This is a genomic window from Pontibacterium granulatum, assembly GCF_029961155.1.
Taxonomy (GTDB): domain Bacteria; phylum Pseudomonadota; class Gammaproteobacteria; order Pseudomonadales; family Balneatricaceae; genus Pontibacterium; species Pontibacterium granulatum.
Genome location: NZ_JASBRH010000001.1, coordinates 287,034 through 344,189, shown reverse-complemented (window position 1 = coordinate 344,189; position 57,156 = coordinate 287,034). Strand labels below are relative to the sequence as shown.

The following is a 57,156-nucleotide window of genomic DNA, read 5'->3' as shown; positions in this document are numbered from 1 at the left end:
TACCGGCCTGCTGGAGCTTTCAGAACAGGTGGAGATTGTGCACTTTGCTGAGGCAGGACCCGTGGCCGAAGACCACCGGGTGGATATCGCCTTTATTGAGGGAAGTATCGTCACTGCCCATGATATCGAACGCGTCAAAAAGATCCGCGCCAGCACCGATTACCTGATTACCATCGGGGCTTGTGCGACTTCCGGTGGCATTCAGGCGCTTAAAAACCTGGCGGCGGACCGGGAGCATTGGCCTGCACAGATCTACGCTCAGCCTCAGTATATCGACAGCCTGCCCGAATCAACGGCTATCGCCGCCCATGTGAAGGTGGATTTTGAGCTTTGGGGCTGTCCAATCAACAGCGCACAGGTGGTAGCGGCTGTAACACAGCTGCTGCACGGTGTTGAGCCCAAGCCCCAGTCCGATAAACTGTGCCTTGAATGCAAGCGGCAGCGTATTGTCTGCACTCTGGTAAGCAAAGGAGAGCCCTGTATGGGGCCGGTGACCCGCGCCGGTTGCGGTGCCCTCTGCCCGAGTTTCGGACGTGATTGCTACGGCTGTTATGGTCCGGCTGAAACCAGCAATGCTCAAGGCTTGGCGCGACGCTTTCAGGGATTGGGTCTGATGCCTGATGACGTGGCGCGGCGGATGCATTTCATCCATCCAGTCGCACCGGACTTTGAGCAGATACCGGTAGTACAGGATAACAGTGCTGGTTACAGCGATGTTGATGGAGGGGATGCATCATGAGCGAACGTAACGTATCGATCAAAGTCCCGATCCTGGCCCGTGTGGAGGGCGAAGGTGCCCTGCATCTGGAGATCAAAGATAACCAGATTGAGAAACTGCAGTTCAGTATCTACGAGCCGCCCCGTTTCTTTGAAAAGTTTCTGGAAGGGCGCAGTTATACTGAAGTGCCGGATATTGTTGCCCGTATCTGCGGCATCTGTCCGGTGGCCTATCAGGTCAGTGCCGTCAACGCGATCGAAACCGCGTTTGCACTGCACGTCGACCCGTGGGTTACAGAGATGCGTCGTTTATTGTATTTCGGTGAGTGGATCGAAAGCCACGCTTTGCATATCCATCTGCTGGCGGCGCCGGATTTCTTTGGTTGTGAGAGCGGCATCGCCCTGGCCAAAGAGTATCCTCATGAAGTCAAGCGAGGCCTTCAGCTCCAAGGATTGGGCAATGAAATCATGCGCTTGATGGGAGGGCGGTCGGTTCACCCGATTGGTGTAAAAGTTGGTGGATTCCACAAAGCACCGGCACTTGAGGATGTGGATAACCTGCTGGCCAAACTTGAGGATACCTTGCCTGACGCTGAAGCGATGGTGGAGTGGATTGCTGCTATCGAGCTTCCCGATAATAGACAGAACTTTATCAATGTGGCGTTAAGCAATAAAACGCCATCCTATGCCATCGAAAACGGGGTGCTGAAGACGTCGAACGGTCTTGCGCTGTCACCTGATCAGTATGACAGTCACTTCAGCGAATCCCATGCATCCCATTCCACGGCACTCTGGAGTCGTCTGGATGGTCAGCCCTATCTGGTGGGGCCGCTGGCACGCCTGAACCTGAATTATGACAAATTGCGAGGTGCCGATGCCCGGCAGTTTGCTCGTTACGCCGGACACTTCCCAAGCCATAACATGTTTGACAGCATGCTCGCACGAGGGCTGGAGATCTGTTTCGCCCTGCGTGAGGCGATCCGTATCCTGAGCCATTACCGTATGCCGCACAAAGCCAGTGTTGAGGTGGTGCCGCAAGCCAGTGAGGGGGCTGGTTGGAGCGAAGCGCCGCGTGGTCTGTTGTGGCACCGTTACCTGCTGGATGAGGAAGGAATTGTGCGAGCCGCCAAGATTGTCCCGCCAACCAGTCAAAACCAGGCACGGATAGAAGAGGATCTTCGGCAGTCATTGCAAGCATTTGGATTACAGCACAGTGACGACGCTTTACGTCTGCATTGTGAAAAAGTGGTGCGCAACTATGATCCCTGTATCTCCTGCGCCACCCATTTTTTAAAGCTCAGTACGGTGCGGCGTTGAGCATGCTGCGGATTATCGGGCTTGGTTCGCCGCAAGGTGATGACCAGTTTGGTTGGCGTGTGATTGAGCTGCTGCGGCAGGAGGGCGTGCCTGATTTGGTCGAGCTTGTGGTGCTGGATCGTCCCGGTACGGCTTTGCTGTCTATGTTGCAGGGCGTTGAAGCGGTACTTGTCGTTGATGCGATGGATATGGGGGCTGCACCTGGACATTTGATTGAGTTGGAGGCATCGCAGCTATTACAGGAATCAACTTTTACCGAGTTGAGCTCCCACGGGTTTGGTGTGATCGACACCCTTAAACTGGCACAGGCTTGTGAGATAGAACTGGCGCCCACCCAGATGCATCTGGTTCAGCTTGGGCATCTGGACTCTTTTGAGCCACTCTCCAATCCTGTTCAGCTGGCCGTCCAAAAACTTGTTAAGCGTATTCGGTTACTGTTCACCCAAGGTTAAGACCTGCTGCGATATAACTGGCAGTGTAAGAGTCCTTCTAAACAGCTTTGAGGTGTCCCATGAAAACGTTGATCGTTTTGGGGCTGTCGTCGCTGATCCTAAGCATGGATGTTGAAGCCAGTCTGAGCAGTAACAGACCGGAGTTTCGGCCCGATCCCCTTATCTCTGCACAAGTCTCTTCCGGGACGATAAATGAGGAAACATACGCGTCCCAGAATCAGCTCGCACGTGTGTATATCGACCTGGGGGTACATGCGCCCATAGGTCGTCATGGGCGGATTGATCTCTATTTTGGAGGTCCATCCCATTACTACGGATACCCGTCCCACTTCCGGCATCGTCACCAGTGGCCCTATTATCGTCACGACAATCATCACTACAAACCTTACTACAGGCATCATTACCGTTCCTATCCGCACCACTGGAAACGGCATCACTATCGCCAGTATGATCATCGGGGACGTCATTACGGACCAGCGCGCAGGCATGGGCATTGGTAGCGCGAAGTTGGTCTCAGTGGGAAGGGGGATACTGTGTATAAGTTGAGTTTTTTTGTGCCGGAAGAGAATCGAGATGCGGTTAAACAGGCACTGTTTGATATAGGTGTGGGCCGGATCGGAAATTACGACAGCTGTTGCTGGCAAACCCTGGGCGCTGGGCAGTTCCGGCCACTAGAGGGCAGTGATCCCCATATCGGCACGCAGGGTGAAGTGGAGATGCTGCCGGAATGGAAGGTGGAGATGGTGTGTGAGGATGACCTTATCCACCAAGCTGTAGCGGCGCTTAAGCAAGCCCACCCCTATGAAGAGGTGGCTTACGATGTGTGGCAACTGGCGGATATCTAAGGCGATAGTCTGCCTTTATTCGGCGCTTGACGCGGCCTTGAGGTGGTCGCGAAATTTCTGGATGTCCCCGGCGTCCAGGGAGACGTGGCGCAGCGGAAACTTGCCGCGTTTGCGATCATCGAAGTAGAAATGCAGGGCGTTACGGATCGTCTGGAACGCCAGCTCATCCCACGGGATCTCATCTTCAGCAAACAGCGCCACTTCAAGCGACTCCGAGCTGATATCAAATTCAGGCTTTGGCATGTAGGCCAGGTAGAACATCTGCACTTGGTTTACATGCAGGATGGAGGTCACGGTATAGAGGCTCTGAATTTCCACCTCAGCTACCGCCTCCTCATAGGTTTCCCGCAGGGCGGCTTCTTCGGTGGACTCACCGTTTTCCATAAAGCCGGCAGGCAGCGTCCAGAAACCCAGGCGGGGTTCGATGGCACGGCGGCAAAGTAGAACCTTATCTTCATACACCGGCAGGCAGCCCGCGATGATACGTGGGTTCTGGTAATGGATGGTACCGCATCTATCGCAGATATGGCGGGGACGGTTATCGCCCTCGGGAATTGCGACGTGGACGCTGTTACCGCAGTGGCTACAGAAATTCATCGGCTATCCTTTCAAACAGATGTTTCCATTTTAAGGTGGGCAGAGACGCAGGGACAAGGTTATTATTATCCTAAAGTGTTTGGCCTATCAGGTATATGCTGCAAGATCTCCGAAACCGACTGAATAATTACACACCGCGACGCCTGCGCACCGATCAGCCCGAAGCCAGTGTGCTGATCGCGCTGACCGATCACCCGACCGAACCGGAAGTGATCCTCACCCGCCGGGCCGCGCATCTGTCCAGTCATAGCGGAGAGGTGGCTTTTCCCGGGGGTAAACACGACCTGACCGATCCCGACTTGCTCTTTACCGCACTGCGTGAGGCGGAAGAGGAGGTGGGGCTGAATCCCGACCACGTGGACGTGATTGGCCCGTTGGGACAGGTGATGTCGAAAAACCGACTGCAGGTCACCCCGTGGGTGGGCATTGTGCCCCACAATGTGCGTCTGCAGGCCAACCCGGACGAGCTGGACGCCATCTTTCGCGTACCGCTCAGTTACCTGATGGATGATAACCGTTGTCGTACGGACGAGATCCGTCTGACCCATGTGACCCACTACGTACCCGCCTGGGAATTTGAGGGTTATGTGATCTGGGGCTTAACCGCCTACATGCTGGCGGAGCTACTCAACGTGGGGTTTGATGCACAGATTCCGATGAAACCGCGGCCCGAACACCGTAAGGCGTAAAGAGGTAATAGCACCGTGAGGTGTGACGGGAAAGAATACCGCAAGGTGTAACAGGAAAGAGCACCGATAGGAGTGAACAATGTTATATGAGCTGGAAGGGCAACAGGTTCGTTTGATTGGCGATGAGCACTTTATCGCTGAAAACGCGACCGTGATAGGGAATGTCGAGTTGCACGACCGCACCAGTGTCTGGTTTAACGTGGTGATTCGTGGCGACAACGATCCGATCATTATCCGCGAAGGGACCAACATCCAGGATGGTTCTGTGCTGCACACCGATCCGGGTTACACACTGGATATCGGTGCCAATGTAACCGTGGGGCACAAGGCGATGTTGCACGGATGTACCGTCGGTGATTGCTCCCTGATCGGCATCGGTGCGGTGGTGCTGAATGGAGCCAAAATCGGGAAAGGCTGCCTCGTGGGCGCCAATGCCCTGGTGCCGGAAGGCATGGAAATACCTGACTATTCGCTGGTGGTGGGCTCCCCGGCCAAGATTAAGCGACTGCTCAATGACGAGCAGCTCAAAGCCCTGGAAGCAAACTCTGAGCATTACGTGGAGAATATGCGCCGCTTCCTCAAAGACTTTAAGCCGCAGGCCGTTTGATGAACGACGTTGTAATGCCGGTGCGCAGCCCGTGTGTGGGTGTTTGCTCGCTGGATGAGAACGATATCTGCATCGCCTGCCACCGCCACGGGATTGAAATTGGTGAGTGGGGTGTGATGACCGATGAACAGAAGCGTGAAGTAATGAGCAAGGTGGCCCGCCGTGAGCGTGGCGAAATCTGCTGAAGCTGAAACAGAGCCTGAGGAGAGAGTCTGATGCAGGTGATGATTGATCTGTGTGTGATTCCACTGGGAGTGGGTGTTTCCGTCTCTGAATATGTGACGGCCTGTCAGTGTGTATTGCAGGACGCCGGGCTGGAGCATCAGATGCACGCCTACGGCACCAATGTGGAAGGCGAGTGGGATGAGGTCTTTGCTGCGGTGAAGCGCTGTCACGAGGTGGTGCACGAGATGGGCGCACCCCGTGTGTCCACATCGATGCGGATCGGTACCCGTACCGATCGAGAACAGAGCATGCAGGACAAGATCGACAGTGTAGAGCAGAAGCTGTCGGAGGCTTAACAACCGTCCTGATAGAGCAATAAAAAGCCCCGTATCTACGGGGCTTTTGTGTATCTTGGTGTTACTAGTCGTCTCTGTCTGCGGGTGCAATACAGCTGATACGGATCGTTTTAATCAGGTTGTCTTTGATCTGCAGGGTTTCCAGCTGGTAGCGACCGATACGCATACAGGCGTTGGCGTCCGGGATCGATTCCAGTGTTTCAGTAAACAAGCCGTTGATGGTTTTTGGACCGTCAGTTGGCAGATCCCAGTCCAGCGATTTGTTCACATCACGGATGTAGGCAGTACCGTCGATAAAGTAGGTACCGTCCTCCTGCGGATGAATGTCCTGGTTATCTTCCTGCTTGTCGTTAGACAGTTCGCCTACAATCTCTTCCAGAATATCTTCGAGTGTCACGACACCTTCGATATCACCGTACTCATCGACAACCAGTCCCATACGGTGGCCCTGCTTCTGGAAGTGCAGCAGCTGGGTTTGCAGTGGAGTGCTTTCCGGGATGAAGTAAGGCTCTGAAATCACCTGCAGGATCGCCGCCTTGGAGATGGTACCCTGGTGGAAAACCTGAGCCAGGTTCCGCATGTGCAGAATGCCTACCACTTTGTTCAGTTCGCCACGATAAACCGGCAGGCGAGTGTGAGGGGTCGCGCTAAGCTGCTGGATGATCTGATCGATCTCTTCGTCCAGATCGATGCCCACCACTTCATTACGCGGCACCATCACGTCGTTAACGGTCACCTCACTCAGCTCCAATACGCCCAGCAGCATGGACTGGTTACGGTGGGGCAACAGTGCTCCCGCTTCGTGTACCAGTGTGCGCAGCTCTTCGGTACTGAGGTTGTGGTTGTTGTCATTATTGATATTGATGCCAAACAGGCGCAGGAAACTGTTGGTAATGCCGTTCACTATCCATACCAGCGGATAGAGTAGCGTCAGGAGCGGTCGCAGCAGGTAAGCTGCCGGGAAAGCGATCTTTTCCGGGTGCAGTGCGGCCAGGGTTTTAGGCGACACTTCTGCGAACACCAGAATGATCAGCGTCAGGGCCACGGTCGCAATAACCACACCTTTATCGCCCCACAGTTGTACACAGACAATGGTGGCAATAGACGAAGCCAGAATATTAACGAAGTTGTTGCCGATCAGAATCACGCCGATCAGTCGGTCGGGGCGCTCCAGCAATCTGCTGGCCCGGCGTGCACCAGGGTGTTTCTTTTTCACCAGATGTTTCAACCGGTAGCGGTTGAGCGACATCATGCCGGTTTCAGAGCTGGAGAAAAATGCGGAGCAGAGAATAAGGAAACAGAGGATGCCTAATAAGAGGCTTATCGATGCGTCTTCCAAGACTGCATAACCCGTGATCTATTGTTGGAGGTCCATTGTCGAGGGGACCTCTGAGGCTGTCAAGTGGCGAAACGGATGGATGTCGGGATTAGGTTGGAGGGAGTTTGAATACAGAGGGAGAGCGGCCGCTTAGAGCAGCCACTCCAGTACCAGCTTGCTGCCAAAAAAGGCCAGGGCAAGCAGGATAAATCCACCGATGGTCCAGCGGGTTGCCGTGTGACTGCGCCAGCCAAAGAACATTCGGCCGCAGATCAGTGTAGCGTAAAGCACCCAGGCGATCAGCGAGAGCACGGTTTTATGCAGCAGGTGCTGAGCAAACAGGTCGTCCACAAACAGGAAGCCGGAAAGCAACGCGGCAGTCAGCAGGATCTCACCGGACCAGATCATCTCAAACAGGAGGCGATCCATCGTCTGTAACGGAGGCAACGATGCGACCAAACCACGGGTGTGGTGGTGCTTCAGCGCAGAGTGCTGGCGCGATACCAGTACGGCCTGGAGTACAGCCAGAGTCAGAATGCTGTAAGCGAGGACTGACAGCAGGATGTGTGTGATCAGCCCGCCGTCATAATCACGGGCGATACTCTCTTCCGGAATGACGCCTGCAATCAGCGTGGCCAGCAGCGCGATTGGGAATACGCCGATAAAGAGATTATCGATCGTCTGGCGGATACTGCTCAGTAAGACAATCGCCACGACCAGCCAGGACACCAGGCTACCCATCGCAAAGAAGCCGAGGTGGATACCTTGCGGTTGGTGCAGTAGCGTATAGACGGCAACCGTATGACATGCGAAACCGGCCCAGCCCAGCAACTGATTGATCTTGCGGGGTTGTTGGCGTTCGCCCTGGAGAATCTGCCACTGAAGAAAGGTCGCTACGGCATAAAAAGCAGCGGCAAGTAGCGTGGGAAGTATCAGCATCCTTTTCCTCCTGTCCGCGGACAGGTCACAACACTAAAACAGGTACCGGATTGCGGTCGCAGTCGGCTAAGCTCGCTAGTGTGTCACAATTGCGGGATGGATGAAATATCGTGGGTGTGGCATGGACCTATTGCTACTGTATAATGTGTGGCAATTGCAAATTTCTCCGAGTCCCGCCTCTATATTTATCAACGCTTATCCGGATGTTAACCCTACCGACCGTTGACCGCGGGACCTGATACCGAGGCAGAGCATGTTCGAGAATCTTACAGAGCGACTCACGCGGACGCTTAAAACCGTCACTGGTCAGGCTAAGCTGACCGAAGACAATATTAAAGGCACCCTGCGTGAAGTGCGTATGGCACTGCTGGAGGCGGACGTTGCCCTGCCAGTGGTAAAAGCGTTTGTTAACAGCGTTAAAGAGCGTGCTGTTGGTACTGAGGTGACCAGCAGCCTGTCACCGGGCCAGGTGTTCGTTAAGATCGTTAACGAAGAGCTGGTTAAAGTCATGGGTGAAGCCAACGAGGCCCTGAACCTGGCTGCGCAGCCGCCTGCTGTTGTGATGATGGCCGGCCTGCAGGGGGCGGGTAAAACCACCTCCGTGGCCAAGCTGTCCCGTTACCTGCGCGAGCGCGAGAAGAAAAAAGTGCTGGTGGTATCGGCTGACGTATACCGTCCAGCCGCGATCAAACAGTTGGAAACGCTGGCGGCAGAAGTGCAGGTTGAATTCTTCCCGTCCACTGCTGACCAGGATCCAATCGACATCGTGAACGCGGCTATCCAGCACGCCAAAATCCAGCACCACGACGTCCTGCTGGTGGATACCGCCGGTCGACTGCACGTCGACGGCGAGATGATGGACGAGATCAAGCGTCTGCACGCTGCGGTGAAGCCGGTTGAGACACTGTTTGTCGTGGACGCGATGACCGGTCAGGATGCGGCTAATACCGCCCGCGCATTTAACGATGAACTGCCGCTGACCGGTGTGATCCTCACCAAGACCGACGGTGATGCGCGTGGTGGTGCTGCGCTCTCCGTGCGTCACATCACCGGTAAGCCGATCAAATTCCTTGGTGTGGGTGAGAAGGTGGAAGCGCTGGAGCCGTTCCACCCGGACCGTGTTGCGTCTCGAATTCTCGGTATGGGCGATGTTCTGTCCCTGATCGAGGAAGCGGAACAGAAGATCGATAAGCAGAAGGCTGAGAAGTTCGCCAAGAAGATCCAGAAAGGCAAAGGCTTTGATCTGGAAGATTTTCGCGAGCAGATCCAGCAGATGAAGAACATGGGCGGCATGATGGGCATGCTCGATAAGCTGCCTGGCATGGGCCAGATGGCCAATGCGGCTCAGATGGCCGGTGCCGAAAAAGGGGTGGTGCAGATGGAGGCGATCATTAACTCCATGACCCAGAAAGAGCGCCGCAACCCGGATATAATCTCAGGTTCACGTAAGAAACGTATTGCTGCCGGTTCCGGTACTCAGGTTCAGGACGTCAACCGACTGCTGAAACAGCACAAGCAGATGTCTAAGATGATGAAGAAGATGAGCGGCAAAGGCGGTATGGCGAAGATGATGCGTGGCATGAAAGGCATGCTGCCACCGGGGATGGGCGGAGGTCCGGGCGGCCCAGGCGGTATGGGTGGCATGGGCGGGGGCGGTTTCTTCCGCTGATTTTTCTGCCTGTTAAGGGATTAAATTTTAATTTGAGCCCTTTCTACGGCGAAAACTCCAGATAAATCCCCTACTGGCCAAGATTTAGTCATAAACTTCTTTGAAAGGGTGGTGAATTCGCGTAGAATTCCCGCCCTAATTTTGCGTTCGTGGGCCTTGGGCCGGCGAACAGACGGATCGGCTGTTGTCCTGAAACGGATACAGTCGGTAGATGAAACTGCGGGCGATACCAAAACTCGCAAAAGTAAAGGGACCATTCGCATGGTAACAATTCGTTTGTCTCGTGGCGGCGCTAAAAAGCGTCCTTTCTATCACCTTACTGTAGCTGACTCACGCAACCCACGTGATGGTCGCTTTATCGAGCGCGTTGGCTTCTTCAACCCACAGGCTCGCGGTCAGGAAGAGCGTCTGCGTGTAAACCTGGAGCGCGTTGAGTACTGGCAGGGTAAAGGTGCACAGGTTTCTGACCGTGTAGCTGCGCTGCTGAAAGAAGCTGCGAAAGCTGCTGAATAATTGGTTGGATCAGGTCGGGTCATCTAGATGAGCGGAAACAACTTGGACGACAAGACAGTCCTGGGACGTATCTCCTCTGTCTACGGTGTTAAAGGATGGGTGAAGATTTACTCTTACACCGATCCAATGGAAAACATACTGACCTACTCACCGTGGCTGTTGAAAATCAAAGGCGAGTGGAAACCTGTAGAGGTGGAAGCCTGCAAACAGCATGGTAAGGGCCTGATTGCAAAGTTGGCTGGAGTAGATGATCGTGAGATTGCCCGTACGTATAACGGGATTGAGATCGCGGTCGAATCGGAGCGTCTTCCAGATCTGGAAGAAGGCGAGTTCTACTGGAGTCAGCTGGAAAACCTGAAGGTATACACCGAGTCCGGCGCGTTGCTGGGTAAGGTGAGTCATCTGATGGAAACCGGTGCGAATGATGTGCTGGTGGTTAAAGGCAACGCTGAGAGTATTGATCGTAACGAGCGCTTGATACCTTACCTGCCCGATCAGGTGATCAAAGAAATTGACTTGGAAACAGGTACTATTCGGGTCGACTGGGATCCGGAGTTCTAAACCGTGTGGTTTGGCGTAGTGACGCTGTTTCCGGAGATGTTTGAAGCGATTTCTCGCTTTGGTGTCACCGGAAGAGCGGTACGAAATGGTTCGATCGAGGTCGAGTGCTGGAATCCGCGTGATTTTACGCATGACAAGCACCGTACTGTAGACGATCGGCCGTACGGCGGTGGCCCCGGCATGCTGATGAAAGTTCAGCCGCTGCGGGACGCGATCCACGCTGCTAAAGCAGCAGCGGGGGATGATGAGGTGAAAGTGATCTATCTGTCACCTCAGGGACGCCGACTGGACCATAACGGGGTGCAGGAACTAGCAACTCGTAAGAAGTTGATTCTGGTAGCCGGACGCTATGAAGGTATTGATGAGCGTCTGATTGAAACCGAGATCGACGAGGAGTGGTCGTTAGGGGATTTTGTCCTCAGTGGGGGCGAACTGCCTGCCATGACCATGATCGACGCGGTTTCTCGGCTGGTGCCCGGCGTGTTGGGGCATCAGGACTCGGCTGTCGAGGATTCGTTTGCTGATGGGTTGCTGGATTGTCCGCACTACACGAGACCGGAACAGTTTGACGGAATGCAGGTGCCTGAGGTGCTGCTGGGCGGCAACCATGAGGAGATCAGACGCTGGCGTCTGAAACAGCAACTGGGACGAACCTGGAAACGGCGTCCGGAGCTGCTGGAATCTCAGGAGTTGACCAAAGAACAGCAGGCATTGTTAAAAGATTTTATCCGGGAGACCCAAGGGTCCGACGGTTGAATATTTAGGAGCGAGCCATGAGCAGCAAGAACCTGATTATTCAGCAGATTGAAGCTGAACAGAAAACCAAAGAAGTGCCAGAATTTGGCCCGGGTGACACCGTTGTTGTACAGGTAAAAGTAGTAGAGGGTTCCCGTACCCGTCTGCAGGCGTTTGAAGGCGTAGTTATCGGTAAGCGTAACCGCGGCGTAAACTCTGCATTCACCGTACGTAAGATCTCTCACGGTGTAGGTGTGGAGCGTACTTTCCAGACTTACAGCACTACTGTAGACAGCATTGCTGTTAAGCGTCGCGGTGACGTGCGCAAAGCTAAGCTGTACTACCTGCGTGAGCGTAGCGGTAAGTCTGCACGTATTAAAGAGAAGCTTAACTAAGCATCTGTTTGATACTGCAAATGAAAAAGCGGCTTTTATGCCGCTTTTTTTGTGCCTGTTGATTACGCTCAGGCGGGTGTGATGGCAAATTTAGGTATCGTTGCCTATAGTGTGTCCATTCCAATCCTGAACTGTCCGGAACGCAATTTTGAAACGGATCTCTCTCCTTCTCTTTATCCTGCTATTGCCTGTGTTTGCGGTGGCGGGTTTCTATGGGTATCTCTGGTGGCGTGCGAGTGATTTGGCAGACCGTATGGTGGCCCAGGCCTCGCCGTTTGTTGAGATCAATTATGGCGGTGTACGTATCGATCTGTTGGCGACCGAAGTGGCATTGCAGGACGTGCGTGTGGCGCCGATGGGAATGGGAGACCAGTTGCGGATTGAAGAGGTGGCGCTGAAGTCGCAGGACTGGTCGCAGATGATGCGCCTGGATGGCAATCTGCAGCATGAGCCCTGGCCGGAGGGGTTGTCGCTGCGTCTGCAGGGTGTGTTGTTTCACCTGGATGGGCCGATGTTGCAGCAGTGGGCGGTTATGGCGCAGCGGGCTCAAGCACAGCAGACGTACACGTTTGGGCGTTTCTGTAGCTCGTTGCAGGGACCGGAGCTGATGCAGGCGATGGGCTATCGCATGATCAATCTGGACATGGAGGTGGGCTACCAGTTTATCCCCGCTACACAGCGCATGACGATTGATATGGCGGTGGATGCGAAACAGCTCAGTGATTTTTCGTTCGAGATGGCGCTTGAGGTGTCGGATAGCTCGCTGACAGCCGCGTCCATGGCAGGTAGTGCTCGGCTTCACTCCATATCGATGGATGCGCGTGATAAAGGCTTTAACAGCCGTTACCGGGAGTATTGTGCCACTCAGGCGGGTGTGCAGGATGAGCAGTTTGATGCGGCGTTGGGTGAGGAATTTATCCAGCTGGGGCGACTGATGGGTGTACAGCCGCCGGAGGTGTTTGTGCAGCACGTAGTAGGTATGTACAAACCGGGTGCGAATCTGGGATTCAAACTGCAGCCACCAAGTCCTGTTGGTCAGTTTGATATGATGGGGTTGGATTCGCCAGAAGCCGTTGTTGGGTTGTTGAATCCGTCCATAAATATCAATGGGCAGCAGATCAATGCTCCGCAAATCAGTGCGTTTTTGAAAGAGGCGATGGCCGCCGTTGCAGTGCCGGAGCCTGAAGTTCAGGTGTTGAATGAGCCGCAGGTTGAGGCTTTTGAGTCGATCGAGCTGGCGGAGGATTCCAAGCAGAAGTTGGATGTGCCGCAGGTTGTTCTGGCTCCGTCACGCCAGGCTCCAGTTGTGCCTGAGGTGAAGGGGTATCGTGCGACGCCGTTGTCTGATATGGCGCAGTATGTGGGTAAGCCGGTCCGTATGGTGACCTATTTTGGGCGTCGTATTGAGGGGCGAATCCTGGAAATGAATCGCCATGAGGTCATGATTGAGCAGCGTATGCAGCGTGGCGTTGCAACCTACAGTATCGCCCTGGATAAGGTAGCGGAACTGGAAGTCTATCGCTGAGTTCTTTTTTGTTTTGCTGGTCTAAGTTGTTGTAATTGTAATGTCATCTTCCTCACAAGCGATGGTTGCTGAATCTGAGGTTCGCCTGATCGAGCAGTACCTTGATGCTGTTTGGATGGAGCGAGGTCTGAGCGAAAATACACTGGCGTCCTACCGACGTGATCTTGTGCAATACGCGGGTTGGCTGCAGGCCCGAGGTGGGCGTCTCATTGGTGCTGGCAAGGAAGACTTGCAGCGCCATCTGGCCTGGCGCTTCGCGGAGCGCATTAAGGCGTCCTCTACCGCGCGTTTGCTGTCTTCTCTACGTGGTTTCTATCGCTATTTGGTGCGTGAGAAGCTGATTGAGGCTGATCCAACGCTTCTGATTGAAAGCCCTAAAAAAGGGCGTTCGTTACCGAAGACCCTAACTGAAAACGATGTGGAAAATCTGTTGCAGGCCCCTGATGTTGGTGATCCGGTGGAGCTGCGGGATCGGGCGATGCTGGAGCTGCTCTATGCGACCGGCTTGCGTGTAACCGAGCTGGTCACCCTGCAGCGTTCGCAGGTGAATCTACGCCAAGGTGTTATCCGGGTTATGGGTAAAGGCAGCAAGGAGCGCCTGGTGCCACTGGGTGAGGAGGCGATTGGCTGGGTGTTGCAGTATATCCGCGATGGTCGTTCCCAGCTAATTAGCGATACAACCAGTGAGGTGTTGTTTCCCAGTCGTCGCGGTCAGCAGATGACAAGGCAGACGTTCTGGCACCGGGTCAAGCGTTATGCAGTTGTGGCGGGTATCGACAAGCCGTTATCTCCCCATGTACTAAGGCATGCATTTGCTACCCATCTGCTGAATCATGGTGCGGACCTGCGTGTTGTGCAGATGCTGCTGGGGCATAGTGACTTGTCCACAACACAAATCTATACACATGTCGCGCAGCATCGTTTACAGTCCCTGCACAGTAAACATCATCCACGCGGCTGAACTTTATCGCTTGTTCTGTATCTTAGGCATTATCAGGCGTGATTATTATGGGGAAAACGATGCGACAGTTATGGGCAGTAGGTCTGGTTGTCTTGGGAATAAGCAGTTGGACATATGCGGCGCCTACCGCCGAGGATGTGATCAAGCAGAGTCTGAAAAAGATTGATGCACGTCTGAGCGTAGTGGCGATTGAGCCAGCCGAGATGGAAGGGATGTATGCGGTGGAGCTGAACACCGGTGAGCTGCTCTACTCCGATGCCAAAGGTGAGTACTTTATGCTGGGTCAGCTGTTCCGTCTTTCTGAACAGGAAGGCTTTGTGAACCTGACTGAGGGCAAGCGCAAGCAGCAGCGTCTTGAGCAAATCGCTAAAATCGAAGAAAAAGATATGATTGTGTTCCCGGCAGAAGGAACACGTAAGGCCACGGTTACGGTGTTTACGGATGTGGACTGTGGATACTGCCGTAAGCTGCATAAAGAGGTGCCGACGCTGAATAAGATGGGTATTCAGGTAAACTACCTGGCATTCCCGCGTGCAGGTGTTGGATCTCGCACGTTCAAAGTGATGGAGTCTATCTGGTGCGCCGCACCGGATCAGCGTAACGCCCTTCTGACCCAGGCAAAGTCAGGTCAACAGGTTGAGGGGAAGAGCTGTGACTCGCCGGTGGCTCAGCAGATGGTGTTAGGTCAGTCCGTTGGGGTTACTGGTACGCCTGCGTTGGTATTCGAAGACGGCACATTGATGCCGGGTTACCTGCCTGCAGAGCAGTTGGCACGTGCGCTGAAGCTAAATTAAGTCTTATTTGTCGAAAAAAGGGGCATTTTATGCCCCTTTTTTATTGCTGATGGCGCGCCATAACCTGCAATAGGCAATAGTCCTGCAACAGGGTTTTCGCTATAATACCCGGCTCAATTTTTGTGCAGTGCTGAAGTTTTTCACAGCGAGAGGTTAAGTTTTGAAACCGGTAAAAGTAGGTATCTGTGGTCTTGGAACCGTTGGTGGCGGCACCTTCAATGTATTGAAGCGTAATGCGGATGAGATTTCTCGTCGCGCGGGTCGTCGAATTATCGTGGAAGAGGTTGGCGCACGCCGTCCAAATCCAGACTGTGATACCAAAGGTGTTCAGGTTACTCAGGATATTTTCGAAGTTGCGACTAATCCGGAGATCGACGTAGTCGTCGAGCTGATTGGTGGTTATGACGTTGCGCGAGATCTGGTTCTGACTGCCATTGAAAACGGCAAGCACGTAGTGACCGCTAACAAGGCGCTGATCGCCGTGCACGGTAACGAAATCTTTGAAGCTGCACAGCGCAAAAACGTGATGGTGGCGTTTGAGGCCTCTGTTGCTGGCGGTATCCCGATTATCAAGGCGATTCGTGAAGGTTTGTCTGCGAACCAGATCAACTGGTTGGCGGGTATCATCAACGGTACCGGCAACTTCATCCTGACCGAGATGCGTGATAAGGGCCGTGACTTCGCCGATGTGCTGGCAGAAGCGCAGGCGCTGGGTTACGCCGAGGCGGATCCAACTTTCGATGTTGAAGGTATCGATGCGGCACACAAGCTGACGATCCTGGCTTCGCTGGCATTTGGTATCCCGCTGCAGTTCGAAAAAGCGTACACCGAGGGTATCAGCAAGATCACCCGTGAAGATGTGCAGTATGCGGAAGAACTGGGCTACCGCATCAAGCATCTGGGTGTAAGTCGTCGCACTGAGGACGGCGTCGAACTGCGCGTTCACCCGACACTGGTACCGGAATCCGCCCTGCTGGCAAACGTAAACGGCGTGATGAACGCGGTGCTGGTTGATGGCGATGCAGTTGGCCAGACCATGTACTACGGCGCTGGCGCCGGTGCAGAGCCAACCGCTTCCGCTGTTGTAGCTGACATCGTTGATGTTGTTCGTACCCTGACCGCAGACCGTGATAATCGCGTGCCTCACCTGGCATTCCAGCCAAGCGAGCTGTCTGACGCACCGGTACTGCCCGTAGAAGAGATCGAAACTGCATACTACCTGCGCATGCAGGCGCTGGAGCAGCCAGGTGTACTGGCTCAGGTAACCAGTATTCTGGGTGAGAAGGGCATCAATATTGAAGCAATCATCCAGAAAGAAACCCACGAAGAGCAGGTGCCGGTCATCATCCTGACTCAGCGTGTGCAGGAACAGAAGATGAATGAAGCGATCGCAGAGATGGAAGCGCTGGACGCTATCTGCGGTGCTGTTACCCGTATCCGCGTAGAACACCTGGCGGACTAAGGAGTCTTGAGCGTGAAATATATCTCTACCCGGGGACAGGCTCCGGCACTGAATTTTGAAGAGGTCCTGCTGGCGGGTCTGGCAAGCGACGGTGGTCTTTACGTGCCTGAAGAGCTGCCTAAATTTTCTCAGGAAGAGATCGCCTCCTGGGCGGGTCTCTCCTACGCTGAGCTGGCGTACAAAGTTATCAAGCCGTTCGTGGATGACTGCGTGGCTGACGATGATCTGAAACAGATGATCGACGAGACTTACGCGGGCTTTAACCACACTGCGGTTGCGCCGCTGAAAGAGCTGGGCAGCAACGAGTGGGTTCTGGAGCTGTTCCACGGTCCTACCCTGGCGTTTAAAGACTTTGCCCTGCAGCTGCTGGGGCGTCTGATGGATTACGCCCTGACCAAACGCAACGAGCGTCTGGTGATCATGGGGGCGACCTCCGGTGATACCGGTTCTGCCGCGATCGAAGGCTGCCGCCACAGCGATCACCTGGATATCTTTATCCTGCATCCACACAACCGTGTATCCGAAGTACAGCGTCGCCAGATGACGACCATTCTGGAAGACAACGTCTTCAACATCGCGCTGGAAGGTAATTTCGACGACTGTCAGCAGATGGTGAAAGACAGCTTCGCCAACCAGGAATTCCTGAAAGGCATGAAGTTGGGCGCGGTGAACTCGATCAACTGGGCGCGTATTATGTCCCAGATCGTGTACTACTTCTCCGCGGCGCTGGCGCTGGGTGGTCCACACCGTCCGGTATCTTTCTCCGTACCAACCGGTAATTTTGGCGATATCTTTGCGGGTTACCTGGCGAAGCAGATGGGTCTGCCGATTCAGCAGCTGGTTGTGGCAACCAACCGCAACGACATTCTGCACCGCGTGATCTCCGGTAACGACATGTCCAAAGGTGAGCTGGTACATACCCTGTCTCCATCCATGGATATCATGGTTTCCTCCAACTTCGAACGTCTGCTGTTCGACGTGTACGGCCGTGACGGAGCAGCGATTGCTGACCTGATGGATCGCTTCAGGTCTGAATCTGTTCAGTTGGGTGATGGCAACTGGGATCAGGTGCGTGAACTGTTTGACAGCTACGCGGTAGATGATGAGACCACTTGCGAAGTCATCAAAGATGTTTTTGCGGAAACCAGTTACCTGCTGGATCCACATACCGCGATCGGCGTAAAAGCGGCGCGTGAGTGCTGGAAAGACAAGTCTGTGCCGATGGTAACACTGGCGACAGCACACCCGGTGAAATTCCCTGAGCCCGTTGTGAAAGCAGGCCTGGAATCGCCACAGCTGCCGCCGCACATGACTGACCTGTTCGAGCGCGAGGAGCGCGTTGAAGTTCTGGCGAATGACCTGCAGACTGTACAGCAGTACATAGCGGGGCACGTTCACAAGAACTAAGGATTGAAGGAATCCCAAAAGGCCCGCATCTGCCGGGCCTTTTTTGTATATGCAGGATCTGTTTTTCTATCTATCCAAGGTATTCTGGGCGCTTGCCAGTCCCGATCACTTGTTTTTGCTGCTGATCCTGGTTGGGCTGTTGCTGGTCTGGGCGGGAAAGCGCTCTGGTCTTTGGTTGAGTCTGGTGTCGGTCATGCTGTTGCTGAGTGTCGCAGTCTTTCCGGTCGGTAACCTGCTTTTGAAGCCTCTGGAGCAACGTATCCCACCGGCGGAGCTTCCGAATCAGATCGCAGGCATTATTATCCTGGGGGGCGCGGAGGAGGCGGCGCTGTCGGCTATGTATGAACAGCCGCATATGAACTCAGCTGCTGAGCGTGTCATGATGCTGCCGATGCTTGCCCGGCGTTATCCAAACGTTCCAATAGTGATTACAGGTGGCAGTAGTTCGGTGCTTTATCAACAGTACCGTGGTGCGGATGTGGTGGCGCAGTGGGCTGAGCAGATCGGATTCAGGGAGCGTTTGATCGTAGAGCGCTAGGCGCGCAACACCTTCGAAAATGCCGTTTATACCGGTGAGCTTGTGGATAAAGGTTCGGGGCAGTGGTTGTTGGTAACTTCGGCATTTCATATGCCACGCTCTGTGGGTATCTTCCGCAAACAGGGGTGGGATGTCGTGCCTCATGCGGTGGACTATCGGGTGTCTGGTAACAATTTTTCAATACAGTTTTGGCGTAATATGCGTGACCTATCTACCGCTGTCAGGGAATGGATCGGCCTTCTGGCGTACTTCCTGACAGGCAAGACCGATCAGCTGTTACCGCAAGTGGAGGCGAATCCACAATGAAGCAGCTGACAATCTGCCAGCGAAGCACTCCTGCAACCAACCTGCCGTTATTCAATCAGGTCAATCCGGTCTTGGCGCGTATCTACGCCAGCCGCGGTTTGCACGACCTCAATGACCTGGGTAGGAATCTCAAAGCGCTGTTGCCGGATGACGATATGCGTGGCGTCGATACTGCTGTAGAGCGGTTGGTAAAAGCCGTGCGCCTGCAGGAGCGGGTGCTCATCGTGGGGGATTTTGACTGCGATGGGGCAACCAGCACTTCGGTGGCGATCCTGGCTTTGCGCCAGATGGGGTTGCACCACGTAGATTACCTGGTGCCCAACCGGTTTGACTACGGATATGGTCTGAGCCCCGAAATTGTTGATGTGGCACTGGCGCGGCAACCGCAGTTGCTGATCACCGTGGATAACGGCATCTCCAGCATCTCCGGCGTGAAGCGGGCCGCAGAGCATGGTATCGACGTGATCGTGACCGACCACCATTTGCCGGGAAGCGAGCTGCCGGAAGCCTGTGCCATTGTGAACCCGAACCAGCCAGAGTGTGGGTTCGCGGCCAAGTCGACCTGCGGTGTGGGAGTGATCTTCTATGTGATGATCGCACTACGCAGAGCATTACAACAGAGCGGCTGGTTTGAACAACAGCGAATTGCACCGCCCAATCTGGCAGAATTACTGGATCTTGTTGCGCTGGGGACGGTAGCTGATGTTGTGCCGCTGGAACAGAACAATCGCATTCTTGTGCATCAGGGATTGCAACGTATCCGGGCTGGCCGAGCCCGTCCGGGTATCTTGGCGTTATTAGAGGTTGCAGGGCGCCAGCGCCACAAGCTGGTGGCGTCAGATCTGGGGTTTGCTGTGGCGCCTCGGCTGAATGCAGCAGGCCGACTTGAAGATATCTCAATTGGCATCGAATGCCTGATCACTGATGATGCTGATCAGGCTAGGCAACTGGCCAGTACGCTGGATCAGTTGAATCGTGAAAGGCGTGGTATCGAAGAGGAGATGCAGCATCAGGCGCTGGATCTACTTGGTGGATTGCAGCTTGAAGCACAATCGATGCCTTATGGCGTGTGCCTGTATGATGAAACCTGGCATCAGGGGGTGATCGGTATTCTCGCCTCGCGTATAAAAGAGCGGATGCACCGGCCTGTGATTGCATTTGCACCGGGCGATGAAGGCGAGATTAAAGGCTCTGCCCGCTCGATTGCGGGCTTCCATGTGCGAGACGGTCTGGACGCAATCGCTGCCGCCAATCCGGGCTTGCTCAGTAAGTTTGGTGGTCATGCGATGGCCGCTGGTCTGACGCTCAAAGCTGGAGATTATCAGCAATTCGCCGATGCATTTGATCGGGAAGTACGCCGCCAACTCAGCGAGTCTGACCTGCAGGAAACGGTACTCACCGATGGCGCGTTGACTGCCGGTGAAATCTCTATCGAGATGGCGGAGATGCTGCGGGAGGCTGGGCCGTGGGGGCATCAGTTCCCCGAACCGCTTTTTGATGGTGAATTTGCCCTTTTACAGCAACGTATAGTCGGACAGAAACACCTGAAAATGGTGTTAATGGATCCCGCGTCAGGATTGGCCGTTGATGGAATTCACTTCAACGCTGATCTTGAGCAGTGGCCGAACGACAGCGTCGCGCGCGTGCGTGCCGTCTATCGATTGGATATCAATGAATTTAGAGGGCAGCGCAATGTACAGCTGATGGTTGATCAGCTGCTGCCAATGTAAATGGACTAGGAAAGAACAGAATGAAAGACCTGACCCTGAATGAACTGGAAACTCTGCTGGCTGTATTCAAAAAAGCGGGCATCGAGCCAAGTGTGGGTGATGAAGGGGAACTGCTGACACGTATCGAGCAGGCCCATGCTGAACGCCAGGAGCTGGAAAGCATGGATTTTGACGACTGTCTCGGCGGCGCGTGTAAGCTCTAAACCATGACTAAGCCCTACTATATCGGTGCGCATGTCAGTGCAGCAGGCGGTGTGGAAAACGCACCGCTCAACGCCGCCAAGATAGGTGCCAACGCCTTTGCGTTGTTCACAAAGAATCAGCGTCGTTGGGAAGCAAAGCCTCTAAGCGCTAAAAGCATTGATACGTTTAAGGAAAACTGCGAACGTCTAGGTTTTGGTCCGGATCAGATCCTGCCGCATGACTCCTACCTGATCAATCTGGGGCATCCGGAAAAAGAGGCGCTGGATAAGTCGCGCAATGCGTTCTTGGATGAGATGCAGCGCTGTGAGCAATTGGGACTGAAGTACCTGAACTTCCACCCGGGGAGCCATCTGCGCAAGATCTCCATGACAGAATGCCTGAGTAAAATTGCCGAGTCTATCAACTGGGCCTTGGATCAGACGCAGGGTGTTACAGCCGTTATTGAGAACACGGCAGGCCAGGGGAGTAACCTGGGTCATACCTTCGAGCAATTGGCGGAGATAATCGACCAAGTAGAGGATAAATCCCGGGTTGGGGTTTGTCTCGATACCTGTCATACTTTCGCCGCCGGATATGACCTGCGTACCACGGAAGCGTGCGCCCACACCTTCGCCGAATTTGAACGGACTGTTGGCTTCTCCTTCCTTTGTGGTATGCACCTGAATGACTCGAAAGGTGCGCTAAACTCCCGAATTGATCGACATCATAGTCTTGGGCAGGGTGAAATTGGTTGGGATGTGTTCAGATTTATTATGCAGGACGACCTTTTCCGAGGCATACCTATGGTGTTGGAAACAATCGATGAGACTATTTGGGCAGAGGAGATTCAGTGGCTCAGATGTGCTACATTGCAGCCAGCGTAGCTGTTTCTGTATTCATGGTGTAGAAAAAGATATCGCTTCATTCCAGTGTTTAATTTATTGATAGGGGCTGCACGAGCAGTTAAGTGTATATGGCGTTAACGCTTGATAGTGTAAATATCGGAATCATCGGTCTTGGATATGTTGGGCTGCCATTGGCAGTTGAGTTTGGTAAAAAGTATTCAACCTTAGGTTTTGATATAAATACCGCTCGGTTAGCGGAACTGGAAGCAGGTCATGACAGCACCCTAGAAGTCAGTGATGATGAGCTGGCTGAAGCGGGTAAGCTTCAGTTCAGTACTAATCTGAATGAGCTAAAACAATGTAATATCTACATCGTTACGGTGCCAACGCCGATCACCGAGAATAAGCAGCCTGACTTAACACCTCTTGTTAAAGCATCTGAAACCATTGGTCAGGTGCTGAAGCCAGATGATATCGTGATTTACGAGTCCACTGTATACCCGGGCGCGACTGAAGAGGATTGCGTGCCTGTTTTGGAGGCGGTATCCGGACTGACTTTTAATAAAGATTTCTTCTGTGGATATAGCCCGGAACGCATAAACCCGGGTGATAAGGAGCACCGTGTAACAAATATTCTGAAGGTAACCTCTGGCTCAACGCCTGAAGTTGCCCAAATGGTGGATGAACTGTATCGCTCAATTATTGTTGCAGGCACTCATAAGGCAAGCTCTATTAAAGTGGCGGAAGCTGCGAAGGTTATTGAAAATACTCAGCGCGATTTGAACATTGCACTGGTCAATGAGTTAGCGATTATTTTCAATAAGTTAGATATCGATACTGAAGAGGTGCTGGTTGCAGCTGGAACTAAGTGGAATTTCCTGCCTTACCGCCCTGGATTGGTGGGTGGTCACTGTATTGGTGTCGATCCATATTATCTAACACATAAATCCCAAGCTGTGGGTTATTTCCCAGATGTGATTCTTGCTGGGCGGCGTATTAACAGCGGTATGGGAGCTTATGTTGCTGGTGAGATGGTCAAGGCGATGATGAAGAAACGGATTCATGTAAATGGCTCGCGAATTCTTGTCATGGGATTAACCTTTAAGGAAAACTGTCCGGACCTGCGTAACACCAAAGTCGTTGATATTGTAAGTGAGCTTGAAAGTTACGGTGTTCAGGTCGACGTTTATGATCCATGGGTTTCTGTGGAAGAGAGTCAGGCTGAATATCAGATAACCCCAGTATCTGAGACCGAAGCGGGTGTTTATGATGGGGTTGTGTTGGCTGTTGCTCACGAAGAGTTTAAAGTTATGGGTGTGGATAAGATTCGCAGCTTAGGTAAAAACGAGTGCGTAATCTATGACTTAAAATATCTGCTGCCCCTCGGCGAGTCAGATATTCGTTTGTAAGTAGAAACACCATTGCAAGCAGGGTGAGACTACTTCCCACCCTGCTCCCTCCAAGCTGGATCCATTGCTTCATTCATCAGTTTCTCAAACAGCAAGTCGCGAGCGTAGTGGCTTTCTGCAAATTGTGTAATTCTTTTTTGTGTATGTTTACTATCTTCGTTCCTATTGAAGAATTCAATTAGTGTACTTGCACTCTGTTCAAAGTCTCTATTTAGAACAACTCCAAGATCGTTTTCACGGATGGTTTCAGCTTGCCAGCCTTCATGGTTGATAATTATGGGTTTGCCGGCAGCCAGAGCATCAAAAAATTTATTGGCAGAGTTATTGAAAAGTGCGGGAATATCTTTAACGGTGGAGATGCAGGCATCAGCGTGTTGTATATAACGAATGAGTTCAGATTTTTTAACGGGCGGTAGAATGATGACATTGTCATTTAACTCTAGCGCCTTAACCATTGAGGTGATTTTTTCTTTCTCTGCTCCATCGCCAATCAGTACGATTTTAATATCGGCGGTGGGCCTTTTTAGTTTCTTTGCAAGTTGGACTAGGTAGCCGAGATCGTTCACAAAGCCAAAGGTACCAGCGTACACGCAGATCTTTGTATACGTGGTTGTTCTATACGGAATAAAGGGGTCTGTATCGAACTGTTGCGCAAACTCCTCTAAATCGGAAGCATTAGGCACAGTGACGACTTTTTCACTTGGAATACCTTTTGAGGTTATACCCTGAGCCATGCCGGTCGACAAGGCTACAACCTTCGCTGAGTTCTGGTATATGCAGCGCTCAAATGAACGTAGCAGTTTGATAACAAGCCCGTTTTTGATGTAGCCCATCGCGATGGGTACATCTGGCCAGAGATCCCTTACTTCAAAAACAAGAGGGATGCGTAGCCGCCATTTCCCTATCAAGGCGGGCAATCCAATGGTCAAGGGGGTGCTGGTCGCAAAGATGATGTCGCGCCCCCGGAGCTTGAGCATATAGAGCGAGGAGAGCATCATAAAGAAGAAAAACGCCCAAACCCTTCTTGGAAAGGACATTTTATTGCCATAGTTGACGTGAATGGCATGTACATTGATGCCTTCAATATCGATGTGGCTTATAAACTGAAAGCGTTTAGATTTTTTGACTGGAAAAAAAGCAGTCGAAGTGACTAGATCGACTTGATGACCGGCATTGACCATCCGCTTGGCAAACTGATATGACCTAACGCCGCCAGCGTATTCGGGTGTAGTAAAGTATTGGTGCAGATAGATTATCTTCATTAAACGTACACTTCCGTCGCGAGAGCTGTTGCCACGCGGCGCCAGGAAAATTCTTGAACTGGATTCTTGCCGTTACGGTACGTTAAACCCACCGGATAGTGCTGTAGTATGTACTCTATGGCCCCCTGGATACTCGTTGTTGAACGGGAGTCGCACGCAACACCTACCTCGCCCTCTGGGAACAAGCCATCTATAGCCTGACCACGGCTGTAGATAACCGGTGTGCATTGGCTTATCGCCTCAAGGTATACGAGTCCGAATGTTTCCATATGTGATGGCATAATAAAGATGTTTGCTTCCTTGTAGTACTTCTGTAAAGCCTCGAGATCAGTGATCCTGCCTGCAAAGTTTACCGATGCAAGCTGCTTCTCACTGAGTGGGCCATAACACTTAGTGTATTCCTCATAGGAGCCGCCAACGATTGTCATAAGTCGTTCAGGCGTATCAAGCTTAGCGTTAAGAAATGCTTCGATGGTTCTTGCTATATTCTTGTTGCGATTAATAGCGCCGATATACAGGCCTCTCGTGATGTCACTTATGTCGGACAACTTTGCTGTATTCGATTGGGCCAGCCAGTGTTGGTTGATCCCGTTGGGCATGAGTTGAGTGTGTGGGAGCGTGGCACCATATTTTGCTTCAAACTTATGCTTATGTGCCGGCGATATAAAGATGACTGTTTTGGCATCGCGCAGAACCTTTCTGATTACGGGCTCCCATTGTGGAGACAGTCGATTGAAGATATCCACATCTGTTGTGCGCACTGTGATGATATAAGGGATGCCCAGTTCTCGGTGAAGGCGCCAAGCAAGAATGCCGTCGGAATAGAGCGTGTGGGCGTGTATACAGGTGTAGGGCGGGGCGTTTTGTTGCCGATAAAAGGTCGAGAATGCCTGCTTCAACCGGAATTGTTTCAATGCTAATGACAGGCGTGTGCTTAACCCGAGAGACTTAATGTAGTAGATAAACACATTATCGACGTTCAAGAGGTTGGCGCCGTTATGGCGGTCGGTTCTAATCGGTACAAAGACGTCCTGCGTTCGAACAGTCGGTTGCTTAGCCAACTCCTCGAACAGATGCTTATAGACTTTCGACCCAATAAAGTAGGAGCATAGATGAAGGATGTAACTATCAGGCATGCGGTGAATCCAATTTCAGCTCTTAAGGCTTGAGGACGACGATTGGCTGAAAAGTGTGATCTGCACCAAAGGGCTTGTCAATTGCAGTCGCTCTAGTTCAGCTACATTGGGGTCACAAAGTACGTTACAATCACCCGCGAGGAAAAGAGCTTGAAGATGTTTCAGTTGCTCTTTTAACGTCTTACCTTACCTGCAGTGACTTACCTGCATTACCTAAAGCAATTCAGGATCGTGTTTCATGAAAAAGGTTTGTGTCTTTACCAGTACTCGGGCGGAATATGGCTTGCTGTATTGGTTAATAAAGGCGATAGATGAAAGTCATGACTTTGAGCTGCAGTTGGTGGTAACAGGTACCCATCTTTCCCATGAATATGGGTATACAGTAGAAGACATCGTCGCAGATGGTTTTGAGCCGACAATCCGTATTCCCATGTTGATCTCTGATGATTCTCCCGTTGCGCTCACGCGCTCCTCTGCACTGTTGTCGATCTCGTTGGCCGAATTTTTTGACCGTGAACGCCCCGACTGTTTTGTGGTGCTCGGTGATCGAATTGAGTTGATGGCGGCATGTGAAGCGGCAACCATAGCTAAGATTCCAATTGTGCACATCCACGGCGGTGAGATTACTGAGGGGGCTGTGGATGAGAAAGTCCGTCACGCAGTTTCTAAACTGGCGAATCTTCACTTTACCTCGACCGACGCTTATCGGCGACGAGTGATACAGATGGGGGAGACACCGGAGAGTGTTGTAAACTGTGGGGCACTAGGTCTGGAGTCGTTGTCCAGAAAGGAATTGCCGACATTAGAAGAGTTATGTCAACAATTAAACATGGAGCTTAAATCGGGCTACTTTTTGATTGTATACCACCCAGAGACGAATAAGGACTCTGAAAATATTTCAGACTTGCTGAAAGCCTGTGATGACTACCCGGAGTATAAGAAAGTTATTATCTATCCCAACTCAGATATGATGAGTCGGGAGATAATAAAACAGATCGAGGCCTATGGCGCACAGAGTCAGGACAGCGTCGAGTTGATTCGATCAACCGAAAGGGATAATTATCTCGGTCTAATGAAATATTGTGAGATGTTTATTGGTAATTCATCCTCCGGTGTAATAGAGATGCCCTCTTTTCATCGCCCGATTATCAATATTGGTGATCGTCAAAAAGGGCGCATAAAATCTGAATCGACTGTCGACGTTGAAATGGAATATATCGCGCTAAAATCTGCAATAGACAAAGGATTGTCTGAATCCTTTCAATTTAAAATTTCGACGATGAAAAATCCTTATCAGGGTGATTTACCCTCCCAGACGATTCTCGACGGGTTAAGAGCGTTTTGTGATGGTGCGAGAGTTGAGAAAAAATTTATGGATCTGGAGTTTGATTTATGAGTGTTTACGTTATCGCTGAGGCAGGAGTGAATCATAACGGCTCTATGGAACTGGCTCTAGAGTTGATTCGAGTTGCGAAAGCCTGTGGGGCTGATGCGGTAAAGTTCCAAACATTTAAAACGGATAAACTGGTTACATCGAAGGCAAAAAAGGCACTTTACCAAGATAAAAATGATGCTGAGTCATCAACTCAGGCAGAGATGCTGCGACGCTTAGAACTTAGCGACAGCCAATTCATCGAGCTGGCCAGTGAGTGTAATAAACAAGGTATCGACTTTCTTACAACCTGTTTTGATCGCGAGTCTTTGACGGTTATATGTGAGGGAGCAGATCCAAAGCTGTTAAAGATCGGCTCTGGTGACCTGACAAACCTACCGTTGATCATTGATCATGCCCGTACCGGGCGAGATATTATAATCTCTACGGGTATGGCGACGATGTCTGAGGTAGAGGATGCGCTTGCGGCACTGGCATACGGATATCTGACTGACACCGGACAACCGCAGAGTTACAGTTGGTTGAAGCGACGCTACTTTACGGAAGACGCGCTCGAGAAAGTACGCAACAAGATCACCGTGTTGCACTGTGTTACGGACTACCCGGCTCAACCTGCAGATCTGAACCTGAATGCCATCCGACAGCTGCATGATGTCTACAAAGTAAATACGGGATACTCAGATCACTCATTGGGCATGGAAGCCTGCTGCGCCGCCGTTGCCTTAGGGGCTACCTGCATCGAGAAACACATTACGCTTGATCCGTCACTGCCAGGGCCTGATCATAAAGCGTCGGCATCACCACAACAGTTTAAAGCGTTGGTGGATGCCATTCGTAATCTGGAACAAGCACTAAAACCTAAAATAAAGGCGCCAACGACGGCTGAGATAGCCAACCTGGAAGTGGCAAGAAAGTACTTGGTCGCAGCGAAGCCTATCGCCAAAGGCGAGGTCTTTTCCATCGAAGATATAGAGATTAAACGGTCGAAGGTGGGCCAAATGCCCGGAAAACTCTGGGATCTGCTCGGTCAGGTTGCAGACAAGGATTATGAAGCCGGAGACAGTATTTAATGCCTCAGCCTAAGCCTGAAGGGTTCCTTGTGGTGATTCCTGCGCGTGGTGGTAGTAAACGTTTGCCGCGAAAAAACCTGATGAAAATAGGGCAGGAGAGCCTGTTAGGTCGCGCGATCCGGTGTGTTGATACCTTGGATAAGGTCTCAGAGATCTGTGTCACGACAGATGATAAAGAGATTGCCGATGAGGCATTGCGCTATGGCCCCTATGTACATTTTTTGAGGCCGGAGTTTTTGGCGACAGATAATGCGCGTACCATCGACGTGGTAATACACGCCGTGGAATGGTTTGAGGCGAAGGGGCGATGCTTCAAGGGCGTGATACTCCTGCAGCCGACTTCGCCATTTAGAGCCAAGCAGCACGTTCAGGGGGCAATTGAACTGTTCGAAGTGCGCGGTGCGAACGGCGTTGTCTCGGTAACCGAGATGGAGCATCCCATCCAGTGGTGTGCGCAGTTGTCAGACGATAGCTCGATGGAGGCCTTCGGCGAAAGCCAGGGAACACAGCAGCGTTCACAGGATTTAAAACCCTATCACAGGCTTAACGGCGCAATATATATTTTCAAGACCGGAGCAGAACTGCGCGAAAAGGGGATTGTTTATGACAAGAACACAATCGCCTATCAGATGGATTCGGTCTCGTCGGTAGATATTGATACCGAAGCGGATTTTCTGCTTGCACGTGCGATGTGGCAGTTGGGTCAGGAAAAAAAGCAATAATGCTGTATCCGCGAGTGGATTCGATTTTTTAAGAAGAGTTATTGATGAAGAGAATAGTTGTAGTAGGGGCCGGTAATCTGGGGCGCCGACATATGCAGAGCCTGGGCTTGAGTGAGTATAACCTTGAGATCTTTATGGTGGATGCATCAGAAGAGGCCCTGCAATTAGCACGTGAGCTCTACGAACAATCAGACATTGGCTTTCCTATCCACTACATGACCTCTTTGGAGAACGTAGTCGATGGGGCGGACGCGGCAATCGTTGCGACGACAGCGAACCCAAGGCTCAAAATATTGGACACTTTGATCCAAAAAGGGACCAAGAATATTGTGCTGGAGAAGGTGGCATTTAACTCAGTATCTGATATCGACGATGCATATAAGCTGGTAAATGATACAGATATCAAGGTATGGGTTAATTGCCCCCGACGACTCTATCCGATCTACCAACAGCTGAAGGAACGGTTGGCCGGAAACACGTTTAAACGCTTCTCTCTATCTGGCGATCACTATGGGATGGCCTGCAACGGCATTCACTTTATCGATCTGCTGGCCTATCTGATTGATGACAGTGACTACCAGATTGATGCCACAGGCGTATCGGCGATAGAGGAGAGTAAACGGTCCGGTTATGTGGAGTTTTTTGGTTCTCTGAAAGGGAAATTCAGTCAAGGATGTGAGTGGGTGCTGACATGCGGCTCTCAAGGGGAGCGGCCACAATTTGAATACAGCCTTGAAATGGCAGAAGGTCAGCTGCTGGTTAACGAACAGAAAGGCAAAGCGGAGTTGCGGTTGGCGGATCAGGTCACAGAGATTGAGTTTACGAATCCCTATCAGAGCGAGTTGAGCGGCCCGCTAGTTGACCAGATATTGGGTACGGGGGAGTGCTTGCTAACATCTTTTGATGAATCTATTGCGCTCCATAGACCGTTCATAGCCGCTTCCTACGAGCTCTATGCAAAGCATGCCGGTGAGAACGAACGGCAGATGGTGCCAATCACCTAAGGTGCTCTAAGTAGTAGTTGGAACCTAGATGAAAAAGTTTCTTCATTCAAATGTCGCCTATCTCGTGATGCTGATGGTCATGCAGGCCCCATTTCGGGTTCTAGCTGCCGTACTCTGCAAGGCTGCCTTTATCATCCTGCAGGTCAGTGCTATCTGGATTATGATCATCTGGGTTCGCGGTTCGATGCTTCCTTTGGCGCAACAGATTGTGGGGGCAGAGCCCGGTTCGCTCCTGTATCCCATCTTGTCGGGGGGGCTTTTAATCGGTGCGGCCTGTTCCTCTTGCTTGGCTCGCTCCCTGGGATTGGGGGGAGTTAAAAAAGTAGAGCAACTCGTTATGGCCGAAACGAGTGGGAAGCAGCTTCATGTTGGGGATTATCGTAATTTGGCGAAGTTGTTGCTTGCCGTCATCGATTCATTTGTTCCTCTGGCATTTATTATGTTAGTCATTCTTGTATGGATCTATACGGTTCCTGCTCTGATGCTACCGCTTGCCGGCGTGTTGCTGATTATTCTGTTCTTCTTCCGTCAGGGTGCCCGATTTTCCGCGCGCTATTTTAAATTGAGCTCAGAGCGGCTGGATCCAGAAAGTTATGTCGGTAGCGAGGAGCAGCAGCGGTTTTATCGCACACTCATGCTCCCTCAGTACATCACCGTTGGATCCTATATCTTTATCGCCGCGGCGCTGGTAGCCGTGGTGGTTTCAATCAAGACCTTATCTGCAGGTGATGTAGAGCTGGGGTTGCTTCCTATTGCATCTGCCTTAGCGGTGGTCCAGTTCCGATCTTTTGTAGGTCTGCTTGTTCGGTTCGGTGCTTATTCCAGAAACGTATCCAAAATAGTTGCTCTGATCAGAGCTTGATGGATTTGGCTGTATGATATCCCCTAAAGCGATAATGGATCAGGTGACGTCACTTGAGCGAAACCGTAATGTACACCTCAACTACAAAGGGGTAGATTGCTGGCCTGTTGTACGAAATACGTTGATGACTTTAGCGACGCATGGCGCTAAGAAAGAAGCGCGAAAGAGCCAAGTGCTTGGAATGGTGAAGGCATTCTTTAGCTTTCTCTCCCTGATTCTGTTCCCTACACCGGTATATGCTGCAATCCTGACCGATTACAAGTATCAAACGTACTTTGCTGGCGCCTATTGGTTTCGAGATGCTTCCGTCGTAAAACGTACGCTTGAACAAAAAGGACTGTCATCAGCTGTTCTAACCCAAAATCCACCAGGCACCCGCGGCCGCATCGGGGGCTCTCATACTATCTATTTTCTGATCGCCCTAGCTTCTCTACTATCGCGAGTCCTGAGACGGTTGGATCGAAGTGGCAAGCTGGAGGATTATGTTGATGGCATTTTTGCGAGCCGTGAGGTGGCGGATCTTGTTCAGTCGGGTCAGGTAACCCGTGAAAGACTGATTCGAAATATCTATTTTGTGATTGTTGCACGCTTTTTATTTGTAATACTTCTACGACGTTTGCAGGCGAAGAAGTGTTTTATTGTCTGTTACTACTCATGCTTGGGTATGGCTCTATGTGCAGCCTGTCGCTCTTTATCTATAGAGGCGGTCGATATGCAGCACGGTGTATCAGGTTCCGCAATGAGGGCTTATGGACGCTGGAGCAGTTTTCCAGTTGGTGGTCAGTTAAATACTCTGCCCGATACGTTCTACTGCTGGACTGAAATGGACCGAAAATCGATAACAGAGTGGGGTGCAATGACAGACGGTCAGCATCGAGCCCTATTGACCGGGAACCTTTGGCGTGACTTCCTGGCTCAAGCTGAGCTGGATGGGGGGATGACAGAGAGCATTGAAGATAGTCAGCTGGCGAAACTCTGTTCACAGTATGCCAGGGTGATCGTGTTCTGTGCCCAGCGCAATCCTATGCCGGAGTTGATTCGCGAGGCAATAATTCGAGCCCCCGCTGATTGGCTGTTTTTAATCAGATTACATCCTGATACAGAACACTCGCAATTGTCCGCAGTCCAGAGCCTTTACAAAGCGATAGGGTCTAACGTCGAGGTGGTGGATGCTACAAAGGCATCAATTCGTTCGGTGATGAAATTGGCGGATATTCATCTCACGGAATGGTCGGGTGCTGTTTACGACGCCTTCTTTGAGGGCGTTGATTCGATAGTGTTGACCGCCTACGGTGAAGACTATTTCAGTGACTTTGTCGATCAAGGTGTTGTTACGCGTATGTCCACGCCGGACAAGCTGGTCGCGTGTATCGCGGAAAAGCTCGGGAGCCCTAGTGTGAGTAGTAATTTTCGAGATCTTGGGGCTAAAGAGAGCATCCTTGAGCTGATGACTTCTTGAGCAGCCTGCTGAATTATCGCTGCTTGGTTCTACAGGCTGCGGTGCAGGTTTCATTCGGAGAAAATCTTGCTTGCTAGCGGTTTGGCTACTTTCGTAGCGCCAGTAATCGATAGGTGGTTGTCGTCTCGATAGAGGACTGCAGGGCCTTCTGTAGCGCTATAAGTGGAGGTTTTGCTATCGAACAAGAAGTCTGCAATATGCACTGCGTTGACCTCTAAGTTCGTTGCCGCGTTGTCCAGAAAGCGGTGCGCTGATAACGACTGACTTTCAAAATCTTGTTGTGTGATTCCAATGTTCGGCTCCTGTGTTCCTAAGCCGGTCAGCGCTCTGCGGGCCATATACAAAGGAGGATTCACCTCCATCTGCGGCACCGGATAGATTAGGTGGACTTTTTTACCCGCATTCAGCAGCACTCGGATCACCCTTTCAAAAGAGCTGTTTAAGGTCTCTTGATCATCTATCAGAGGGTTCCGTTTATTGGGATAGATCAGGTGGTTGTCGATATAACCTGTCCAGTAGGCATGTAGGACCACATGCTCTATCTCTTTATTGTGTGCTATATGGTCGAGGATGATCCGAACATTCTCCGAACACATTCGCTTACCGCTGGGGGACTTAGTATCTAAAATGGGTGGGCATCCGGCAATTGCAAACTCAATGAGTGAGTAGCCATGGGATGCGAATGCAGCGGATAGTGGGAAGGCGAGCTGATCCGCATGGCTATCACCCCATAAGGCCGCTTTGGGTAAATGGGATGGGCCGTAGATACATGCGTTATGCGGATCAATTTCACGGTTGCTTATTCTGCACTCGCGCAACCGGGGATTATTTTCATAACGATACTTAAGGTACCGGTTGACCTCCTGGCTTAAAGTGAATTGAGGTAGGTTCTCTTGGTTTCCTGCGTATGAAATTCCCAGCGCTAAACAGAGCGTAGTTAACGTATAAACGCCATACAGTCTCTTTTTATGGGTAGGTGTGCTTGATCTGATCTGGAAAGGCTTTTCCACAAGCATGTAAAGTATACCGGCGGCGACGATCGATACAGCAAGAGTGAGTAACGTTTCGCTGTCGTTGAGGGGGCGTCCAAGAACGGTTCTATAGTAAGCAAATAGTGGTTGGTGAACCAGATATAGGCTGAACGAAATAAGACCGAATAAGCGTAACCAAGATGAAGAAAGGGTGCGACCAGCAAAACTCCCAGGGCTGTAGAAGGCAAGTATAAGCAGGGTGCCCAGGCAGGGGAGAAGCGCCGCCGCGCCGGGGAAGTTAGATCGGTTGTCGAATATATAAACAGATAAGATGAGAGCCAAAATACCTGTGCTGGATAGAATGCTCTGTACTTGGTTACCAACTCTTGCTGCATTGATAAGGGGAAGGGTAAGGCTCAGGGAAATGCCGAGTAAAAACTGCCAGGCCCTCATGATACTTGAAAAGTAACTTTTGTTTGGGTTTTCCTCTACCTGTAAGGTGGCGTAAACAAAGGATATCGCCATTACCAAGATGCACAGGACAATCAGGTGCTTCTCACGCTTGTGTTTTAGAAGTAACCCTATAATCAACGGGGAAATTAGGTAGAACTGAAGCTCAATCGACAAGCTCCAGTAGTGTATCAACGGCTTATACTCGACCCCTATTCCGAAGTAGTTGATCGATGCTGAGGCCCAGCTATTGGCAGATAATAAGAGGAAGCTAAGTGCGCTTGCTGAAAGTTCTTTTAGCTCTTCAGGGAAGAGAATATTCAATCCAATCAGTAGGCAGAGGGCCGCTACGGTAAGTGCGGCAGGAAAAATTCGAAAAAAACGCTTCTTATAAAACTGGGTGACGCTGAAGCGGTTGGCTTGGATGCTGTTTTGGATAGACTCCGCCACCAAAAAACCGCTGAGTACAAAGAACACATCGACGCCAATATAGCCGCCGCTAGCAAAGTCGAAGCCAGCATGAAATAACAACACGGATATCACCGCGATGCCGCGAAGGCCTTCTATATCGCTTCGATAGGTTGGGTTTCTAAGGGTCATAGAGTTCGTGATTGCAACGGATTCAGTATGTGTTTGAAGTGGTATCCCCCACTTCGTTTGGTGGGGTAAGCTTGCGCTCTATTCTCTCTACCGCTTTTGTCACCATTCCCGGCTTAGTCTGATCGCTGTTCTCGCGAGTAATAAAATAAACATGTTTAGAGAAAACGTATTTGTCCTCACCTGGAGGGATCCAGCCAGACATGATGCCGGTGGGGGATAAGACAATGGTATCTGTGCCGACAGATGCTGCCATATCCATCATGTTATTTGATGGTACGATCGCATAATCGAGACAACTCATTAACGCCAGTAAGTTTTCGAAATCATTATAGAGGTCAAACGCTGGAGTGATGACCTTAGCAGAGTACGTATCAGATAGATGCTGGCACTGCTCTTCGGAAAATGCCGCATTAAGATTGATAAATGTGGTATCACTTAAGTTGAAAATAGCCGCCCAGTACTCTAGGGGAACCATGTGGATATCCCTGTTTGGCGTGCTGACGGTGGAACCGCTACAAAAACCTATGACATATTTCGTGTCTAAATTATCGATGTAACTTTGCCAGTAGTTTACACGCTCGGGACATGGGATCAGCCAGCCGCTGTGGCGGTTCTCCTGACAGTAGATTGAGTCAAAGTGTTCCGTTGAATCGATTCTAAAAAAAGCGGAATCTTTCAGCGCATCTCGCGTGGGTCTGTCGATAAAGTTAGCCAACCTTGGTGATATGTTCTTGAACATATCCGGTTGTAATGCCCGCTTTCTTGCCGATGTCTTGGGTATAAAACTCAGGTATGGAAAGGAGCGCTGGTGGATAGACAACATACGTTCATCACAGATGGCACGAAAGGTGCCGTGCTTTTCATACTCGGCTCGGTAAAAGAAGGGCAGGAATACATCGCCGCACAGGTCCTTCTCGGGAAACAGGGTTTTTACCCCATCTCGCCTGCTCTTTTGCTTATAAGCCCTTAGAAAAGAGGATGCTAACAGCTCGGATCTGATGTTTAGCGCAGGAACGGGGTCTCTACTCCCTAAACTGATATTTAGCTTTAGGGATATGTCCTTGTAATCTAGTGCCTTACCAAGGGCGATAGAGCGTTGTAGATCGCCGGATTTGTAGTAAACCGCTGATAACTGGCGAAATGAGCGTAACCTCAAGGGTTTGTTGAGAGGCGTGAGCTCCCTTAACAGCTGGGCCTCAACTTCATGCAGAACCCAAGCCTCATCTCTTATAAACGCAGCATTTATAAGGCTGTTTATATAGGTGGCATTGTACTTTCTCTGAGAAACCGCCAGTGCTGCTGTCCAGTCCGGCAAAACTTCTTTGTGAATGCCGCTGTATACGCACTGCAAATAATGCCTGGATAAAGCGGGTAGCCTATCTTTATGTTCCCTGAATAGATCATAAACAGCGGTTGTGTCCGCTTTGGCTTCAAGTGCCAGGAGGTGCTCCCACGACCTCAGGTTGGCACTATCAGGGCTCTGGGTTTCTAACAGTACCTCAAGAGCAGCTTGGTAATTGCCGACGTTTTCATAGGCACCCGCCAACAGGTTTTGGTAGCGCTGCTTTTTGCTACTGCTACGAAACTGCAGAGGGGACTGGTTATGCTGCTTCAACAGCTCCTGTGGCGCACTTCGCCTCAATAGGGTTTCGTATTGATAAAGTACTCTTTCCTCGGCATTAAACAGGCCCTCCGTCCAGCGCCATGCCCGCCTGGTTAAAGCTAAAACTACCTTGAGAAAAATGCGAATGGCCATAATAGATTTTTGGAGCAGTCTATGGATTAGTAGCCGGCCATTTTTTCGTAGATGGCCGCATGCTTGAGTTGCTCGTCAATCAGACACATATCCTGGAAGTTACCATCAATGAAGCTTTTACACTGTAAATACAGACCCGGCTTGAACTCCTGGTCCAGCTTGTCATTAACCTTAGCTCGATTGATCGCAACGGAGCCGATCTCTTGTACATGCAGCTGCTCAAATGGTCTGAAGATGAAGCGGTGTTTGGCGGTCAGCACTTCCATCGCCCAGCGTCCTGGGGCTTCCCAGTTTCCGGAGTAGGAAAACAATGCGTTGCGGTCAGTAATCCCGGCGCCGGCAAAGCGGGCGGCGGCGGGGTGCCAGCTTAACGAGCCATCGTTGTAGACGCTAATATCTGTTGGGGTACCGCCCAGATAAAATGCAGCATCAATGACATGGGTGGTGTTGGCAAGGAACCAGGTTTGCAGAGTTTGTTTGTCTTTGTCGAGTTTTTCGATGACATGTGCCCACTCAGTAATTTCAAAATTAAATGAGGTTACACCGCCATCAGCTTCAATCATGGCTTTTGCAGCCCTCAGCGAAGAAAAGAAACGTCGGTTATAAGCGATCAGTACCTTTGAGCCTTTAGTTTCAGCAAGTTCTGCGACGGCCGAAATTGAGGCTTTATCTAAGCCGCCAGGTTTTTCAACAAGGATTTTTTTTACACCGTAGTTAAGTAACTGTGTCGTGGCATCGGCAAGTTGCTCTACGCTAGTCGCCACAATCGCTGCGTCAGGCAGTTGAGGGGTCGTTGACAAAAACTCGGTCAGCCCTCCGGTAGCAACCGGCATACCCGTTTTTTCAGTAAAACGGGCTGCACTCTCCCTGGAGCGTCCGATGACTGTACTTTCCTGTTCAAGCGCTTTTAGGACCTGAGAGTAATCTGCTGCCATAGGGCCAGCACCAATAAGCCAAATCATGCGCGCTCCTCATGCGTTTTTCGGTGTTGATTGAGACTTAGATTCGAGCGTAGGGCGAAAATATTGGATAGTACTCCTGCTAGGCAAGGGTTATCCACACGTTTGTCATTACCCGTTGAGTTCGCGAACTATCTTAACAGGTTGTATGTGTGGTGTTGAGGGCATAAGTGGCATTTGATAAAGATGGGTGAAGCCTGATGCGAAGCTGTGATTCTCATCTTGTCTTACGTTGAAGCAAGGTGTTCTATGCGTTATCTCCCTGTTGAGAAAGGCATGGTTTGTTTTGAATAATTCGCGATTTGCATAGGGATGTTGGATCGTTACAATGCTACTAATTTTTAGCCGAAACGCTACTTTCAGTGCTCTCGTGAGCTCTTCTTTCCTCTCTTGTGGTGCATATCTTGAACAGTTTTTTGAAGAGAGTCTTTGATCTCATTGTTGCTATCTCAGCTGCTGTACTGCTATTGCCTGTTGCTGTAATGGTGGCATTGTTTGTGTTTTGTTTCATGGGGAAACCTATCTTTTTCACTCAGATTAGGCCTGGAATCCATGGCAAACCATTCAAAATATATAAGTTCAAAACGATGAAGGATGCGTCTTCTGACGGGTTAGTACATCAGTCGGATGCGGAACGGATGACCCGATTTGGCAGGGTGCTACGCAGTACCAGTTTGGATGAAATTCCACAGCTATGGAATGTAATCAGGGGTGATATGAGTTTGGTTGGTCCGCGGCCACTATTGATGGATTATTTGCCGTTGTACAATGACAGACAAATGACTAGGCATAACGTAAAACCTGGCATCACAGGGTGGGCACAGGTTAATGGGCGGAATAATCTTAGCTGGCAAGAAAAGTTCGAATTTGATATCTGGTATGTAAAGAATCAGTCGTTCTGCCTTGACCTGAAGATCTTGTGGCTAACCGTTAAGAAAGTGCTAAAGCGACAGGATGTGAATTCCAAAGGGCATGCTACCTCAGTGCGTTTTGAGGGAAACGATAAATGAAGCGTTTGGCTATTCTAGGCGCAAGCGGCCACGGTAAAGTGGTCGCCGATGCTGCTCAACTATTAGGATGGGATGTCTTTTTCTTTGATGATGGTAAGCACGCTGGAGAGGGTGTGGGAAGCTGGAAGGTTTTAGGGAGTACGGATGACCTAATCAAACGGTTACTGGAGTTTGATGGAGTAATTGTCGGTATTGGGAAAAATGAGATCCGAATCAGTAAATCTCGGCAGATCTCAGAAGCAGGTGGGCGGCTTGTATCTATTATTCACCCAGGCTCAAATGTTAGTCCTTACGCCGATATTAATGTAGGGACAGTTGTCATGGCAGGTGCCGTTGTGAACGCTTTTACGACAATTGGGACTGCGTCCATTGTCAATTCTGGCGCCACGATTGATCATGACTGTAATGTGGCGGATGGCGTTCATATCTCCCCTGGGGCAAACGTTGCAGGTGGCGTTAATATCGGTCGAGGTAGTTGGATTGGCATCGGAAGTAGTGTTAAAGAATTGGTGACGATTGGCAGTGATGTTGTCGTTGGGGCAGGTGCGGTTGTATTGAGTGATGTAGCTTCATCAAATACGGTTTATGGCGTACCTGCTAAGTGAGATTTGAACAGAGATTTAATATGTTGAACACCGGTTTTAGTTCGTGGCCAAGTTTTACAGAAGAAGAAGCAAATGCCGCAAGATCTGTTTTGCTCTCCAATAAAGTTAATTACTGGACTGGTGGAGAAGGAAGGGCTTTTGAGAAGGAATTTGCGGCGTGGAGCGATACTAAGCACGCTATTGCCGTTGCTAACGGCACAGTTGCATTAGATTTGGCTCTAGTCGCTGTTGGTATTGCTGCTGGTGATGAAGTGATTGTCACTTCAAGAACCTTTTTAGCTTCAGCATCCTCTATCGTGTCGGTTGGTGCAATCCCGGTATTTGCTGATGTAGATCGCGAAAGCCAAAATATTACACCTGAGAGTGTAGAGCCGTTAATAACTGAAAAAACCAAAGCGATTATTTGTGTTCACCTTGCCGGCTGGCCATGTGACATGGATGGCTTTCGTGACTTAGCTGAAGAGCATTCGCTTTGGCTAATTGAAGATTGTGCGCAGGCGCATGGTGCTGAGTACAAAGGCAGCCCAGTGGGGAGCTTGGGAGATATCGCTGCGTGGTCGTTTTGCCAGGATAAGATTATGACGACCGGTGGTGAAGGTGGAATGGTTACCACAAATGACGAGTCCCTTTGGAAGAAAGCATGGTCGTACAAAGATCATGGTAAATCATGGGATTCGGTATATGGCAAGGAGCATCCCCCTGGTTTTCGTTGGCTGCATGATTCGTTTGGCACGAACTGGAGAATGACAGAGGTGCAAGCCGCTATCGGCCGGATTCAACTTCGAAGGATGTGTCAGTGGACTGACCTAAGAAGGCGATATTCCGAAGCTATCTGGACTAGTGCGAGGAATTGTCGTGGACTAAGGGTTCCGGAGCTGCCGTCGTACATAAAGCATGCAGGTTATAAATGTTATGTGTTTGTGGAACCTTTAGAACTGGCGGAAGGATGGGACCGAGATCGTATAATTGCGGAGATAACGAGTCTCGGTATCCCTTGTTTTTCAGGATCATGTTCCGAAGTTTATTTAGAAAAGGCGTTTGATAATACTGGTTGGCGTCCTGAGGAACGCTTGCCAATAGCAAAGGAACTGGGCGATACAAGTCTAATGTTTTTGGTGCATCCGACGCTGCATATGCATGAGATCGAAAATACGTGTCAGGTCTTACAGCAAATTATGGATAAGGCTTCTATCTGACAGTTCGATAATCACCGAGAGACGATTACCTTGAAGGAACAATTTAATTCAGCTCAGCAGCCATGGCATGTGCGAATGGTTTTACTTGATAGGGTGCAAAAGCGTCTTGTCATGAGGGGCTTGGATACAGTTACTATTGCTGTTGCACTATGGTTGGCGTACGTCCTGCGCTTAGCTGATTTCTGGCCAACTGGCTACATTGAGCAGGCTTGGTGGTTGTTCTTGGTTCTGCCTCCAATCGGTGTGCTCGTGTTTACTCAAACAGGATTATATCGTGTCGTGGTGCGCTATATGAGCACAAACGCGATATGGTCCATCCTGCAGGGAGTTGCTTTACTGGCCCTTGTTCTATGGGCATCAGCTTTTGTCGCTCAAATTCCCAAGTTTCCGCGTTCTGTACCTGTTAACTTCGCATTATCGGCATTTGTGCTCATTGGAGGAACACGCTTGCTTATTCGTCAGTATTATCAATGGGCAATACGGCGTTATTTTGATAAGGAACCGGTGCTCATTTACGGTGCAGGGGGGGCTGGAGCACAGCTGGCCCTTGCACTGGCTAGCGGAGGCGAGCTTTCAGCAGTTGGATTTCTGGATGATGACAAGGCTTTGTGGGGAGAAACAGTAGCGGGACTAACGGTATATAATCCCAAGGAATTAGGGGCTCTTATTGAAACACTAGAAATTACGCATGTATTACTAGCACTGCCTTCAGTAGATCGCTCCGTTAGGCAGAAAGTACTTCATAGTCTCTCGGATTATTCTGTGCATGTTAAAACTGTGCCATCGTTACCGGAGATAGTATCGGGTGAGGAGCTAGATAGTCTTAGAGAAGTGCCTTTGGAAGACCTGTTAGGTCGCGATCCTGTTCCGCCAAAGGAGAGCCTTATTCAGTCAAGTGTTACGGGCAAGGTGGTAATGATTTCGGGGGCAGGAGGGTCTATTGGAGCGGAGATTGTCCGGCAGGTGGTTGTTAATAAACCAGCTGCAGTGGTGCTGTATGAACAGAGTGAGTTTGCTCTGTATAGCATTGAAAGAGAAATTTCCCAGATAGTAGTATCAGATCGACTATCGGTACCTCTATTCCCGGTAATAGGCTCGGTTACTGACAAGTTCAGGGTGGTGGAAACACTGCGGCATTTTGATGTAGATACTGTATACCATGCAGCAGCTTACAAGCATGTTCCTTTGGTCGAACACAATATATTCGAAGGAATTCGTAATAACTCCTTAGGAACCAAGGTCCTTGCTGAAGCAGCATTAGAGCAAGGTATTGAGCGATTTATCTTGATTTCCACTGATAAAGCTGTCCGGCCGACTAATGTAATGGGGGCGACTAAGCGGCTGGCAGAGCTTGTTTTGCAGGAACTCGCGACACGTAAGTCTAAAACAACGTTCTCAATGGTAAGGTTCGGGAATGTATTGGGTTCTTCCGGGTCGGTGGTGCCATTATTTCGCAAGCAAATTGAAAGTAAAGGGCCGGTAACTGTTACCCATCCAGAAATTACTAGGTTTTTTATGACAATTCCTGAGGCTGCTTCGTTGGTGATTCAAGCTGGCTCAATGGCGAAAGGTGGAGACGTATTCGTTTTGGATATGGGGGAGCCTGTCAAGATAGAGGAGCTTGCTCGCAGAATGATTCACCTAATGGGGCTGGAAGTAAAGTCAGAAGCCCACCCGCAAGGTGATATTGAGATTCAGTTTTCGGGGTTACGTCCAGGTGAGAAGTTATATGAAGAGCTTCTTATCGGTGAGGATGTCATTGGGACTGAACACCCCAAGATTATGAGGGCCTGTGAGGAAATGCTATCGCGCAGCGAGATTGATAAAATATTCAACGACTTAGCTGTCGCGGAAGCTGATTTTGACTGTGAGCTCGCAAGGAATATTTTACAAAAAGCTATAAAAGGATTTAACCCTTCATCTCCGGTTGTGGATCTTTTGTCTAAGCAGTCAGTTTCTGTAGAAAAGTCTGGTGCTTTGCACTAATTAAAATAGTGTTGCTTATGAAGGTTAACACTTCCCCCCTGTTGCAGGGCGAGTTACTTAATCATCACGCACAGGGCAAAAATAACTTTGTTGGCCACATCGGCGGGGATGATTTTGTGGTGATCTTCCGTAGTGCGGATTGGCGGGAGTGTTGCGAGCGGATCATTTGTGAATTTGATGCCCAGGTTCGGGCATTTTACTCATCGCAGGATCTGCAATGTGAAGGGATCGAAGCGTTGGACCGCAACGGCAGTCCGACTTTCTATCCGCTTCTGGGGTTGGCCATTGGTGTTGTTCATCCGGATGCCAGCCGTTGTGACTCGCACAATGAGGTGGCGGAGCTGGCGACCCAAGCAAAAAAGAAGCCAAAGCGTTGCCGTACAGTAGGCTGTTTATCTCCCGCCGTCGCGGACGGGACGACCGTATCGATCCGCTTAGCTGACCATCGCGTGCTGTTAGCCTGAAAGCGCGCGCATTGCCTGATCGGTGGTGAAGAATACCTGCCCATCGCCCAGGTGTTCGATAAAAGATGTATTGAGCAATTGATCCATTACCGGACCTTTAACCTCCGCCAGATGCAGGGTGATCTGCTCATCACGCAATTTAAGCACCAGGTTTTCTAATGTTTCCAGCGCGCTGGCATCGATAAAGTTCACTGCGTTAAAGATCAGCACCACGTGCCGCAGGCTTTTTTGCTCGGCGCACTGGGCAAGTACAAACTCTTCTACATAACGCGTGTTGGCGAAATACAGGCTCTCATCTACGCGTAGCGCGAGAGTGTCGGCGTAGGTGGTTACATCATGGCGAGCGATATTACGGAAGTGTTCGCTGTTACCTACACGCCCCACAACTGCAATGTGTGGCTGGCTGGATCGGTAAAGCAGCAGGGCAATGGAGATCCCGATGCCTGAGAGAATACCCAGCTCGACTCCCAGAGCTAACACCAATACAAAGGTGGCCAGCAGTGTCAAAGCGTCGGCCTTGTTAAATTGCCAGCATTGTCGGAAAGAGGAGAAATCGATCAGTGGTATCACTGCCATCACAATCACTGCGCCCAGCGTCGCTTTGGGCAGGTAGTAGAAAAGGGGCGTCAGAAATAGCAGGCTCAGGAGTACCAGGAGTGCAGAGATCAGGGACGCGATTGTGGTCTGGGCGCCGGCACTGTGGTTGATCATCGAGCGGCCAAAGCCTCCGGCAACCGGATAGGTACCCGAGATGGCCGCTCCCAGATTGGCGACTCCCAGAGCGATAAGCTCCCTATTGGGATCAATCCGCTCTCGCCGCTTGCTGGCCAGCACAGTGCCAACGGATACACTTTCTAGGAAACCGATCAGGGAGATCAACAGTGCAGGCACAAAGAGATCCTGCCAGAGGGTAAATTCAATTCTGATTGCAAACAGGTTTGGTAACCCGGTGGGGATTGTGCCGACAGTGGATACGTCAGCACTGCTATCCAGCTGCCAGCCCCAGACCATCAAACTGCCGGTGATAAGGGCAAACATCGGGCCCGCTTTGCTCATTGGTTGTGCAGCCCTGGCCGGTACCCCCATCGATTCCAGTAAGCAACAGAGTTTGTCTTTGGTAAACCACAATACGAGCAGTGAAGTTAAACCAACCAGCAGTGTAACCGGGTTGATTTCGTGGATCTGGCTCGCCAGTAAGTCAAATACCTCCCAAATGTGCAGTTCACGTGGAATATTCAGGCCGCTGAAATACTTAATCTGGCTGACAGCGATCATCAGGGCTGCAGCGCTGGTAAAACCTGCGGTTACGGAGTGACTTATAAAGTTAACGATCGAACCTAGGCGCAGCGCGCGTAATAGCAATAAAACAATGCCAACTAGAAGGGACAGGTTCACTGCTGCATTAATGTATGCGTCGGTTCCCTGATCGGCGAACTGACCTATGGTGGAGCCCACCATCAGCGAAACGATGGCTACGGGGCCAACCGCAAGCGAACGGCTGCTGCCCAGTAGGGCATAAACCATCAGCGGCAGTATGCTTGCGTAGAGACCATATTGCGGTGGCAGGCCAGCCAGGAAGGCGTACGCCATCCCCTGTGGCACCAGCATAATGGCCACGATCACGCCCGCCAGCAGATCGCTGATAAATGAGCTGCGTTGATAATGTTGCAGCCACTGTGCAAGAGGGAATGTAGTTAGCAGCGGGTGCATCGTGCCAAACCTTTGCAATAAAAGTGGGATGGGTTTTATATTTCTAAATTATAAGCATATATTTAAAGATTATAAATGGTCTTCGGTGCAGTACAGGATCAGTGTTATATTTTTTGGAAAATTCAGTAGGTCGCGGTTCCAGTTTTAATCTTTGGGTGGTCCCAGATGTTTGATCGTTCCAACGTAGAGATACACTCCTGTGACGTGGTGTACGACGGCTTTTTCCAGATGCACAAATTGCATCTCAGCCATGCCCGATTTGCAGGTGGGAGTGCAGAGATAACACGCGAACTCTTTGTGCGTGGAGAAGCCGTGTGTGTGTTGTTGTATGATCCCGCCAAAGCGTCTGTGGTGATGATTGAGCAGTTTCGTGTGGGAGCACTGGAGCATCCTCGTAGTCCCTGGCTGCTCGAGCTGGTGGCTGGCATCGTTGAGCAGGGGGAAACCTGTGAGGAAGTTGCCCATCGTGAAGCGGATGAGGAAGCGGGGGCAATCCTGACCGAATTGGTACCAATTACCCGGTATCTGGTCAGCCCCGGCGGGACCAATGAGTGGATATCGCTCTATTGTGCACGAGTGGATAGCACCGATATGGGTGGGGTTCACGGGCTGGAAGCCGAAGGGGAGGATATTCGTGTTCAAGTGTTGCCATGCAAACAGGTTTTTGAGATGGTCGCGGATGGTCGAATCGACAACGCGCCATCAATTATTGCCCTGCAGTGGTTACAGTTGAATAGGGATAATCTGAATCAGCGCTGGTTAACATAAAGCTGGAATGCGAAAGCGGTGAGGCATGGGTGAAAATGCTTTCCACGCTACGTGGGATTTGCACTGGATCGATAGGTGTCGAGAGTTTTGATGAGGGTATTTGCAGGATCTCCAACGATGGTGAACGGACAATGATGAAGGCAGAATTTATTAATCCATTTCTCGCTTCGATGACCAATGTGCTCTCCACGATGGCACAGATTGAGTCTCGACCAGGGAAGCCCTCAGTGAAAAAAAGCTCGACTGCCCTCGGGGCGGTAACAGGCATTATCGGTATGGCTGGAGAACAGCTTAAGGGCTCGTTTGCGGTGTCGTTTTCCGAGCCGGTTATTTATGCAATCACCAAGCGGATGTTGGGTGAAGAGGTTGCTACGGTCAACGAGACTGTAACCGATATGGTGGGCGAGTTGACCAACATGGCCACAGGTGGGGCTAAGGCATTGCTTGCGGAAAAAGGCTTTGACTTTGATATGGCCGTGCCAGTGATGGTGAGTGGCAAGGAGCACAAGATTGAACACTCCTCCAGCGGCCCGACCATCATCCTGCCGTTTGAGACTGATTACGGTGATTTTTTCATTGAGATCAGTTTTATCAACGTGAACTGATGCGAACCCATGGTTCTGTCGGTCCCGAAACTGGCGATACATGATTGAAATTTGACCACTTGATGTCGCCGGTATTCCCCTGCACGCAATTACGTTAAGATAACGCTGATTCAATAAATCGTGCACCCAGTTGCGCGTCTGGTAGCTGATGAAACGTAAATATATCCCTGATCTACGCAAACAGATGGCTCAGTGTGAAGTCAACTATATGCGTCTGATGAAGCTGATGCCGGACCTGGATAACGTCGACGAGCGCTGTTATCAGGTGGCCTGGCCAGATCATCAGGCCAGCTTGCGCCTGGAGGTTGAGGAACGTTTTACCTACACCACCACCCTGAAAGTGACCCCACAGCATGATCACGATTCCCCCTGGCTTGGTGCGACCCAGTTGGTCGTGCGTCTGTACCACGACGCAAGCACTGCGGAAGTAGTCTGCACGCGGCGTAAACAGTTGTCGGGTGTATATAGCTATCCCAACAAACGTATGCGTCAGCCCGACGAGAAGATCCAGATCAATGAATATCTCGGTGAGTGGCTGAGTCACTGCCTGAGTCATGGGCATATGATGGAACCCGTGTTCATCGGTTGAGTGACGGCGGGTTGTTAATGCTGAAAGTTCTTCAGGTAACAGACCTGCATCTGCAGGCCGATCCCTCGCAAAAAATGCAGGGTGTTGTGATCGAGCAGCGCTGGCAAACCGTTCTTGAGCATATACAGACGCATCATCATGATGCCGATCTACTGGTACTGACCGGCGACTTGGTTCACCACAGCGGGCCCACGGCGTATCAGCGTCTGGTAAAACAGCTTGATGACCTGAAACTCCCCGCTGTCTGGTTGCCCGGCAATCACGATGATCCAGAGCAGATGCGCCAATACGGAACAGCAGCGCTCAACCGCAAAATCATTGATCTAGGAGGCTGGCGACTGGTGTTGCTGGATTCCACCGCCAATGCCGACGGCGTAGGTGGGGGCAGTCTGGCGCGGGCAGAGCTGGCGCTCCTGCAGGAAACCCTGGTGAACTCAGTGGATGAACACCTGATGGTGCTGCTGCATCACAACCCGGTTCATCTAGGCAGTGGCTGGCAAGACCCGATATCGCTCGGTAATGCGGATGCGTTCTGGCACTGCATCTCCACGTCTCCGGCTGTTCGCTGTGTGCTATTTGGTCATGTGCATCAGGCGTGGGATCTCACCGAACAAGGTGTCCGCTTGTGCTCCTCGCCTGCTGTGGCCCCTCAATACAAAGCGTGCAGTGATAGCGTTGTACTGGAGGATGATCCGCAGAAAACGGGGCCGGCTTATACCGTCTATCATTTGGCAGACGGTGGGCAGGTCAACGCAAACGTCGTCCGGCTGTAGCTCCGGTTGCACGGCCGTCAGCGGTCGGGTAACGTCTCTTCAATCCTGAAACTGCATTATTCTCAGTTCAGGCCGATAAGATATGAGTTCGAGGTTTGAGGAGCATTCATGCAGACACCTCTGTTTATCTACGTACACGGCTTTAACAGTTCGCCATCGTCTATCAAGGCGCAGTTGTTGGGGCAGTATCTGAGAGAGGCTCAGATTGACGTTGATTATGAAGTACCGGAACTCTCTCACTGGCCGGCACAAGCGATCAAGCAGCTGGAAACACTGATCGAAGCGGTGCCAGATCGCCCGGTTACATTGATCGGCAGTTCCCTGGGGGGGTACTACAGCACTTGGCTGGCGGAAAAATACAGCCACGTTCGCGTGGTGTTGGTAAACCCAGCCGTACGGCCCTATGCGTTGCTGGAAGATTGGCTGGGAGAGAACGAAAACCTCTATACCCACGAGCACTATGTACTGACCCGGGATCACTTGCGGCAGTTGCTGGAGATCAACTGTGAGCAGATTCGCAATCCATCCCGTTACCTGTTGCTGACACAAACGGACGACGAAACACTGGACTATCGTGAAGCGGTGGACAAGTTTGCCGGTTCGCCACAGTTTGTGCAGCCAGGCGGAAGTCATGGTTTTGACCGCTTCCAGGATCTGATTCCCGCAATACTGGCCTTTAGCCAAGGGCGTGTTGAGTTACCGCCTGCAGAACCATTAGAGGCCTCCTAAACAGGCCCGAACAGTCGTCACGTCGCTAAGGATCTTATAGATGACGAAACAATATACAGCTGATGCGATTGAAGTCCTCAGCGGACTGGAGCCGGTAAGGCGCCGTCCCGGTATGTATACCGAAACCGATCGTCCGAACCACCTGGCCCAGGAAGTCATTGATAACTCTGTGGACGAGGCTTTGGCCGGTCATGCCAAGCAGATTGATGTTGTTCTGCATAAAGACCAGTCCATCTCTTGTTCTGATGATGGTCGCGGTATGCCGGTGGATATTCACCCGGAGCAGGGGGTGAGTGGTGTAGAGCTGATTCTCTGCAAACTGCACGCTGGTGGCAAGTTCAACAACGACAACTACAACTACTCCGGGGGGTTGCACGGGGTGGGTGTGTCGGTGGTGAACGCGCTGTCTCGCCTACTGGAGGTGACCGTTAAGCGTGACGGTCAGGTTTACCGCATCGGTTTTGCCGACGGTGAAAAAGTATCGGATCTTGAAGTGATCGATACCTGCGGTAAGCGTAACACCGGCACCACGGTACGCTTCTCGCCAGACCCTAAGTATTTTGACTCGCCGAAGTTCAGCGTCAGCCGTCTCAAGCATATGCTGCGCGCCAAGGCTGTATTGTGCCCGGGCCTCAAGGTGACCTTTACCAACCTGACCGGCGCTGAAAAAGAGAAAGATGAGTGGTGTTATGAAGATGGTCTGACAGCCTATCTGCAGGGCACCACCCAAGTCTATGAAACCCTGCCGGCGGAGCCGTTCTCAGGTGCGTTGCAAGGCGAAGAGGATGCCGTCGAGTGGGCGGTGCAGTGGCTGCCGGAAGGTGGCGAGCTGACCTGTGAAAGCTACGTCAACCTGATCCCGACCGCACAAGGTGGTACTCACGTAAACGGTATGCGTTCCGGCCTGCTGGATGCGATGCGTGAGTTCTGTGAGTTCCGTAACCTGTTGCCGCGTGGGGTCAAACTGACCGCCGATGATATCTGGGATAAATGTGCTTATGTGCTGTCCGCAAAGATGCGCGATCCGCAGTTTGCCGGTCAGACCAAGGAACGTCTCTCCTCCCGACATGTAGCGGCGTTTATCACCGGTGCCATCAAGGATGCCTTCTCGCTGTGGCTGAACCGCCATGTGGAAGAGGGCGAGAAGCTGGCGGAGATGGTAATCTCCAACGCCCAGCGTCGCCAGCGTTCCAACAAGAAGGTGGTGCGTAAGAAGGTCACCCAGGGGCCGGCTCTGCCGGGTAAGCTGGCAGATTGTTCCGGCGCTGATGCCACCCAGTCCGAACTCTTCCTGGTGGAGGGTGACTCCGCAGGTGGTTCTGCCAAGCAGGCGCGCGAGCGCGAGTTCCAGGCGATTCTGCCGCTACGCGGTAAGATCCTCAACACTTGGGAAGTGGAATCTTCTGATACCTTGGGTTCCCAGGAGATCCACGATATCTCGGTGGCGATTGGGGTTGATCCGGGCTCCGATAACCTGGATGGTCTGCGTTATGGCAAGATCTGTATCCTCGCCGATGCGGATTCCGACGGCATGCACATCGCCACCCTGTTGTGCGCGCTGTTTGTGCGCCACTTCCGCCCACTGGTGGCGGCGGGGCACGTGTATGTGGCGATGCCACCGTTGTACCGCATCGATGTGGCGAAAGAGGTGTACTACGCTCTGGATGACGGCGAGCGTGACGGCATCATCGACCGCATCCGTGCCGAGCGTAAGAATGCCAAGATCGGTGTCCAGCGCTTCAAGGGGTTGGGTGAAATGAACCCGCTGCAGTTGCGTGAAACCACCATGGCGCCCGACACCCGCCGCTTGGTGCAATTGATGGTGGAGCCGGGTGACGGCACCAATGAAACCATGGACATGTTGCTGGCCAAGAAGCGTTCCGGTGATCGTAAGAGCTGGCTTGAGACCAAAGGAAACCTCGCGGAGGTGTAAGGTGATGCGACCGGTACGCGGCTTTACCATCGTAGAGCTGGTGATCGTAATTGCACTGTTGGGTCTGTTGGCAGCGGTGGCGCTGCCACGTTTTCTCGATATTAGCAGCAACGCCCGGCAAGCGGTACTGGAGCATCTGGAGGGCAAGTTGCACTCCATCGCCAACCTGGTACATGCGGAAGCCGTGTTGCACAGTGTCCAGAACCAAGCCCGTAATGATAGCGATGTGGTGATCGAAGGAATGATCGTGGAGCTGCAATACGGCTACCCCGAAGCGCAGGTAAGTGTCGTGGGTCATGCCGATGTTATGGATCTGCTGGAGCTGCAGCTCTCCTCCGGACTGACAGTCGACACCAGCGCAAATAACCTTGTGCGGATTGGGTACGACAACAGCAACAACGGTTGTTACGTGCAGTACCAGGAGGCGGATGCCGATGCCGCATCGCCTAACCCGTATCAGGTGACATTGGTCACCACCGGCTGTAACTGAGGCTGGAAGAACAGTTTATGGGTGGTGTAGCCACCCGTGCAGAGAACAATTAAGGAATCCTGATGAGCGTAGAAACCACGTTTACCGAGGGTGGTGAGCGCATTGCGCTGCGAGACTTTACCGAGAAGGCGTATCTGGATTACTCCATGTACGTGATCCTGGATCGTGCCCTGCCGCATATCGGCGACGGTATGAAACCGGTACAGCGCCGCATAGTGTATGCCATGTCCGAACTGGGCTTGAGCGCCACGGCCAAGTTCAAAAAATCGGCCCGTACCGTGGGTGACGTGCTGGGTAAGTTCCACCCGCACGGTGACTCTGCCTGTTATGAGGCGATGGTGCTGATGGCACAGCCGTTCAGTTACCGCTATCCGCTGGTCGACGGGCAGGGAAACTGGGGCTCCCAGGACGATCCTAAATCCTTTGCTGCAATGCGTTATACCGAATCGCGTCTGGCGTCCTATTCGCAGGTCCTGCTGCGTGAAGTGGGGCAGGGTACCGTAGATTGGATTCCAAACTTTGACGGCACCCTGAACGAACCGGCCGTGCTGCCGGCACGCTTGCCGAACGTGTTGCTGAACGGTGGTACCGGTATCGCCGTGGGGATGGCCACGGATATCCCGCCACATAACCTGCGTGAAGTGGGCAACGCCTGTATCCACCTGCTGGATAATCCGGAAGCCACGCTGGAAGACCTGTGCCAGATCGTGCCGGGGCCGGATATGCCAACGGCGGCAGAGATCATCACGCCGCGCCATGAGTTGCGTAAACTCTACTCCACCGGGCGTGGTTCGGTGCGTATGCGTGCCGTCTTTGAAAAAGAGCAGGGTGAAATTGTGATCACCGCGCTGCCATACCAAACATCCGGCGCGAAAGTGCTGGAGCAGATTGCCCAGCAGATGCAGCAGAAAAAGCTGCCGATGGTCAGTGACCTGCGCGATGAGTCCGATCACGAAAACCCTACCCGCCTGGTGATCGTGCCACGGTCCAACCGTGTGGATATCGAGCAGCTGATGGCACACCTGTTTGCCTCTACTGATCTGGAGCGCACCTACCGGGTGAACCTGAACATGATCGGTGTGGACGGTAAACCGCAGGTGAAGAACCTGCGTATGATCCTGGGCGAGTGGCTGGGCTGGCGTACCCAGATCGTGACCCGCCGTCTGCAGCACCGTTTGCAGAAAGTGCTGGATCGCCTGCACATCCTCGAAGGTTTGATGGTGGCCTACCTCAATATTGACGAGGTAATCGCGATCATCCGTAATGAGGATGATCCGAAGCAGGAGCTGATGAACCGCTTCGGTCTGACCGATATTCAGGCCAACGCTATTCTGGATCTGAAGCTGCGCCACTTGGCGAAGCTGGAAGAGTTCAAAATTCGCGGTGAGCAGGACGAACTGGAAGAAGAGCGCAAGCAGCTGGAGGCGATCCTCGGTTCCGACAGCCTGATGCGCAAGCTGATCAAAGAAGAGATCACCGAAGCAGTCGAAGAATACGGTGATGAGCGTCGTTCTCCGATTGTTGAGCGTGACGAAGCGCAGGCCTTCAGCGAGAAAGACCTGCTTTCTTCTGACCCGGTGACTGTGGTCATTTCCAAACAGGGCTGGATTCGTGCTGCCAAGGGCCACGAAGTGGATGCCGTGGGCCTGAACTACAAGTCAGGTGACGGCTTCAAACTGGCCTGCAAGGGGCGCACTAACCAGCCCACGTTGCTGCTGGATTCCACCGGGCGCAGCTACACCCTGGACACCCATACCCTGCCATCGGCAAGGGGCCAAGGTGAGCCGGTAACCGGTAAAATTACGCTGCCAAAAGGCGCTACCATCGATGCGGCTGTGGCGGGTAAGGATTCGGATCGGGTGTTGCTGGCCAGTGATGCGGGATACGGCTTTGTCGCCAAGCTGGCGGACCTGACCTCCAAGACCAAGAACGGAAAAGCGGTGCTTACGTTGCCGAAAGGGGCAAAAGTGGTGACGCCGCAACAGCTGGAGAACACCGCCGATCTGTTGCTGGCAGCAGTGACGAATGAAGGACGGATGCTGATCTTCCCGGTTGCAGAGTTGCCTGAACTGGCACGTGGCAAGGGGAACAAGATTATCAACATTCCTTCTGCACGTGCTGCTGCCCGTGAGGAGATTCTGGTAGCGCTGACCGCTTTCAGCCCAGACGACATGCTGGTGGTGCATTCCGGGCGCCAGCATCATAAGCTGAAGGGCAGTGATCTTGAGCACTACCGCGGTGAGCGTGGACGACGGGGTAATAAGCTGCCGCGTGGTTACCAGCGGGTTGATCGATTGGAAGTGATCCGCGCTGAATAAGCCGGGCAGGCGGTTTAGAAAAGGCGTTCGCCGCATTGTAAAAACGGGCAGGTTGAAACCTGCCCGTTTTGGTCTAGGCTGGATTATTTGAACCGCAAGCAAACCGAATGGCTTTGCAGTTCGAATATCCTAATCCAAATGACGAAAAGGGATTTGAAAGAGCGCCAATGGAAGGGCATTTACTCAATCAGCGATACAAAAAGCGGACGGCGCTGCTGGCGACATTGTTGGCGACAGCCATGCTTACACTGGGTGGATCGCTGCTCTATAACCTGGTGAAGCTCAGGCAAAGCTGGGTCGACTACAGCTATGAAACCAGCGCCCGTGGAGATGCGTTGGCGCGTATTCATCGTGCCGTTGGGTACGGTGGTTTTATCCACCACTACAAAAACTACGTCTTGCGCCAGGACCAAGCCTATCTCGACCGCCTTGCGCTGGATATCGATGAAACCCGCAATGCCCTCAATTCCTACAGCCGACTAGAGCTGGCCATGAAAGAGCAGGTTGCGCTGCGTACCATCCGAAAAACCTTTGAGGCCTATATGGCGTCTGTACGCAGTGCCGAGCTGGGAGTTGTGGAGGGCGTTCAACCGGCGTTGTTGAGTAAGCGCGTAGAGATCAGCGACAGCACTGCCATTGCCGCACTGGCGGTATTGCAGCAGGCCTACGATGCATATAACGAGGGCGCAGCTGAGCGAATACAGGCGGATTTTAATTTTCTGATCAATGTGTTGCTGGTGGGCTTGCTGGCAGTACCAATCATCGGCTTTTGGGCGCACGGCCATATGGGCCTGCTGGAACGCTTGGTTGAAAACATTCTGGCCCGGCGCGAAATGCAGCAGCAGTTGCTGGCAAGGGAACAGGAAGCCCAGCAGGCGCATAAGCGCAGCGAGCAATATCGTGATCTGGCGTACCGCTGCTCCTTAACCCAGATCCCCAACCGTCAGGCATTTCACGAGGCCGCCACGGCGGCACTGGACTCCGCCCGTGAGAGTGAGGAAAAGCTGGCGGTGCTCTACGTGGATGTGGATGACTTTAAGCGTATCAATGATGAGCACGGTCACCCAGTCGGCGACAAGGTTCTGGCGGAGATCGCCTGCCGTCTGGACAGTATCCTGCGGGAAGAGGACCTGGTGGCGCGTATCGGCGGTGACGAGTTTGCCATCCTGATCTTCGGGCGCGATGCGCTCAAGGCGAAAGAGCAGCTGGCGTCCCGTATCCTGGATGTGCTGAATGACCCTTTTGATCACATTGTTGAAGACTTGCGGGTAAGTTGTTCCGTCGGTGGCGCAATCGGCCCGGATCATGGTGACGACGTTGATAGCTTGTTGCGTGAAGCCGATACACGGATGTATGTGGTGAAGAAGAGTGGCAAAAATGGCGCGATGATCGGTTAGGAGCCGGTCACCGTTTTAGTGGGTGCTTTCAGCCTGCTGCTTCAGTTTGGTCAGCAGGTGGTTGCACTGTTTCTCAAACAGGGTTTGGTAGCGTTTTTCCACCTTGTGGATAAGTACTTTATCCTCATCCTCGCGGCGGATGTCCGCATCTTTCAACAGTGCTCGCTTGATATCCGGTGCTTCGGTCAGAGCGGTGTGGCTGATCAGCTCATTACTCTGCGTGGTGCGGGTCAGGAAGCGGGATTCCTCCTGCAGGATCGCAGGCTTGCCCTTATGGCCACGTACCAGCGCAATGTGCAGATTCATAACCGGTTGGAACTGTCCAATGCGCTGTTTATTGAAACCTTTGTACAGCAGCACGAACAACAGGCCGGCGCAGAGTGCGTTGATGCCGTGGGCGTCTTTCTCGACGGGCACAGTGAAGTTGATCTGCAGGTCGCCATTTTTCAGAATCTCTAGCTGACCGCTGTAGATGTGTGCGACCTGGGCTGCCAGCTGGGTATAGATTGCGAGCAGTTCATCACGCTCTGACGCGTCGGCGTACTCGGCATGGGCGCTGGTCGCGTCGATATAGAGCAGGTAGGCCGCATCTTCCGCTGTCAGCATCAGCTCCATCTCGTGCTCGAAAGAGTACAGCGTCAGCTGCTCTTCGTCACGGCCGCGGCGACGCAGCGGATTCTCTTTGGCTACCGGTTGCTGGGCCTTCTGAGTGAGCGGTTGTTCTTCCAGCTCAATCGCGGTGGTATCCACCTCCGTGTCAGTTTCTGCGTACTCATCGGCATCTGCTGGCGCTTCCTCTGCTTCTGTCGAATGGGTAGGTGCTAACTGCGGTGTGGGTTGTGCTGGTTCAGGGCGAAGCAGCTCAACCAGATCACGGTTTTCTGTTGCTTGTCGCTCTTCTTCTGGCTCGTCGACAGGGGTGTCCTCACTTACCTCGCCCTGTGCGAGCGACATGGCATCATCGGCTGCCCGGCAGCGATACCAGAGGACAATGGCTGTCAGGCTGGCGCTGATCAGTGCAATCAACAGGGCAAGCAAGAGCTGACGTTGCATCACCTGTTGCAGCGGTTTTGGTGCAAGCCAGAGCGTCAGGGTACCGATGCGGCGCTCCTGTTGCACCATCTGGCGCTGGATACTGATCCCTTCGTTTTCACCGGCACGGGCAATGACCTGGTCCTGGGCGTCGGTAAGCTGCAGACCGGTCACATGTTCCAGCTCAGCCAGCTCTTGCAGCAAATAGTTGGTGCTGATGCGGTCGTCGGCCAGTATCAGAGGGCGAATCAGGAAGGTAGTCTGTTTTGCCAGTGAGTGCCCCAGGCCGCGAGTTTCCGCTTCGGCCTGCTGGTTGGAGGCGAACCACAAGTACCCGCCACCCAGCAGCAGGCAGCCGAGAAATACTACGGCAGCAAACAGCGACAGGGATCTGGCTGAGAAAATGGCGGGGCGGTTGTTCGTGCTCACGTTAATATGGCTTGAATCAGATGCTGAAAGTCAAAATATAGAAAAAGGATCCGCTGACGCGGCCCCATTCAATTTTTCACAAACGAGGTTTTATCTCCTTATTACCTCGTTTCGGCCGCGATGCCGGGTCTATTAGGCCTCTGCACGCGACAAACGTTCAATCATAGCAGGAGATTTCGGGAAGGGTTAACTCAATTCGGCGCAGTGTGACCATGACCCGGAACTCTCTCGGCGCTATAATAGGGCGATTACTGATCGGGAAGATAACTTCATGAACGTGGAAGAGTACATGATCGAGCTGGGCCAGCAGGCTCGCGACGCAGCTCGTTTTATTGCAAAAGCCTCTACCGGCACCAAGAATACAGCGCTGCTGGCGATGGCTGATGCTATCGATGGCAGCCGTGAAGCGCTGCACGCAGCAAACCTGAAAGATCTGGAAAACGGCCGTGCCAACGGTCTGGACGATGCCATGCTGGATCGTCTGGAACTGACCCCCGCACGGATCGACACCATGATTGAAGGTTTGCGCCAGGTGGCAGGTCTGCCCGATCCCGTAGGTGCCATCACTGACCTGAACTACCGCCCGACCGGTATCCAGGTAGGTAAGATGCGCGTGCCGCTGGGCGTCATCGGCATCATCTACGAATCCCGTCCGAATGTGACTGTGGAAGCGGCGAGTCTGTGTCTGAAGTCTGGCAATGCAACCATCCTGCGTGGTGGTTCCGAAGCAATCAACTCCAACCAGGCCGTGGCTGAGTGCATCAAGGTGGGCCTGAAATCGGCCGGTTTGCCGGAGAATGCGGTTCAGGTGGTTGAAACCACTGACCGTGCGGCGGTGGGGCAGCTGATTACCATGCCGGAATATGTGGATGTGATCGTACCGCGTGGCGGCAAGGGGCTAATCGAACGCATCAGTCGTGATGCCAAGGTGACAGTGATTAAACACCTGGACGGTATCTGCCACGTCTATATCGATAGCGATGCGGATAAGGCCAAGGCGGTTAATGTGGCGATCAACGCCAAAACCCACCGCTACGGAACCTGTAACACCATGGAAACCCTGCTGGTGAACAAGGCGATTGCGGCTGAGGTGCTGCCGGAGCTGGCGGAGCGCTACCAGGCGATTGGTGTTGAACTGCGCGGCTGTGATGCAACCCGTGAACTGCTGCCTTACATCAACGAAGCGGTTGATGAGGACTGGTCCACCGAATACCTGGCACCGATCCTGTCGATCAAGCTGGTTGAGGATATGGCAGAAGCGATCCGTCACATCAACAAGTACGGTTCACATCACACCGATGCGATCATCACCGAGAACTACACCAAGTCGCGCGCATTCCTGCTGGAGGTGGATTCCAGCTCGGTGATGGTGAACGCCTCTACCCGTTTTGCGGACGGTTTCGAGTACGGTCTGGGAGCCGAGATCGGTATCTCCACCGACAAGATTCATGCCCGTGGTCCGGTGGGACTGGATGGCCTGACGTCTCAAAAATACGTGGTCCTTGGCGACGGTCATATCCGCAAGTAAGTGGAGTCTCTGTTGAACCACGCGTTTGTTTTTATGGGCGGGACCTTTGATCCTGTTCATAACGGCCACCTGCGTACTGCGCTTGAGATCCAGCAGTGGCTGGATGTACCCCAAGTCAGTCTGATTCCGTCGAAACAGCCAGTGCACCGTGATGCGCCGGGTTGTACGTCGGAGCAGCGTCTGGCCATGGTGGACGCGGCAGTGGCGGATGAGCCATCCCTGCGGGCGGATGCTCGAGAAGTGACCTCCGATAAGCCCTCCTACACGTTGCTGACCCTGCAGGGTTTGCGTGAGGAGTTGGGGGCAGCTACGCCGATCTGCATGGTGATGGGCATGGACGCGTATCTGACCCTGCCTGGCTGGCATCAGTGGCTCGAGTTTCTGGACTATGCCCACATCATCGTGGTGGCGCGCCCGGGCTATCATTTTGAGCCCGATGAAACCATGCAGGGCTTTACCCGGGCTCACCGGGTAAACGATACAGCGACGTTGCTAAGCAAACCCGCCGGTCATGTCCTGATCCATGAGATGACGCCGTTAGGCATTTCCGCCACTCAGGTGCGCCAGTTGGTCACCGATGGCTACTCGCCCCGTTACCTAATTCCCGATCCGGTATGGGCGTATATACAAGACAATAACCTCTACGGTTATACAACCAATTGAACTGAGAAGATGCAGACAGAAAAACTGATCGAACTGGTTTCCAGCATTCTGGAAGACATGAAAGCCAAAGACATTACCCTGCTGGATGTGCGCGGTAAGTCCTCTATTACCGACTATATGATCATCGCGAGCGGAACTTCCTCCCGTCATGTGGTCTCAACTGCTCAGGATGTGGCAGAGAAGGTAAAAAAAGCGGGCGTGCAGCCAATGGGTGTCGAAGGTCAGCAGGTGGGCGACTGGATCCTGGTCGAC

The 57,156-nt window shown here is 52.0% G+C and carries 56 protein-coding genes and 1 pseudogene (2 of these 57 running past the window's edge); 47 read left to right on the top strand and 10 right to left on the bottom strand.

The annotated features are described in order from the left end of the window. From QKW35_RS01670 to QKW35_RS01655, 4 genes are all read left to right on the top strand, one after another. Positions 1-739, top strand: the 3' portion of a protein-coding gene (locus QKW35_RS01670) for an NADH-quinone oxidoreductase subunit B family protein (protein WP_282350359.1). It extends 77 nt beyond the left edge of the window; the window shows 739 of its 816 coding nt (coding positions 78-816); the start codon falls outside the window, past its left edge; the stop codon is at positions 737-739. Continuing rightward, the gene (locus QKW35_RS01665) at positions 736-2,034 is read left to right on the top strand and encodes a Ni/Fe hydrogenase subunit alpha (RefSeq protein ID WP_282350358.1); all 1,299 of its coding nucleotides are present in this window, start codon (positions 736-738) and stop codon (positions 2,032-2,034) included. Before QKW35_RS01670 ends, QKW35_RS01665 begins: the two co-directional genes overlap by 4 nt. Before the next feature lie 2 nt (positions 2,035-2,036). Further along, on the top strand, positions 2,037-2,486 hold the full coding sequence (locus QKW35_RS01660) for a hydrogenase maturation protease (protein ID WP_282350357.1): 450 nt from the start codon (positions 2,037-2,039) through the stop codon (positions 2,484-2,486). 533 nt (positions 2,487-3,019) lie between these two features. Beyond that, positions 3,020-3,331: a YqfO family protein gene (locus tag QKW35_RS01655; RefSeq protein WP_282350355.1), complete on the top strand. Its 312-nt coding sequence runs from the start codon at positions 3,020-3,022 to the stop codon at positions 3,329-3,331. Positions 3,332-3,346: 15 nt separating this feature from the next. On the opposite strand, the gene QKW35_RS01650 is transcribed toward QKW35_RS01655, so the two are convergent. Beyond that, entirely contained in the window at positions 3,347-3,928 is a 582-nt protein-coding gene (locus tag QKW35_RS01650; protein ID WP_282350354.1) for an NUDIX hydrolase, read from the bottom strand. 95 nt (positions 3,929-4,023) lie between these two features. Here QKW35_RS01650 and QKW35_RS01645 point away from each other — a divergent pair, with 95 nt between their 5' ends. The 4 genes from QKW35_RS01645 to QKW35_RS01630 all read left to right on the top strand — a co-directional run bounded on the left by QKW35_RS01645 (position 4,024) and on the right by QKW35_RS01630 (position 5,745). Further along, the gene (locus QKW35_RS01645; protein WP_282350353.1) at positions 4,024-4,617 is read left to right on the top strand and encodes a CoA pyrophosphatase; all 594 of its coding nucleotides are present in this window, start codon (positions 4,024-4,026) and stop codon (positions 4,615-4,617) included. Between the two features lie 79 nt (positions 4,618-4,696). Further along, positions 4,697-5,224 carry a gamma carbonic anhydrase family protein gene (locus tag QKW35_RS01640; RefSeq protein ID WP_282350352.1) on the top strand — a complete coding sequence of 176 codons (528 nt, stop codon included), beginning with the start codon at positions 4,697-4,699 and terminating at the stop codon, positions 5,222-5,224. Further along, positions 5,224-5,409, top strand: coding sequence for a DUF1289 domain-containing protein (locus QKW35_RS01635; protein ID WP_282350351.1), 186 nt, complete (start codon positions 5,224-5,226; stop codon positions 5,407-5,409). Before QKW35_RS01640 ends, QKW35_RS01635 begins: the two co-directional genes overlap by 1 nt. A 30-nt stretch (positions 5,410-5,439) precedes the next feature. After that, on the top strand, positions 5,440-5,745 hold the full coding sequence (locus QKW35_RS01630) for an MTH1187 family thiamine-binding protein (protein ID WP_282350350.1): 306 nt from the start codon (positions 5,440-5,442) through the stop codon (positions 5,743-5,745). A gap of 64 nt (positions 5,746-5,809) precedes the next feature. Here the strand turns inward: QKW35_RS01630 and QKW35_RS01625 are convergent, their stop codons facing one another. Both QKW35_RS01625 and QKW35_RS01620 read right to left on the bottom strand, forming a co-directional pair. Continuing rightward, on the bottom strand, positions 5,810-7,084 hold the full coding sequence (locus QKW35_RS01625; protein WP_282350349.1) for an HlyC/CorC family transporter: 1,275 nt from the start codon (positions 7,082-7,084) through the stop codon (positions 5,810-5,812). 129 nt (positions 7,085-7,213) lie between these two features. Continuing rightward, positions 7,214-8,002 carry a cytochrome C assembly family protein gene (locus tag QKW35_RS01620; protein WP_282350348.1) on the bottom strand — a complete coding sequence of 263 codons (789 nt, stop codon included), beginning with the start codon at positions 8,000-8,002 and terminating at the stop codon, positions 7,214-7,216. 253 nt (positions 8,003-8,255) lie between these two features. Here QKW35_RS01620 and ffh point away from each other — a divergent pair, with 253 nt between their 5' ends. The 16 genes and pseudogenes from ffh (at position 8,256) to tviB (ending at position 23,035) form a co-directional block, all read left to right on the top strand. Beyond that, a complete protein-coding gene (ffh, locus tag QKW35_RS01615) occupies positions 8,256-9,671 on the top strand; it encodes a signal recognition particle protein (protein ID WP_282350346.1) in 1,416 nt (471 codons plus the stop codon). Positions 9,672-9,932: 261 nt separating this feature from the next. Then, complete coding sequence (rpsP, locus tag QKW35_RS01610; protein WP_282350345.1) at positions 9,933-10,184, top strand: 30S ribosomal protein S16; 252 nt, start codon at positions 9,933-9,935, stop codon at positions 10,182-10,184. Between the two features lie 27 nt (positions 10,185-10,211). After that, a complete protein-coding gene (gene rimM / locus QKW35_RS01605; protein WP_282350344.1) occupies positions 10,212-10,745 on the top strand; it encodes a ribosome maturation factor RimM in 534 nt (177 codons plus the stop codon). A gap of 3 nt (positions 10,746-10,748) precedes the next feature. Then, a complete protein-coding gene (gene trmD, locus QKW35_RS01600) occupies positions 10,749-11,501 on the top strand; it encodes a tRNA (guanosine(37)-N1)-methyltransferase TrmD (protein ID WP_282350343.1) in 753 nt (250 codons plus the stop codon). Positions 11,502-11,518: 17 nt separating this feature from the next. Next, a complete protein-coding gene (gene rplS, locus QKW35_RS01595) occupies positions 11,519-11,875 on the top strand; it encodes a 50S ribosomal protein L19 (RefSeq protein ID WP_282350342.1) in 357 nt (118 codons plus the stop codon). A 148-nt stretch (positions 11,876-12,023) separates the two neighbouring features. Beyond that, on the top strand, positions 12,024-13,400 hold the full coding sequence (locus tag QKW35_RS01590) for a hypothetical protein (RefSeq protein WP_282350341.1): 1,377 nt from the start codon (positions 12,024-12,026) through the stop codon (positions 13,398-13,400). A 40-nt stretch (positions 13,401-13,440) separates the two neighbouring features. Beyond that, entirely contained in the window at positions 13,441-14,361 is a 921-nt protein-coding gene (gene xerD, locus QKW35_RS01585) for a site-specific tyrosine recombinase XerD (protein WP_282350340.1), read from the top strand. 59 nt (positions 14,362-14,420) lie between these two features. After that, positions 14,421-15,155 carry a DsbC family protein gene (locus tag QKW35_RS01580; protein WP_282350339.1) on the top strand — a complete coding sequence of 245 codons (735 nt, stop codon included), beginning with the start codon at positions 14,421-14,423 and terminating at the stop codon, positions 15,153-15,155. A 160-nt stretch (positions 15,156-15,315) separates the two neighbouring features. Then, positions 15,316-16,617, top strand: a complete 1,302-nt coding sequence (locus QKW35_RS01575; RefSeq protein ID WP_282350338.1) for a homoserine dehydrogenase — start codon at positions 15,316-15,318, stop codon at positions 16,615-16,617. A gap of 12 nt (positions 16,618-16,629) precedes the next feature. After that, positions 16,630-18,024 carry a threonine synthase gene (gene thrC, locus QKW35_RS01570; RefSeq protein ID WP_282350337.1) on the top strand — a complete coding sequence of 465 codons (1,395 nt, stop codon included), beginning with the start codon at positions 16,630-16,632 and terminating at the stop codon, positions 18,022-18,024. A 49-nt stretch (positions 18,025-18,073) separates the two neighbouring features. Next, positions 18,074-18,562: a YdcF family protein gene (locus QKW35_RS01565; protein WP_282350336.1), complete on the top strand. Its 489-nt coding sequence runs from the start codon at positions 18,074-18,076 to the stop codon at positions 18,560-18,562. 12 nt (positions 18,563-18,574) lie between these two features. Next, a pseudogene (locus QKW35_RS01560) lies at positions 18,575-18,868 on the top strand (YdcF family protein); the annotation flags it as partial. Next, on the top strand, positions 18,865-20,598 hold the full coding sequence (gene recJ, locus QKW35_RS01555; RefSeq protein ID WP_282350335.1) for a single-stranded-DNA-specific exonuclease RecJ: 1,734 nt from the start codon (positions 18,865-18,867) through the stop codon (positions 20,596-20,598). The pseudogene QKW35_RS01560 and the gene recJ, both read left to right, overlap by 4 nt. 20 nt (positions 20,599-20,618) lie before the next feature. Next, the gene (locus QKW35_RS01550; protein ID WP_282350333.1) at positions 20,619-20,801 is read left to right on the top strand and encodes a hypothetical protein; all 183 of its coding nucleotides are present in this window, start codon (positions 20,619-20,621) and stop codon (positions 20,799-20,801) included. 3 nt (positions 20,802-20,804) lie between these two features. Further along, complete coding sequence (nfo, locus tag QKW35_RS01545) at positions 20,805-21,665, top strand: deoxyribonuclease IV (RefSeq protein WP_282350332.1); 861 nt, start codon at positions 20,805-20,807, stop codon at positions 21,663-21,665. A gap of 89 nt (positions 21,666-21,754) precedes the next feature. Further along, positions 21,755-23,035 (top strand): Vi polysaccharide biosynthesis UDP-N-acetylglucosamine C-6 dehydrogenase TviB, encoded by a 1,281-nt coding sequence (gene tviB, locus QKW35_RS01540; protein ID WP_282350331.1) that lies wholly within the window; start codon positions 21,755-21,757, stop codon positions 23,033-23,035. 29 nt (positions 23,036-23,064) lie between these two features. Here tviB and QKW35_RS01535 read toward each other — a convergent pair whose 3' ends face one another. Continuing rightward, positions 23,065-24,297, bottom strand: coding sequence for a glycosyltransferase family 4 protein (locus tag QKW35_RS01535; protein ID WP_282350330.1), 1,233 nt, complete (start codon positions 24,295-24,297; stop codon positions 23,065-23,067). Continuing rightward, the gene (locus QKW35_RS01530) at positions 24,297-25,433 is read right to left on the bottom strand and encodes a glycosyltransferase family 4 protein (RefSeq protein ID WP_282350329.1); all 1,137 of its coding nucleotides are present in this window, start codon (positions 25,431-25,433) and stop codon (positions 24,297-24,299) included. The genes QKW35_RS01535 and QKW35_RS01530 overlap by 1 nt, the downstream gene beginning before the upstream one ends. 238 nt (positions 25,434-25,671) lie before the next feature. Between QKW35_RS01530 and neuC the strand changes: the two genes are divergently transcribed. The 6 genes from neuC to QKW35_RS01500 all read left to right on the top strand — a co-directional run bounded on the left by neuC (position 25,672) and on the right by QKW35_RS01500 (position 31,943). Next, positions 25,672-26,829, top strand: coding sequence for a UDP-N-acetylglucosamine 2-epimerase (gene neuC, locus QKW35_RS01525; protein ID WP_282350328.1), 1,158 nt, complete (start codon positions 25,672-25,674; stop codon positions 26,827-26,829). Continuing rightward, positions 26,826-27,896, top strand: a complete 1,071-nt coding sequence (gene neuB / locus QKW35_RS01520) for an N-acetylneuraminate synthase (RefSeq protein ID WP_282350327.1) — start codon at positions 26,826-26,828, stop codon at positions 27,894-27,896. Before neuC ends, neuB begins: the two co-directional genes overlap by 4 nt. Continuing rightward, the gene (locus QKW35_RS01515) at positions 27,896-28,618 is read left to right on the top strand and encodes an acylneuraminate cytidylyltransferase family protein (protein ID WP_282350325.1); all 723 of its coding nucleotides are present in this window, start codon (positions 27,896-27,898) and stop codon (positions 28,616-28,618) included. The genes neuB and QKW35_RS01515 overlap by 1 nt, the downstream gene beginning before the upstream one ends. A gap of 44 nt (positions 28,619-28,662) precedes the next feature. Beyond that, complete coding sequence (locus QKW35_RS01510; RefSeq protein WP_282350324.1) at positions 28,663-29,622, top strand: Gfo/Idh/MocA family oxidoreductase; 960 nt, start codon at positions 28,663-28,665, stop codon at positions 29,620-29,622. 28 nt (positions 29,623-29,650) lie between these two features. After that, positions 29,651-30,484, top strand: coding sequence for a hypothetical protein (locus QKW35_RS01505; RefSeq protein WP_282350323.1), 834 nt, complete (start codon positions 29,651-29,653; stop codon positions 30,482-30,484). Positions 30,485-30,608: 124 nt separating this feature from the next. Next, positions 30,609-31,943: a hypothetical protein gene (locus QKW35_RS01500; protein ID WP_282350322.1), complete on the top strand. Its 1,335-nt coding sequence runs from the start codon at positions 30,609-30,611 to the stop codon at positions 31,941-31,943. 50 nt (positions 31,944-31,993) lie between these two features. Here the strand turns inward: QKW35_RS01500 and QKW35_RS01495 are convergent, their stop codons facing one another. The 3 genes from QKW35_RS01495 to QKW35_RS01485 are packed head-to-tail and all read right to left on the bottom strand — an operon-like array spanning position 31,994 to position 36,682. Beyond that, on the bottom strand, positions 31,994-33,964 hold the full coding sequence (locus QKW35_RS01495; protein WP_282350321.1) for an acyltransferase family protein: 1,971 nt from the start codon (positions 33,962-33,964) through the stop codon (positions 31,994-31,996). Between the two features lie 22 nt (positions 33,965-33,986). Further along, on the bottom strand, positions 33,987-35,720 hold the full coding sequence (locus QKW35_RS01490) for a glycosyltransferase family protein (RefSeq protein ID WP_282350319.1): 1,734 nt from the start codon (positions 35,718-35,720) through the stop codon (positions 33,987-33,989). A gap of 26 nt (positions 35,721-35,746) precedes the next feature. After that, positions 35,747-36,682: a Gfo/Idh/MocA family oxidoreductase gene (locus QKW35_RS01485; protein ID WP_282350318.1), complete on the bottom strand. Its 936-nt coding sequence runs from the start codon at positions 36,680-36,682 to the stop codon at positions 35,747-35,749. Between the two features lie 401 nt (positions 36,683-37,083). Between QKW35_RS01485 and QKW35_RS01480 the strand changes: the two genes are divergently transcribed. Genes QKW35_RS01480 through QKW35_RS01460 form a run of 5 tightly spaced genes read left to right on the top strand, consistent with a single transcriptional unit; the run spans position 37,084 to position 41,940 of the window. Next, positions 37,084-37,689, top strand: a complete 606-nt coding sequence (locus QKW35_RS01480) for a sugar transferase (RefSeq protein ID WP_282350317.1) — start codon at positions 37,084-37,086, stop codon at positions 37,687-37,689. After that, complete coding sequence (locus QKW35_RS01475) at positions 37,686-38,294, top strand: acetyltransferase (protein WP_282350316.1); 609 nt, start codon at positions 37,686-37,688, stop codon at positions 38,292-38,294. Before QKW35_RS01480 ends, QKW35_RS01475 begins: the two co-directional genes overlap by 4 nt. Positions 38,295-38,314: 20 nt before the next feature. Beyond that, positions 38,315-39,490 carry a DegT/DnrJ/EryC1/StrS family aminotransferase gene (locus tag QKW35_RS01470; RefSeq protein ID WP_282350315.1) on the top strand — a complete coding sequence of 392 codons (1,176 nt, stop codon included), beginning with the start codon at positions 38,315-38,317 and terminating at the stop codon, positions 39,488-39,490. A gap of 30 nt (positions 39,491-39,520) precedes the next feature. Continuing rightward, the gene (locus QKW35_RS01465) at positions 39,521-41,476 is read left to right on the top strand and encodes a polysaccharide biosynthesis protein (protein ID WP_282350314.1); all 1,956 of its coding nucleotides are present in this window, start codon (positions 39,521-39,523) and stop codon (positions 41,474-41,476) included. A gap of 17 nt (positions 41,477-41,493) precedes the next feature. After that, complete coding sequence (locus QKW35_RS01460; RefSeq protein ID WP_282350313.1) at positions 41,494-41,940, top strand: nucleotidyl cyclase domain-containing protein; 447 nt, start codon at positions 41,494-41,496, stop codon at positions 41,938-41,940. On the opposite strand, the gene QKW35_RS01455 is transcribed toward QKW35_RS01460, so the two are convergent. Then, on the bottom strand, positions 41,932-43,650 hold the full coding sequence (locus QKW35_RS01455; RefSeq protein ID WP_282350311.1) for a SulP family inorganic anion transporter: 1,719 nt from the start codon (positions 43,648-43,650) through the stop codon (positions 41,932-41,934). The genes QKW35_RS01460 and QKW35_RS01455 overlap by 9 nt on opposite strands. Positions 43,651-43,815: 165 nt before the next feature. Here QKW35_RS01455 and QKW35_RS01450 point away from each other — a divergent pair, with 165 nt between their 5' ends. The 9 genes from QKW35_RS01450 (at position 43,816) to QKW35_RS01410 (ending at position 53,252) form a co-directional block, all read left to right on the top strand. Then, positions 43,816-44,418 carry an NUDIX domain-containing protein gene (locus QKW35_RS01450; protein WP_282350310.1) on the top strand — a complete coding sequence of 201 codons (603 nt, stop codon included), beginning with the start codon at positions 43,816-43,818 and terminating at the stop codon, positions 44,416-44,418. 131 nt (positions 44,419-44,549) lie between these two features. Continuing rightward, a complete protein-coding gene (locus QKW35_RS01445; protein WP_282350308.1) occupies positions 44,550-45,023 on the top strand; it encodes a chemotaxis protein CheX in 474 nt (157 codons plus the stop codon). A gap of 148 nt (positions 45,024-45,171) precedes the next feature. Continuing rightward, positions 45,172-45,612 carry a DUF1249 domain-containing protein gene (locus tag QKW35_RS01440; protein ID WP_282350306.1) on the top strand — a complete coding sequence of 147 codons (441 nt, stop codon included), beginning with the start codon at positions 45,172-45,174 and terminating at the stop codon, positions 45,610-45,612. 17 nt (positions 45,613-45,629) lie between these two features. After that, positions 45,630-46,385: a metallophosphoesterase gene (locus tag QKW35_RS01435; RefSeq protein ID WP_282350304.1), complete on the top strand. Its 756-nt coding sequence runs from the start codon at positions 45,630-45,632 to the stop codon at positions 46,383-46,385. Positions 46,386-46,493: 108 nt separating this feature from the next. Then, positions 46,494-47,114 (top strand): YqiA/YcfP family alpha/beta fold hydrolase, encoded by a 621-nt coding sequence (locus QKW35_RS01430; RefSeq protein WP_282350303.1) that lies wholly within the window; start codon positions 46,494-46,496, stop codon positions 47,112-47,114. Between the two features lie 40 nt (positions 47,115-47,154). Continuing rightward, entirely contained in the window at positions 47,155-49,047 is a 1,893-nt protein-coding gene (gene parE / locus QKW35_RS01425) for a DNA topoisomerase IV subunit B (protein ID WP_282350301.1), read from the top strand. Between the two features lie 4 nt (positions 49,048-49,051). Further along, a complete protein-coding gene (locus tag QKW35_RS01420; RefSeq protein WP_282350300.1) occupies positions 49,052-49,537 on the top strand; it encodes a prepilin-type N-terminal cleavage/methylation domain-containing protein in 486 nt (161 codons plus the stop codon). A gap of 62 nt (positions 49,538-49,599) precedes the next feature. Then, on the top strand, positions 49,600-51,855 hold the full coding sequence (gene parC / locus QKW35_RS01415) for a DNA topoisomerase IV subunit A (RefSeq protein WP_282350299.1): 2,256 nt from the start codon (positions 49,600-49,602) through the stop codon (positions 51,853-51,855). A gap of 167 nt (positions 51,856-52,022) precedes the next feature. Continuing rightward, the gene (locus QKW35_RS01410; protein ID WP_282350298.1) at positions 52,023-53,252 is read left to right on the top strand and encodes a diguanylate cyclase domain-containing protein; all 1,230 of its coding nucleotides are present in this window, start codon (positions 52,023-52,025) and stop codon (positions 53,250-53,252) included. A gap of 15 nt (positions 53,253-53,267) precedes the next feature. On the opposite strand, the gene QKW35_RS01405 is transcribed toward QKW35_RS01410, so the two are convergent. Beyond that, the gene (locus QKW35_RS01405; RefSeq protein WP_282350297.1) at positions 53,268-54,713 is read right to left on the bottom strand and encodes a hypothetical protein; all 1,446 of its coding nucleotides are present in this window, start codon (positions 54,711-54,713) and stop codon (positions 53,268-53,270) included. Positions 54,714-54,984: 271 nt separating this feature from the next. Between QKW35_RS01405 and QKW35_RS01400 the strand changes: the two genes are divergently transcribed. The 3 genes in view from QKW35_RS01400 to rsfS are tightly spaced (at most 12 nt apart) and all read left to right on the top strand, a layout consistent with a single transcriptional unit that may run on beyond the window. Continuing rightward, the gene (locus QKW35_RS01400) at positions 54,985-56,241 is read left to right on the top strand and encodes a glutamate-5-semialdehyde dehydrogenase (RefSeq protein WP_282350296.1); all 1,257 of its coding nucleotides are present in this window, start codon (positions 54,985-54,987) and stop codon (positions 56,239-56,241) included. A gap of 12 nt (positions 56,242-56,253) precedes the next feature. Then, entirely contained in the window at positions 56,254-56,904 is a 651-nt protein-coding gene (gene nadD / locus QKW35_RS01395; RefSeq protein ID WP_282350295.1) for a nicotinate-nucleotide adenylyltransferase, read from the top strand. Positions 56,905-56,913: 9 nt separating this feature from the next. Continuing rightward, positions 56,914-57,156, top strand: the 5' portion of a protein-coding gene (rsfS, locus tag QKW35_RS01390; RefSeq protein WP_282350294.1) for a ribosome silencing factor. It continues 102 nt past the right edge of the window; the window shows 243 of its 345 coding nt (coding positions 1-243); it begins with the start codon at positions 56,914-56,916; its stop codon lies off the right edge, out of view.

Excerpts from the sequence above, each read along its gene's own strand:
- QKW35_RS01510 (WP_282350324.1), top strand. The coding sequence starts at position 28,663 with ATGAAGAGAATAGTTGTAGTAGGGGCCGGTAATCTGGGGCGCCGACAT.
- parE (WP_282350301.1), top strand. The coding sequence starts at position 47,155 with ATGACGAAACAATATACAGCTGATGCGATTGAAGTCCTCAGCGGACTG.
- QKW35_RS01450 (WP_282350310.1), top strand. The coding sequence starts at position 43,816 with ATGTTTGATCGTTCCAACGTAGAGATACACTCCTGTGACGTGGTGTAC.
- QKW35_RS01420 (WP_282350300.1), top strand. The coding sequence starts at position 49,052 with ATGCGACCGGTACGCGGCTTTACCATCGTAGAGCTGGTGATCGTAATT.
- QKW35_RS01460 (WP_282350313.1), top strand. The coding sequence starts at position 41,494 with ATGAAGGTTAACACTTCCCCCCTGTTGCAGGGCGAGTTACTTAATCAT.
- QKW35_RS01470 (WP_282350315.1), top strand. The coding sequence starts at position 38,315 with ATGTTGAACACCGGTTTTAGTTCGTGGCCAAGTTTTACAGAAGAAGAA.
- tviB (WP_282350331.1), top strand. The coding sequence starts at position 21,755 with ATGGCGTTAACGCTTGATAGTGTAAATATCGGAATCATCGGTCTTGGA.
- QKW35_RS01400 (WP_282350296.1), top strand. The coding sequence starts at position 54,985 with ATGAACGTGGAAGAGTACATGATCGAGCTGGGCCAGCAGGCTCGCGAC.
- nfo (WP_282350332.1), top strand. The coding sequence starts at position 20,805 with ATGACTAAGCCCTACTATATCGGTGCGCATGTCAGTGCAGCAGGCGGT.
- QKW35_RS01455 (WP_282350311.1), bottom strand. The coding sequence starts at position 43,650 with ATGCACCCGCTGCTAACTACATTCCCTCTTGCACAGTGGCTGCAACAT.
- rimM (WP_282350344.1), top strand. The coding sequence starts at position 10,212 with ATGAGCGGAAACAACTTGGACGACAAGACAGTCCTGGGACGTATCTCC.
- QKW35_RS01535 (WP_282350330.1), bottom strand. The coding sequence starts at position 24,297 with ATGAAGATAATCTATCTGCACCAATACTTTACTACACCCGAATACGCT.
- QKW35_RS01475 (WP_282350316.1), top strand. The coding sequence starts at position 37,686 with ATGAAGCGTTTGGCTATTCTAGGCGCAAGCGGCCACGGTAAAGTGGTC.
- QKW35_RS01435 (WP_282350304.1), top strand. The coding sequence starts at position 45,630 with ATGCTGAAAGTTCTTCAGGTAACAGACCTGCATCTGCAGGCCGATCCC.
- recJ (WP_282350335.1), top strand. The coding sequence starts at position 18,865 with ATGAAGCAGCTGACAATCTGCCAGCGAAGCACTCCTGCAACCAACCTG.
- QKW35_RS01440 (WP_282350306.1), top strand. The coding sequence starts at position 45,172 with ATGAAACGTAAATATATCCCTGATCTACGCAAACAGATGGCTCAGTGT.
- xerD (WP_282350340.1), top strand. The coding sequence starts at position 13,441 with ATGTCATCTTCCTCACAAGCGATGGTTGCTGAATCTGAGGTTCGCCTG.
- QKW35_RS01630 (WP_282350350.1), top strand. The coding sequence starts at position 5,440 with ATGCAGGTGATGATTGATCTGTGTGTGATTCCACTGGGAGTGGGTGTT.
- QKW35_RS01500 (WP_282350322.1), top strand. The coding sequence starts at position 30,609 with ATGACTTTAGCGACGCATGGCGCTAAGAAAGAAGCGCGAAAGAGCCAA.
- rpsP (WP_282350345.1), top strand. The coding sequence starts at position 9,933 with ATGGTAACAATTCGTTTGTCTCGTGGCGGCGCTAAAAAGCGTCCTTTC.
- QKW35_RS01550 (WP_282350333.1), top strand. The coding sequence starts at position 20,619 with ATGAAAGACCTGACCCTGAATGAACTGGAAACTCTGCTGGCTGTATTC.
- QKW35_RS01620 (WP_282350348.1), bottom strand. The coding sequence starts at position 8,002 with ATGCTGATACTTCCCACGCTACTTGCCGCTGCTTTTTATGCCGTAGCG.
- QKW35_RS01515 (WP_282350325.1), top strand. The coding sequence starts at position 27,896 with ATGCCTCAGCCTAAGCCTGAAGGGTTCCTTGTGGTGATTCCTGCGCGT.
- rplS (WP_282350342.1), top strand. The coding sequence starts at position 11,519 with ATGAGCAGCAAGAACCTGATTATTCAGCAGATTGAAGCTGAACAGAAA.
- QKW35_RS01445 (WP_282350308.1), top strand. The coding sequence starts at position 44,550 with ATGATGAAGGCAGAATTTATTAATCCATTTCTCGCTTCGATGACCAAT.
- QKW35_RS01485 (WP_282350318.1), bottom strand. The coding sequence starts at position 36,682 with ATGATTTGGCTTATTGGTGCTGGCCCTATGGCAGCAGATTACTCTCAG.
- QKW35_RS01410 (WP_282350298.1), top strand. The coding sequence starts at position 52,023 with ATGGAAGGGCATTTACTCAATCAGCGATACAAAAAGCGGACGGCGCTG.
- QKW35_RS01505 (WP_282350323.1), top strand. The coding sequence starts at position 29,651 with ATGAAAAAGTTTCTTCATTCAAATGTCGCCTATCTCGTGATGCTGATG.
- QKW35_RS01650 (WP_282350354.1), bottom strand. The coding sequence starts at position 3,928 with ATGAATTTCTGTAGCCACTGCGGTAACAGCGTCCACGTCGCAATTCCC.
- QKW35_RS01495 (WP_282350321.1), bottom strand. The coding sequence starts at position 33,964 with ATGACCCTTAGAAACCCAACCTATCGAAGCGATATAGAAGGCCTTCGC.
- QKW35_RS01430 (WP_282350303.1), top strand. The coding sequence starts at position 46,494 with ATGCAGACACCTCTGTTTATCTACGTACACGGCTTTAACAGTTCGCCA.
- neuC (WP_282350328.1), top strand. The coding sequence starts at position 25,672 with ATGAAAAAGGTTTGTGTCTTTACCAGTACTCGGGCGGAATATGGCTTG.
- parC (WP_282350299.1), top strand. The coding sequence starts at position 49,600 with ATGAGCGTAGAAACCACGTTTACCGAGGGTGGTGAGCGCATTGCGCTG.
- ffh (WP_282350346.1), top strand. The coding sequence starts at position 8,256 with ATGTTCGAGAATCTTACAGAGCGACTCACGCGGACGCTTAAAACCGTC.
- neuB (WP_282350327.1), top strand. The coding sequence starts at position 26,826 with ATGAGTGTTTACGTTATCGCTGAGGCAGGAGTGAATCATAACGGCTCT.
- QKW35_RS01665 (WP_282350358.1), top strand. The coding sequence starts at position 736 with ATGAGCGAACGTAACGTATCGATCAAAGTCCCGATCCTGGCCCGTGTG.
- QKW35_RS01490 (WP_282350319.1), bottom strand. The coding sequence starts at position 35,720 with ATGGCCATTCGCATTTTTCTCAAGGTAGTTTTAGCTTTAACCAGGCGG.
- QKW35_RS01530 (WP_282350329.1), bottom strand. The coding sequence starts at position 25,433 with ATGCCTGATAGTTACATCCTTCATCTATGCTCCTACTTTATTGGGTCG.
- QKW35_RS01640 (WP_282350352.1), top strand. The coding sequence starts at position 4,697 with ATGTTATATGAGCTGGAAGGGCAACAGGTTCGTTTGATTGGCGATGAG.
- QKW35_RS01565 (WP_282350336.1), top strand. The coding sequence starts at position 18,074 with ATGCAGGATCTGTTTTTCTATCTATCCAAGGTATTCTGGGCGCTTGCC.
- QKW35_RS01645 (WP_282350353.1), top strand. The coding sequence starts at position 4,024 with ATGCTGCAAGATCTCCGAAACCGACTGAATAATTACACACCGCGACGC.
- QKW35_RS01580 (WP_282350339.1), top strand. The coding sequence starts at position 14,421 with ATGCGACAGTTATGGGCAGTAGGTCTGGTTGTCTTGGGAATAAGCAGT.
- QKW35_RS01635 (WP_282350351.1), top strand. The coding sequence starts at position 5,224 with ATGAACGACGTTGTAATGCCGGTGCGCAGCCCGTGTGTGGGTGTTTGC.
- QKW35_RS01660 (WP_282350357.1), top strand. The coding sequence starts at position 2,037 with ATGCTGCGGATTATCGGGCTTGGTTCGCCGCAAGGTGATGACCAGTTT.